This is a genomic window from Pseudorhodoferax sp. LjRoot39, from assembly GCF_964253035.1.
Taxonomy (GTDB): Bacteria; Pseudomonadota; Gammaproteobacteria; order Burkholderiales; family Burkholderiaceae_C; genus Pseudorhodoferax.
Genome location: NZ_CAXUQL020000001.1, coordinates 6164792 through 6220095 on the forward strand (window position 1 = coordinate 6164792; position 55304 = coordinate 6220095).

Annotated in this window: 55 protein-coding genes, 1 pseudogene and 1 other annotated feature (2 of these 57 running past the window's edge); of the genes and pseudogenes, 20 read left to right on the forward strand and 36 right to left on the reverse strand. The window is 69.0% G+C overall.

Annotated features, from left to right (window positions below; all coding sequences use genetic code 11):
• The 3 genes from ACSQ4M_RS28790 to ACSQ4M_RS28800 all read left to right on the forward strand — a co-directional run.
• Positions 1-1371, forward strand: partial view of a cation-translocating P-type ATPase gene (locus ACSQ4M_RS28790; RefSeq protein WP_436192806.1) — the 3' portion only. 1137 nt of this gene lie to the left of the window's left edge; only the last 1371 of its 2508 coding nucleotides appear in the window; its start codon lies beyond the left edge, outside the window; it ends in the stop codon at positions 1369-1371.
• Positions 1372-1468: 97 nt separating this feature from the next.
• Positions 1469-2746 (forward strand): MgtC/SapB family protein, encoded by a 1278-nt coding sequence (locus tag ACSQ4M_RS28795; RefSeq protein WP_436192807.1) that lies wholly within the window; start codon positions 1469-1471, stop codon positions 2744-2746.
• A gap of 263 nt (positions 2747-3009) precedes the next feature.
• Positions 3010-3741: a sensor histidine kinase gene (locus tag ACSQ4M_RS28800; protein WP_436192808.1), complete on the forward strand. Its 732-nt coding sequence runs from the start codon at positions 3010-3012 to the stop codon at positions 3739-3741.
• Between the two features lie 212 nt (positions 3742-3953).
• Here the strand turns inward: ACSQ4M_RS28800 and ACSQ4M_RS28805 are convergent, their stop codons facing one another.
• Entirely contained in the window at positions 3954-4364 is a 411-nt protein-coding gene (locus ACSQ4M_RS28805; protein WP_436192809.1) for a hypothetical protein, read from the reverse strand.
• Positions 4365-4778: 414 nt separating this feature from the next.
• Here ACSQ4M_RS28805 and ACSQ4M_RS28810 point away from each other — a divergent pair, with 414 nt between their 5' ends.
• Both ACSQ4M_RS28810 and ACSQ4M_RS28815 read left to right on the forward strand, forming a co-directional pair.
• Entirely contained in the window at positions 4779-5432 is a 654-nt protein-coding gene (locus ACSQ4M_RS28810) for a BON domain-containing protein (protein ID WP_436192810.1), read from the forward strand.
• A gap of 226 nt (positions 5433-5658) precedes the next feature.
• Positions 5659-6327, forward strand: a complete 669-nt coding sequence (locus tag ACSQ4M_RS28815; protein ID WP_436192811.1) for a PEP-CTERM sorting domain-containing protein — start codon at positions 5659-5661, stop codon at positions 6325-6327.
• Positions 6328-6565: 238 nt separating this feature from the next.
• Here ACSQ4M_RS28815 and ACSQ4M_RS28820 read toward each other — a convergent pair whose 3' ends face one another.
• Positions 6566-6970 (reverse strand): TraR/DksA family transcriptional regulator, encoded by a 405-nt coding sequence (locus tag ACSQ4M_RS28820; RefSeq protein ID WP_436192812.1) that lies wholly within the window; start codon positions 6968-6970, stop codon positions 6566-6568.
• A 93-nt stretch (positions 6971-7063) separates the two neighbouring features.
• On the reverse strand, positions 7064-7504 hold the full coding sequence (locus ACSQ4M_RS28825) for a hypothetical protein (RefSeq protein ID WP_436192813.1): 441 nt from the start codon (positions 7502-7504) through the stop codon (positions 7064-7066).
• A 252-nt stretch (positions 7505-7756) separates the two neighbouring features.
• On the opposite strand from ACSQ4M_RS28825, the gene ACSQ4M_RS28830 reads away from it, so the two are divergent.
• Positions 7757-8221, forward strand: a complete 465-nt coding sequence (locus tag ACSQ4M_RS28830) for a universal stress protein (RefSeq protein WP_436192814.1) — start codon at positions 7757-7759, stop codon at positions 8219-8221.
• Positions 8222-8263: 42 nt separating this feature from the next.
• Here the strand turns inward: ACSQ4M_RS28830 and ACSQ4M_RS28835 are convergent, their stop codons facing one another.
• The 3 genes from ACSQ4M_RS28835 to ACSQ4M_RS28845 all read right to left on the reverse strand — a co-directional run bounded on the left by ACSQ4M_RS28835 (position 8264) and on the right by ACSQ4M_RS28845 (position 11537).
• Positions 8264-9646: a phenylacetate--CoA ligase family protein gene (locus tag ACSQ4M_RS28835; protein ID WP_436192815.1), complete on the reverse strand. Its 1383-nt coding sequence runs from the start codon at positions 9644-9646 to the stop codon at positions 8264-8266.
• A 51-nt stretch (positions 9647-9697) separates the two neighbouring features.
• Entirely contained in the window at positions 9698-10768 is a 1071-nt protein-coding gene (locus tag ACSQ4M_RS28840; protein WP_436192816.1) for an NAD(P)-dependent alcohol dehydrogenase, read from the reverse strand.
• A gap of 112 nt (positions 10769-10880) precedes the next feature.
• Positions 10881-11537 carry a Crp/Fnr family transcriptional regulator gene (locus tag ACSQ4M_RS28845; RefSeq protein ID WP_436192817.1) on the reverse strand — a complete coding sequence of 219 codons (657 nt, stop codon included), beginning with the start codon at positions 11535-11537 and terminating at the stop codon, positions 10881-10883.
• 292 nt (positions 11538-11829) lie between these two features.
• On the opposite strand from ACSQ4M_RS28845, the gene ACSQ4M_RS28850 reads away from it, so the two are divergent.
• Together ACSQ4M_RS28850 and ACSQ4M_RS28855 are read left to right on the forward strand one after the other, a co-directional pair.
• Complete coding sequence (locus ACSQ4M_RS28850) at positions 11830-12633, forward strand: AAA family ATPase (RefSeq protein ID WP_436192818.1); 804 nt, start codon at positions 11830-11832, stop codon at positions 12631-12633.
• Positions 12614-12916 carry a hypothetical protein gene (locus tag ACSQ4M_RS28855; RefSeq protein ID WP_436192819.1) on the forward strand — a complete coding sequence of 101 codons (303 nt, stop codon included), beginning with the start codon at positions 12614-12616 and terminating at the stop codon, positions 12914-12916. The genes ACSQ4M_RS28850 and ACSQ4M_RS28855 overlap by 20 nt, the downstream gene beginning before the upstream one ends.
• A 200-nt stretch (positions 12917-13116) precedes the next feature.
• Here ACSQ4M_RS28855 and ACSQ4M_RS28860 read toward each other — a convergent pair whose 3' ends face one another.
• From ACSQ4M_RS28860 to ACSQ4M_RS28885, 6 genes and pseudogenes are all read right to left on the reverse strand, one after another.
• Positions 13117-13521 carry a carboxymuconolactone decarboxylase family protein gene (locus ACSQ4M_RS28860; protein WP_436192820.1) on the reverse strand — a complete coding sequence of 135 codons (405 nt, stop codon included), beginning with the start codon at positions 13519-13521 and terminating at the stop codon, positions 13117-13119.
• 162 nt (positions 13522-13683) lie between these two features.
• A complete protein-coding gene (locus ACSQ4M_RS28865) occupies positions 13684-14667 on the reverse strand; it encodes a zinc-dependent alcohol dehydrogenase family protein (RefSeq protein ID WP_436192821.1) in 984 nt (327 codons plus the stop codon).
• Positions 14668-14688: 21 nt separating this feature from the next.
• The gene (locus tag ACSQ4M_RS28870) at positions 14689-15507 is read right to left on the reverse strand and encodes a universal stress protein (protein ID WP_436192822.1); all 819 of its coding nucleotides are present in this window, start codon (positions 15505-15507) and stop codon (positions 14689-14691) included.
• A 188-nt stretch (positions 15508-15695) separates the two neighbouring features.
• Positions 15696-15977, reverse strand: a complete 282-nt coding sequence (locus tag ACSQ4M_RS28875) for a DUF3734 domain-containing protein (RefSeq protein ID WP_436194080.1) — start codon at positions 15975-15977, stop codon at positions 15696-15698.
• Complete coding sequence (locus ACSQ4M_RS28880) at positions 15944-16114, reverse strand: hypothetical protein (protein ID WP_436194126.1); 171 nt, start codon at positions 16112-16114, stop codon at positions 15944-15946. The genes ACSQ4M_RS28875 and ACSQ4M_RS28880 overlap by 34 nt, the downstream gene beginning before the upstream one ends.
• 73 nt (positions 16115-16187) lie before the next feature.
• A pseudogene (locus tag ACSQ4M_RS28885) lies at positions 16188-16415 on the reverse strand (FAD-dependent oxidoreductase); the annotation flags it as partial.
• A gap of 196 nt (positions 16416-16611) precedes the next feature.
• Here ACSQ4M_RS28885 and ACSQ4M_RS28890 point away from each other — a divergent pair.
• Positions 16612-17136, forward strand: a complete 525-nt coding sequence (locus ACSQ4M_RS28890; RefSeq protein WP_436192823.1) for a flavodoxin — start codon at positions 16612-16614, stop codon at positions 17134-17136.
• A gap of 272 nt (positions 17137-17408) precedes the next feature.
• On the opposite strand, the gene ACSQ4M_RS28895 is transcribed toward ACSQ4M_RS28890, so the two are convergent.
• From ACSQ4M_RS28895 to ACSQ4M_RS28925, 7 genes are all read right to left on the reverse strand, one after another.
• Entirely contained in the window at positions 17409-17930 is a 522-nt protein-coding gene (locus ACSQ4M_RS28895) for a CBS domain-containing protein (RefSeq protein ID WP_436192824.1), read from the reverse strand.
• Positions 17927-18430 (reverse strand): Hsp20/alpha crystallin family protein, encoded by a 504-nt coding sequence (locus tag ACSQ4M_RS28900; protein WP_436192825.1) that lies wholly within the window; start codon positions 18428-18430, stop codon positions 17927-17929. The genes ACSQ4M_RS28895 and ACSQ4M_RS28900 overlap by 4 nt, the downstream gene beginning before the upstream one ends.
• A gap of 202 nt (positions 18431-18632) precedes the next feature.
• A complete protein-coding gene (locus ACSQ4M_RS28905; protein WP_436192826.1) occupies positions 18633-20189 on the reverse strand; it encodes an AAA family ATPase in 1557 nt (518 codons plus the stop codon).
• Positions 20190-20206: 17 nt separating this feature from the next.
• Positions 20207-20476 carry an ATP-binding cassette domain-containing protein gene (locus tag ACSQ4M_RS28910; protein ID WP_436192827.1) on the reverse strand — a complete coding sequence of 90 codons (270 nt, stop codon included), beginning with the start codon at positions 20474-20476 and terminating at the stop codon, positions 20207-20209.
• Complete coding sequence (locus ACSQ4M_RS28915; protein WP_436192828.1) at positions 20461-20664, reverse strand: universal stress protein; 204 nt, start codon at positions 20662-20664, stop codon at positions 20461-20463. Before ACSQ4M_RS28915 ends, ACSQ4M_RS28910 begins: the two co-directional genes overlap by 16 nt.
• A 327-nt stretch (positions 20665-20991) precedes the next feature.
• Entirely contained in the window at positions 20992-21579 is a 588-nt protein-coding gene (locus tag ACSQ4M_RS28920) for a hypothetical protein (RefSeq protein ID WP_436192829.1), read from the reverse strand.
• 248 nt (positions 21580-21827) lie between these two features.
• The gene (locus ACSQ4M_RS28925) at positions 21828-22478 is read right to left on the reverse strand and encodes a BON domain-containing protein (protein ID WP_436192830.1); all 651 of its coding nucleotides are present in this window, start codon (positions 22476-22478) and stop codon (positions 21828-21830) included.
• Between the two features lie 386 nt (positions 22479-22864).
• Here ACSQ4M_RS28925 and ACSQ4M_RS28930 point away from each other — a divergent pair, with 386 nt between their 5' ends.
• On the forward strand, positions 22865-23302 hold the full coding sequence (locus ACSQ4M_RS28930; RefSeq protein ID WP_436192831.1) for an Hsp20/alpha crystallin family protein: 438 nt from the start codon (positions 22865-22867) through the stop codon (positions 23300-23302).
• Between the two features lie 18 nt (positions 23303-23320).
• The gene (locus ACSQ4M_RS28935) at positions 23321-23782 is read left to right on the forward strand and encodes a universal stress protein (RefSeq protein ID WP_436192832.1); all 462 of its coding nucleotides are present in this window, start codon (positions 23321-23323) and stop codon (positions 23780-23782) included.
• A 61-nt stretch (positions 23783-23843) separates the two neighbouring features.
• On the opposite strand, the gene ACSQ4M_RS28940 is transcribed toward ACSQ4M_RS28935, so the two are convergent.
• From ACSQ4M_RS28940 to ACSQ4M_RS28955, 4 genes are all read right to left on the reverse strand, one after another.
• Positions 23844-24374 (reverse strand): hypothetical protein, encoded by a 531-nt coding sequence (locus ACSQ4M_RS28940; RefSeq protein WP_436192833.1) that lies wholly within the window; start codon positions 24372-24374, stop codon positions 23844-23846.
• A gap of 68 nt (positions 24375-24442) precedes the next feature.
• Positions 24443-26131 (reverse strand): putative bifunctional diguanylate cyclase/phosphodiesterase, encoded by a 1689-nt coding sequence (locus ACSQ4M_RS28945; protein WP_436192834.1) that lies wholly within the window; start codon positions 26129-26131, stop codon positions 24443-24445.
• A 370-nt stretch (positions 26132-26501) separates the two neighbouring features.
• A complete protein-coding gene (locus ACSQ4M_RS28950) occupies positions 26502-27440 on the reverse strand; it encodes a murein L,D-transpeptidase (protein ID WP_436192835.1) in 939 nt (312 codons plus the stop codon).
• A gap of 89 nt (positions 27441-27529) precedes the next feature.
• Positions 27530-28755 (reverse strand): IS3 family transposase gene (locus ACSQ4M_RS28955; protein WP_157086564.1). Its coding sequence is split into 2 segments (ribosomal slippage): positions 27530-28467 and positions 28467-28755, totalling 1227 coding nucleotides; the frame shifts between segments, so codons are not numbered across the junction.
• Positions 28361-28477 (reverse strand) — a sequence feature (AL1L pseudoknot). (Overlaps the previous gene by 117 nt.)
• A 457-nt stretch (positions 28756-29212) precedes the next feature.
• On the opposite strand from ACSQ4M_RS28955, the gene ACSQ4M_RS28960 reads away from it, so the two are divergent.
• Together ACSQ4M_RS28960 and ACSQ4M_RS28965 are read left to right on the forward strand one after the other, a co-directional pair.
• Complete coding sequence (locus ACSQ4M_RS28960; RefSeq protein WP_436192836.1) at positions 29213-29962, forward strand: winged helix-turn-helix domain-containing protein; 750 nt, start codon at positions 29213-29215, stop codon at positions 29960-29962.
• An 8-nt stretch (positions 29963-29970) separates the two neighbouring features.
• Positions 29971-32070, forward strand: a complete 2100-nt coding sequence (locus ACSQ4M_RS28965) for an ATP-binding protein (RefSeq protein ID WP_436192837.1) — start codon at positions 29971-29973, stop codon at positions 32068-32070.
• 13 nt (positions 32071-32083) lie between these two features.
• Here the strand turns inward: ACSQ4M_RS28965 and ACSQ4M_RS28970 are convergent, their stop codons facing one another.
• Entirely contained in the window at positions 32084-32851 is a 768-nt protein-coding gene (locus tag ACSQ4M_RS28970) for a Crp/Fnr family transcriptional regulator (protein WP_436192838.1), read from the reverse strand.
• Positions 32852-33081: 230 nt separating this feature from the next.
• Here ACSQ4M_RS28970 and ACSQ4M_RS28975 point away from each other — a divergent pair, with 230 nt between their 5' ends.
• Positions 33082-33585, forward strand: coding sequence for an ornithine carbamoyltransferase (locus ACSQ4M_RS28975; protein WP_436192839.1), 504 nt, complete (start codon positions 33082-33084; stop codon positions 33583-33585).
• A 272-nt stretch (positions 33586-33857) separates the two neighbouring features.
• Positions 33858-36593: a magnesium-translocating P-type ATPase gene (gene mgtA, locus ACSQ4M_RS28980; RefSeq protein ID WP_436194081.1), complete on the forward strand. Its 2736-nt coding sequence runs from the start codon at positions 33858-33860 to the stop codon at positions 36591-36593.
• Positions 36594-36836: 243 nt separating this feature from the next.
• Here the strand turns inward: mgtA and ACSQ4M_RS28985 are convergent, their stop codons facing one another.
• Together ACSQ4M_RS28985 and ACSQ4M_RS28990 are read right to left on the reverse strand one after the other, a co-directional pair.
• Positions 36837-37790 (reverse strand): transporter, encoded by a 954-nt coding sequence (locus ACSQ4M_RS28985; protein ID WP_436192840.1) that lies wholly within the window; start codon positions 37788-37790, stop codon positions 36837-36839.
• A 43-nt stretch (positions 37791-37833) separates the two neighbouring features.
• Positions 37834-39081 carry an acyl-CoA dehydrogenase family protein gene (locus ACSQ4M_RS28990; RefSeq protein WP_436192841.1) on the reverse strand — a complete coding sequence of 416 codons (1248 nt, stop codon included), beginning with the start codon at positions 39079-39081 and terminating at the stop codon, positions 37834-37836.
• A gap of 370 nt (positions 39082-39451) precedes the next feature.
• Here ACSQ4M_RS28990 and ACSQ4M_RS28995 point away from each other — a divergent pair, with 370 nt between their 5' ends.
• A complete protein-coding gene (locus ACSQ4M_RS28995) occupies positions 39452-40612 on the forward strand; it encodes a helix-turn-helix domain-containing protein (protein WP_436192842.1) in 1161 nt (386 codons plus the stop codon).
• On the opposite strand, the gene ACSQ4M_RS29000 is transcribed toward ACSQ4M_RS28995, so the two are convergent.
• A complete protein-coding gene (locus tag ACSQ4M_RS29000) occupies positions 40607-41794 on the reverse strand; it encodes a helix-turn-helix domain-containing protein (RefSeq protein WP_436192843.1) in 1188 nt (395 codons plus the stop codon). The genes ACSQ4M_RS28995 and ACSQ4M_RS29000 overlap by 6 nt on opposite strands.
• Before the next feature lie 165 nt (positions 41795-41959).
• Between ACSQ4M_RS29000 and ACSQ4M_RS29005 the strand changes: the two genes are divergently transcribed.
• The 3 genes from ACSQ4M_RS29005 (at position 41960) to ACSQ4M_RS29015 (ending at position 47357) form a co-directional block, all read left to right on the forward strand.
• Entirely contained in the window at positions 41960-44071 is a 2112-nt protein-coding gene (locus ACSQ4M_RS29005) for a PQQ-dependent dehydrogenase, methanol/ethanol family (RefSeq protein ID WP_436192844.1), read from the forward strand.
• A 67-nt stretch (positions 44072-44138) separates the two neighbouring features.
• Complete coding sequence (locus ACSQ4M_RS29010) at positions 44139-45647, forward strand: aldehyde dehydrogenase family protein (protein WP_436192845.1); 1509 nt, start codon at positions 44139-44141, stop codon at positions 45645-45647.
• 36 nt (positions 45648-45683) lie between these two features.
• On the forward strand, positions 45684-47357 hold the full coding sequence (locus ACSQ4M_RS29015) for an AMP-binding protein (RefSeq protein ID WP_436192846.1): 1674 nt from the start codon (positions 45684-45686) through the stop codon (positions 47355-47357).
• Positions 47358-47626: 269 nt separating this feature from the next.
• On the opposite strand, the gene ACSQ4M_RS29020 is transcribed toward ACSQ4M_RS29015, so the two are convergent.
• From ACSQ4M_RS29020 to ACSQ4M_RS29050, 7 genes are all read right to left on the reverse strand, one after another.
• Positions 47627-48574, reverse strand: coding sequence for a dioxygenase (locus ACSQ4M_RS29020; protein ID WP_436192847.1), 948 nt, complete (start codon positions 48572-48574; stop codon positions 47627-47629).
• Positions 48575-48685: 111 nt separating this feature from the next.
• Positions 48686-49135, reverse strand: a complete 450-nt coding sequence (locus tag ACSQ4M_RS29025; protein ID WP_436194082.1) for a type II 3-dehydroquinate dehydratase — start codon at positions 49133-49135, stop codon at positions 48686-48688.
• Between the two features lie 8 nt (positions 49136-49143).
• Positions 49144-49971, reverse strand: a complete 828-nt coding sequence (gene aroE, locus ACSQ4M_RS29030) for a shikimate dehydrogenase (RefSeq protein WP_436192848.1) — start codon at positions 49969-49971, stop codon at positions 49144-49146.
• Positions 49968-51203 carry a CaiB/BaiF CoA transferase family protein gene (locus tag ACSQ4M_RS29035; RefSeq protein ID WP_436194083.1) on the reverse strand — a complete coding sequence of 412 codons (1236 nt, stop codon included), beginning with the start codon at positions 51201-51203 and terminating at the stop codon, positions 49968-49970. Before ACSQ4M_RS29035 ends, aroE begins: the two co-directional genes overlap by 4 nt.
• Before the next feature lie 17 nt (positions 51204-51220).
• Complete coding sequence (locus tag ACSQ4M_RS29040) at positions 51221-51700, reverse strand: MaoC family dehydratase (protein WP_436192849.1); 480 nt, start codon at positions 51698-51700, stop codon at positions 51221-51223.
• A 24-nt stretch (positions 51701-51724) separates the two neighbouring features.
• Positions 51725-52135: a VOC family protein gene (locus tag ACSQ4M_RS29045; RefSeq protein WP_436192850.1), complete on the reverse strand. Its 411-nt coding sequence runs from the start codon at positions 52133-52135 to the stop codon at positions 51725-51727.
• Positions 52136-52145: 10 nt separating this feature from the next.
• Positions 52146-53075 (reverse strand): ketopantoate reductase family protein, encoded by a 930-nt coding sequence (locus ACSQ4M_RS29050; protein WP_436192851.1) that lies wholly within the window; start codon positions 53073-53075, stop codon positions 52146-52148.
• Positions 53076-53177: 102 nt separating this feature from the next.
• On the opposite strand from ACSQ4M_RS29050, the gene ACSQ4M_RS29055 reads away from it, so the two are divergent.
• The gene (locus ACSQ4M_RS29055; RefSeq protein ID WP_436192852.1) at positions 53178-54116 is read left to right on the forward strand and encodes a LysR family transcriptional regulator; all 939 of its coding nucleotides are present in this window, start codon (positions 53178-53180) and stop codon (positions 54114-54116) included.
• A 46-nt stretch (positions 54117-54162) separates the two neighbouring features.
• Here the strand turns inward: ACSQ4M_RS29055 and ACSQ4M_RS29060 are convergent, their stop codons facing one another.
• Both ACSQ4M_RS29060 and ACSQ4M_RS29065 read right to left on the reverse strand, forming a co-directional pair.
• Positions 54163-54921, reverse strand: a complete 759-nt coding sequence (locus ACSQ4M_RS29060) for an ABC transporter ATP-binding protein (protein WP_436192853.1) — start codon at positions 54919-54921, stop codon at positions 54163-54165.
• Between the two features lie 2 nt (positions 54922-54923).
• Positions 54924-55304, reverse strand: the 3' end of a protein-coding gene (locus ACSQ4M_RS29065) for an ABC transporter ATP-binding protein (protein ID WP_436192854.1). The gene runs 402 nt beyond the window's last position; only the last 381 of its 783 coding nucleotides appear in the window; its start codon lies off the right edge, out of view; the stop codon is at positions 54924-54926.

A 55304-nucleotide genomic window follows, 5' to 3' on the forward strand; every position in this document is an offset into this window, starting at 1 on the left:
GCGGTCGGCGCAGGCTGGCAAGCCGGCGAACGCCGCGGCATCCGACCCGGTGCGCCCTACGTGGTGCACTGGTGGCAACCCTCCGGCGAACCCGGACAGGCCGTGGCGGTGAAGGGCGCGCCAGAGGCCGTGCTCGCCCTGTGCGGCACCGCACCGGAACAGGTGCAGCCGCTGCGCGCGCTGGCCGACCGATGGGCCGCAAGCGGCCTGCGTGTGCTGGCGGTGGCGCAGGGCCGGGCCGCACAGCCCGGCCCGGACGCAGCGCTTGCGGCCGACCTGCCACTGGCCCCCATCGGCCTGCTGGGTTTCATGGACCCATTGCGCGAAGAAGTTCCGGCCGCCCTGGCCGAGTGCCGCAGCGCCGGGGTGCGGGTGGTGATGATCACGGGCGACGCAGCCCTGACCGCCGGTGCGATCGCCCAACAGGCCGGCCTGGTTGCCCACGGACAGGCCCAGGCCGCCGTCACCGGCAGGGAACTGGCGGCGATGGACGAAGCGGCGCTGCGCCACTGCGTGCGCAACACCCAGGTCTTCGCGCGGGTGGACCCGGAGCAGAAGCTGCGCATCGTGCGGGCGCTGCAGCAGCAGGGGGAGATCGTCGCGATGACGGGCGACGGCGTGAACGACGCCCCCGCGCTCAAGGCCGCCGACATCGGCGTGGCGATGGGCCAGCGCGGCACCGACGTCGCGCGCGAGGCGGCCTCGCTGGTGCTGCTCGACGACAACTTCGCCTCGCTGGTGGAAGCGGTGCGCGCCGGCCGGCGCATCTTCGCCAACCTGCGCCGCGCGCTGGGCTACCTGTTCGCCGTCCACGTGCCGATCGTCGGCGTGGCGCTGATCCCGGTGGTGCTGGGCGGCCCGGCCTTGCTGCTGCCCCTGCACGTGGTGCTGCTGGAGCTGCTGATCGACCCGGCCTGCTCGCTGGTGTTCGAGGCAGATCCCGCCGCACCGGACAGCATGCGCGTGCCACCGCGCAGGCCCGACGACACCCTGCTATCGCTCGCGTCCGTCGGCCAGGCCTTGGGGCTGGGCGCGCTCGTCTTCGCGGGCGTAGCGCTGGTGCAGTGGCTGGGCCAGCACCACGGCGCCACGGCGCAGGCGCTGCGCACGGCCAGCCTGGGCTCCATCGTGGTGGGCAATCTGGTGCTGCTGGTCTGGTTCCGCCGCATCGGCCGGCGCCAGGAACCTGCCAACGTGCCGTTCGACGTGCTGCTGCTGGCTGCGTGCGTGGTGTGGGCGCTGCTCACGTCGGTGCCAGCCGTGGCCAGCATGTTCGGACTGGCCACGCTGCCCTGGACCTGGACCGCGTGGACCATCGTGCCTGCCGGCTGGGCCGTGTGGCGGCTTCGCTGGCCGTCCCGCGCTGGATGACCGCGGATCCGGTCCGGACCACGACGCACAAGGCGTTTCGACGCACGACTCCCCAGGGCGACTCCGAGCCGCGACAGTCGAACGCAGGACATGGCGAATGCTTGAACTTTTCGTACAGCGCACGGTCATCGAACTCGGGTCGGCCCTCATGCTTGGCTCGGTCATCGGCCTGGAGCGGGGCTGGCGCGAGCGCGAGCGCGCCGAGGGCAGCAGAGTGGCGGGGCTGCGCACCTTTGCCCTCCTGGGCCTGTTCGGGGGAGTTCTGGGCGTCCTGGCACAAGACATGGGTCCAATGCCCGCCGCGCTCGGCCTCGGTGGCCTGTCGCTGATCGCGGTAGCGGCGTACCGCGAAAACGTCCGCGTCCACAGCAGCCTCAGCGCCACCACCGCTGTGACGATGCTGCTCACCGGCGCGTTGGGCCTGATGGCTGGCGCAGGCCAGCCGGCTCTGGCCATCGGCACTGCGGTCATTGCCGCCGTGCTGCTCGATCTCAAACCCGCGCTGCACCGTTGGTTGCGCCTTGTGGAGCAGCGCGAGCTGAGCGCAGCGCTGCAAATGATGGTGCTCACGGCAGTGATCCTGCCGATGCTGCCGAACCGCGGCTATGGTCCCTACCAGGCACTGAACCCGTACCATCTGTGGTGGTCGGTGGTGCTGATCGCAGGGCTGTCGCTGTGCGGGCATCTGGCGATCCGCCTGACGGGCCCCAGCCGAGGCATTTTCTGGACCGGTCTCCTCGGTGGTCTTGCATCGTCGACAGCAGCGACGCTGGCGCTGGCGCGCCGCGCGCACGGGAACGACGGCGTCCTGGCTGCGGCCTCGGCGGGAATCTTTGCCGCCTCCGCGATGATGTTCGTGCGCATGACCGCGCTGGTCGCCGTTCTGAGGCCGGGTCTGCTGGCCTCTCTAGGGGCGGCGATGGTCGTTGGCGCCGTGGTGCTTCTTGCCGCCTCGTTGCTGCGGCTGCGTTCTGCTCCGCTGCCCGACGCGGCAGGACCGGCCGCCGACACCACAGACCCGTTCGACCTGAGTTCGGCACTGGGCTTTGGTCTGCTTCTGGGCGTTCTCGCCCTGCTGACGCGAAGTGCCCGGCAATGGCTGGGCGATGCGGGCCTGTACGCCATGGCACTCCTGTCCGGCCTGCTCGACGTCGACGCCATCCTGCTGACGGTGATGCACATGAACGGCCAGGCCTTGCTGGACAGCCCGCAAGCCACCATCGCGGCCGGATTGGCGGTGGCGTCCAACATGGTCATGAAGACGCTCTTTTGCTGGTTCGGGGGCAGCCCCGCGTTGGGACGGCGGGTGTCCACAGGTTTCGCAGTCGCCATGACGGCGGCCACCGCGACCGCCTGGATGGTCGCACGGGCATGAGTCGGCCTGCGCCGATGCTACCGAGCGTGGGAGCGGCATCGCGCCGATGTGCGCTGCAGGCTCTGCGCAGGCCTTCGGCACCGCAGACACCGACGACGCCTGTTACCGCCTTGTTTGATCCGGCGCAAACAGTGTCGTGCGCCGCTGCGTTGAACTTGTCCCTGGGAACTCCCACCCATGGCACCCAAGCGCACCCCTTGATCAACTGCCGCCCTTTGATCGCCGGTGCCGCTGGTCATGCTCAACCACGACGAAAGCCGCGTATGAAAGCACAACAGGTTCTTGTCAGGGCCCATCCGACACATGTTGCGGGTCTGTCTGCGCAACTGCAGCGCATCCGCACGGAAGAGCGTGCCCGGCTTGCCCAGGACCTGCATGACGAACTGGGCGCCGTGCTCATGGCGGCCAAGCTGAATGTCGCTGGCCTCAGGGCGCAGTGCACTCCCTTGGGCGCAGAGGTGCAGCTCCGCCTGCAGCAGCTCACGCAATTGCTGGACGACGGCCTGGCCATCAAGACGCGCGTGGTGGATGGGCTCCAACCGTCCGACCTCCTGCGCGCAGGACTCGTGCCGGCGCTGGCGCACCTCGCGCAGGACTTCCAGAGTCGCACCGACATCGCCACGCATACCCGGCTCGAGAACGTCGCGCTCGAAGAAGCCGCACAACTGGGCGTCTACAGGCTGGTGCAGGAGTGCCTGACCAACATCGGCAAGCATGCCCGGGCGACACACGTCACCATCGACCTCCAGGACGGGCCGGGGCAAGCAATCGTGGCGATCAGCGACAACGGAATCGGGTTCGACCCGGGCGGCATCACGCCATGGACGCACGGCCTGGCGGGCATGCGCCGCCGCATCGAGGCCACCGGGGGACGCATTGCTTTCGACAGCACGCCGGGCGCAGGCACCCGTGTGGTGGCGGTGCTGCCCAAACCCGTTGCCGCGCACGTGCAAGCCGCCAGGAAGCGCACGCCGGCGCAGCGCTTCGTGCGATGAACACCGCCGGCACGGCGTCGCGGTCAGGGGCCGAATCGCCATGCCGTGGCACCGGACCAGACCACTCGCCCGCTGCCCGCCTCGCGCCGGAGCGCGACCACGAGGGCGAAGGCGATCAGCGGCCTGGCACACGTACCGCCGGGTTGCGGGGTTCACGGCGCACATGGCACCGCCTGAAGCGCCCGAACGTCGAAGCGGATTCGTGGTCGACGTCAGGTGTTCCTGCCGACACGCTTCATGGCCTTGCCGACGGCATCCTTGGCTGATCGTGCGGCCTGGACGGTGGCGGCCTCCGCCTTCTCGAACGCGGCGCGCGCGGCCTCGGCGGCTTGCTCGGCCTCTTCCTTGCCACGTTCGGCGCTGGCTTTCGCGGCCGCCTTGGCACGCGTCAGCGCCTCGCCCGTCGCCTGGGCGGCGGCATCGACCTCCTGGCGCACCCGTTGCATCTCGTCGCGCGCCTCGTCTCGCGCCGCCTCGGCCTCGACCTTCCACCGCTGCGCGGCACGCCGGGCCGATTCATCCGCCTTGTGGGCCAGCCGCACGAGCGCTGCGGTCGTGCGCTGGGACGCATCGCCGACAGCCTCCTTGCTGCGCTTGGCCGCCGCCCTGGCGTGCTCGGCCATGGAATGTGCTGCCGCTTCCGCCTTGCGCAGCCGGCCAGCGTCGGCGGGCCGTGTGTTCGCCGCGGAGGCTTGCGCCGGCGGGCGTGGGGGGGCGGCGGGCGCCTCGGTCGCGGCATGGGCAGCGGCGGCAACCAGCAGGGCCGCCAGGGCGGCACACGGTTTGATTCGGGACATGCGGTTCTCCGTATCGAAAGACCCCACCATAGGCGGCCGCAGCGCGCCAGGCGTTGATGCCGATCAACGCGCCAGCACCGCGGGCAGGAGGTCACACACGGTGCGTCCGTGCGGGGGCGGGTTTTCTCGGCCATGCCGGCGTTTGACCCCGCGCAAAGGGCCCGCGTGACAGCGCTCTACAGTGGTTTGTCGCACCAGCACAGCCCCGTGCGCGGAAACCCACCCTCCACAGGAGAAGCCATGAAGACAGACGCCCAACTCGCGCAGGACGTGGCCGACGAGCTGCATTGGACGCCCGAGGTCGATTCCTCCAATGTCGGTGTGATCGCCAAGGACGGCGTTGTCACGCTGACCGGCCATCTGGCCTCTTTCGCCGAGAAGCATGCGGCCGAACAGGCCGTCCAGCGGGTGCGGGGCGTGCAGGCCATCGCCATGGAAATCACGGTCGACCTGGCGGGCGACCGCGTGCGCACCGATGCCGACATCGCGCTGGCGGCGCAACGGGCCATCGAGTGGACGTCCTGCCTGCCGAGCGACGCGGTCTGCGTCATGGTCGAAGCAGGACACGTCAAGTTGAGCGGCCAGGTCAAATGGCAGTACCAGCGCGCAGCCGCGGAGGGGGCCGTGCGCAACCTGATGGGCGTCGTCGATGTGACCAACCAGATCGCCCTCGGCCCCACGGTGCGCACCCTGGACCTGGAAGAGACCATCCGCCAGGCGCTGGCGCGGCAGGCGGACCTGGAGGCCAACAACCTCCAGGTGAGCGTCGACGATGGGAAGGTCACCCTGCGCGGCGCCGTGCATTCGTGGAGTGCGCGCCAGGCCATCCATGGCGCCGCCTGGTCGGCCCCCGGTGTCAGCTCGGTCATCGACCTCATGACGATCGCCGACTGAGGCGCCTCGCACCGACGCGCGGCGCAGTGGCATGGGTCGTCCGCGCATGCGCATGCATCTTGGCCACTGCCGTTGATCAGGCCGTCAATGAATGCCTCTTCGTTCCCACCATTTCGCCGGCATGACCGGCACGCGGAGACCAACCATGACAATGACCCCGTTCGCACCCACGCAGCAGCCAGACGCCCGCGCTCACAACGGAAGGACTTGCAGCCGATCGGCATCGATGGCACGCCACGCCATTGCGCTCGCATGGATTGCCTGCATCAGTCCATCCACGAGCGCAGCACCCGTCGGCGTCTCATCGTTTACCTATGAAAAGGACGGCATCAAGATCGTTCTGGGGCTGGACGACGTCCTCAAGAGCACGGCACCAGCCACGGGAATCAGTCCACCACTGGCCATCATCTTCTCGGAGACGCGCAATGATTTCACCGTGCAGATCAGTGGTGGAGACTTCGATCTCGACTCCACGGACACGTTCCTGTTCGACGGCTCCTACTGGGATGGGACGCTCGGCATCAGCCAGGACGCCGGCTTCCTGTTTGACTTTCTCTCGTTCAGCGGAAGCTTCAAGCATGCCGTCGGCCCGCATGGCGAAACAGACAAACCGCTCATGCCGTTCGACAGCCCGTTCTTCATTCCCAACCCGATCGAGTTCCCGACGCACCCAGATGGTGTCGTGACCCACGTCAATCAGCACCAGGACACGTACTCCGGATACCTGGGTGGAACGTTCCTTCTCGGCGACATCACCAGCTGGACCATGGTGTTACAAGCGCAGCACCATCCTGTGCCGGAGCCAAGCACTTCGCTGCTGTTCGGCGCGGGCCTGCTGAGCCTCATCGCATGGACCCGCAGGTGCGCGAGGCCTCAAGCGAAACCAACCATCTGAACTTGGACGCCCCATCCTTGCATCGGCCTGCTGCGGCCGACGCAGTGAACCGCCACGCGCACTGAACGGAGGAAGACGCCTTCGCTTCAGAACGGGGCGATGAAGGAAGTCCCCGAAGTGGCCTTGAGGCGGACATTGCGCCAAGGCGTTGCGGCGCGCGTCACAGGAGGCCACCACGCACCCCCTGCAGGCCGCGCCGCGGTGCGGGCTGACCGGCTGTCACTGCGGCACTGCGCGGTCAGCCTTCAGGGTGAGCCCTCAGCGCCAGCGCCTCGCTGGCCGCCTGGCAGGCCGTGCAACGCATGGCCTGCGGTTGCACCTGCAAACGCTGCAGGTCGATGGGTTCGCCGCAGGCGATGCACACGCCGTAGCTGCTGTCCCGCAGCCGTGCGATGGCGGATCGGACCTCGACCAGTTCGGCATGGTCGCGCTGGGCCTGCGCGTCGCCGAGCAGGTCGCGTTCCGCTTGTTCGGCTTCCTCCTTGAAGTCGGTGACGCTGCGCCCCTGCGGACTGTGGGCCAGCGCCAGTGTGGCGCGCTGCGCAGCGGCCAGTCGTTCCAACAACTCGGCCTGTCGCGCATACAGGCGTTCGGTGGTCCCGGGCGCCGCAGCGCGGGATGTGTCGCATGGTGTGGTGTTCATGGGTGCTAGCGTGCGCCGCGCACGTCCCAACAGCTTTGATCGGCATCAACGCATGCGTACGCGTACGCCGCCGCGAGAGTGGCGACGCAAGGCTCAGCTGCGCGACGGCAGCGCCTGCCAGCCCTGCAGGCTGGCGTGTGCGATGTCGTCGCTGCTGACGTGCCAATGGGCCAGGGCGTGTTCGTAGACCAGCCGTTCATCGTCCGTGAACTGGCCATCGGCTGTGATCGCCGCCAGGCCCAGTCCACAGACGAGCAGCCGCGTCGGCCCATCCGGCACGGCGTCCAGCCGCGCATCGATGTACATCAGGTGGTTCATGCGAAGCCAGGAGCAATCGCACAACTGGGCGCCGACTTCGTCCATGCAGGTGCGCGCGAGCTCGATGAAGCGCGCACGGTTCACCTGCAGGTGCTCGAACGCATGGTGCCGGTCGAGCTCGGCCAGCGCGCGCTCGTCCAGCCGGCCACTGGCCGTCACGATCACTGCGAGTGCATGGGCCGGCGCTTCCCGACCCGCAAGTGGGCTGTCGTTCATCGTGTGTCTCCGCATCTTCCGTTGGAGGGGCCGGCGAGGCCGGGTCTCTGGCTGCGCGCTCGATGGACGCAGCGCATGCCCCCATGGTGGCCGCGAACTGGCGCCGCGCCTTGATGTGGCGCAGTTGCGCCGCACGCACCCATGGCGCTGCCACCGACCGAGCCGGCGCCATCGCCCGGGTTTGACCGCGCGCAAGCCGCAGCGCGCCCCGGGCCAGGAAACTGCGGGCACCGTTACAACCAAGGCATTGCCATGTACCAGAAGATTCTTGTGCCGATCGACGGCAGCAGCACCGCTGCGGCCGGCCTGGAGGAGGCCATCAAGCTCGCCCGCCTATGCGGCGCCAGGCTGCGGCTGCTGCACATCGTGGACGAGCTCTCGCTCATGCTGGGCACAGAGTACGGGGCGGCCTACAGCGGTGACATCTTCGACCTGCTCAGGGAGGGGGGAGCCACCATCCTGCGGGAAGCCCAGGCCCAGGTACAGGCCGCGGGCGTCGCGGTGGACACGGTGCTCAGCGACAACCTGCGCGGCGGCGTATGCGAACAGGTGGTGCAGCAGGCGCTGGACTGGAAGGCCGAGCTGATCGTGCTGGGCACGCACGGCCGGCGCGGTACGCGGCGCCTGTTCTTCGGCAGCGACGCCGAGAACATCCTGCGCCAGGCCCCCGTTCCGGTGCTGCTGATCCGGGCACCAGTGCCCGCTGCGCCGGCCTGAGAGTTTGTGAAGAAGTCGCGGCGCACCTGGCGCCGCCGCTGCTCACGTGCGCGCCACCACGCGCCGCACCTTGCCGCTGCGGCTCCTGGGCAACGGCTCGCCATGCACGCAGCGGATGTGCACGCCGTGCGCCCCGGCACGTTCCAGGTAGGCCGACAGCACCTGCCTGGCCCGGGCCAACGTGGCCACCGCATCGGCCACCTGCGGCCCGCTGGCGAGGACGAGTTCGCAGCGGTGCACTTGCCGGATCTGGAAGTCGAACAGGCCGGCTTCCTCCTCCAGCACGGTGCACAGCGCCAGGGGCAGCACGCTCGCAGACTGGCCGTCCGGGTTGCCGAGTTGGAGCATGTCGTCGTCGCGCCCACACACCTCGACCACGGGCAGCGCCGAGCCGCAGGCACACGGCTCGGCATGCAGCGTGGTGCGGTCGCCCAGGTCGTAGCGGATCAGCGGCTGCACGTGGTTCGCCAGGTTGGTCAGCAAGGTGGTGGCGCCCACCGTGCCCGGCGCCACCGCGTGGCCGGCCCGGTCCACGGACTCCAGGATCGCCCAATCGCTGTTCAGATGCAGCCGGCCGCAGCGGCACGCGCACGCCAATGCCAGGAACTCCGACGCGCCGTAGCTGTCGACCACCGGACAGGCGAAGGCCTCGGCCACGAACTTGTGCATGGCCGGCGTCAGGTTCTCGCCGCCGGTCCAGATCTCCTGCGGCCGGCACTGCAGCCGGCCCGCGATCTTCTCTTCGGCCAGCAGCACGGCCGCACTGGGATAGGTGGCCAGCACGGCCGGCCCGAAGCCGTCCACCTGCGCCACGAGTTCGTCTGGAGGCAGCAGGAAGGACACGGTGTGCACGCGCGAGGCCGCCAGCGGATTGAGCCGCCGCAGCCGCTCGATCGACACGTTGCTGGCGAAGTGCCCGTCGACCGCCCCGACGAACACCAGGCTCTGCAGCATCCGCCACGGTTCGAAGACCGCTTCCCATGCGTTGCGGCGCGGGCGCCGGATGGCCTCGAGCGCGTCGTACACCGCCAGCGCGGCGGCGTCCTGCACGAACAGGCCGGGCTCGCCGCTGCTGCCCGAACTCTCCCAGACCGTGTAGCGCCCCAGCAGCGGCTCGGCGATGCGCGTGCGGTCGGCCGCGAAGCGCTGCACGTCGCGCAGCTTCAGCGCCGGGTCTGTCACCCAGTCGTCGAAGCGCGCCATCAGCGCGGCCTTGGACGCCACGGGAAACTCGGCCAGCGGCGGCAAGGCCTTCGCGCCGCCGAAGGCCGCGCGGTACAGCGGCGAGTGCTGCACCGCGCCGGCCAGCAGTGCGCCCAGCCGGCGCTCCCGGCGCCAGGCCAGCCCGGCCGCGCCGGCCGCGTCCGCGACCGCCACGTCCAGTGCCGTCGCGCAGGTCGTGGCCAGGTCGAAGGGCGGCAGCATGGCAAGCGTTCGGCAGCTGGCTAGCAACAAGGGGTGGCGAGGGCGGCCGCCTCAAGCCGTGATCGCGACCTTCAGCACGCCATCCCTCTGGTGCGAGAACAGCGCGTAGGCCGCCTCGATGTCGTCCAGCTTGAAGCGGTGGGTCACCATCGCGCCGAGATCCACGCGCTTGGACTGGATCACCGCCATCAGCCGGCGCATGCGCTCCTTGCCGCCAGGGCACAGCGTGGTGACGATGCGGTGGTCGCCCAGCCCCGCCGCGAAGGCGTCCAGCGGAATCGTGAGCCCGGTCGAATAGACACCCAGGCTGGACAGGGTGCCGCCCGGGCGCAGCACCCGCAGCGCCGCCTCGAAGGTCGCCTGCTGGCCCAGCGCCTCGATGGAGACATCCACGCCGCGCCCCTGCGTGATGCGCATGATCTCCTGCACCGCATCGTGCCGGCTGCTGTCGATCACCACATCGGCCCCCAGCTGGGTGGACATGCGAAGCCGCTCGGGCAGCCGGTCCACGCCGATCACCAGGCTGGCGCCGCTCAGCCTGGCGCCGGCCGTGGCGCACAGGCCGATCGGCCCCTGCGCGAACACGGCCACGGTGTCGCCGATGCGGATCTGCCCCGACTCGGCGCCGCTGAAGCCGGTGGACATGATGTCCGGGCACATCAGCACCTGCTCGTCGCTCAGGCCATCGGGCACCGGCACCAGGTTGGCCATCGCGTCGGGCACCAGCACGTATTCGGCCTGGCAGCCATCGATGGTGTTGCCGAACTTCCAGCCGCCCATGGCCTTGAAGCCATGCGCGGTGCCGGCGCCGTCCTGCGAACACTGGCCGCACAGACAGGCATTGCTCCAGCCGCTGGGGGTGATGGCCCCGGCGATCGCGCGCTGGCCTTCCTGGTAGCCGGTGACCGCCTTGCCCAGCTTCTCGATCACGCCCACCGGTTCATGCCCGATGGTGAGGCCGCGCGCCACCGGGTACTCGCCCTTCAGGATGTGCACATCGGTACCGCAGATGGTGGTCGTGGTCACGCGCAGCAGCGCATCGTTCGGCCCGACATCCGGAATGGGCTTGTCTTGCAGGACGATACGCCCCGGTTCCACGAAGACGGCGGCTTTCATCAGCATGGTGCATCTCCTTGCGCCGGCGCAAACCCGGCATCGGTGTCGGTCCCGGCCGCGCCGGGGTGAAGTTCGGCGGCGCCCGGCAGAAGCGAACGTGAAAGGGCACCCTCCCTGCTCAATGCAGTGATGCCGCTGCGTCACGCTGCGCGAAGCCGGCCAGCGCCTGGAGGTCGGGGATGCGCACCTCGCGCCGGCCCTTCTCCACGAAGGCGATGACCCCGTCGCGGGCCAGCCGCGACAGCGCGCGGCTGACCGTCTCCAGTGTCATTCCCAGGTAGTTGCCGATCTCCGCGCGCGTCATGCGCAGCGTGATCTCGTCGGTGCGCATGCCGCGCTTGGCGAGCGATTCCACCCAATGGCGCAGGAACTCGGCCACACGGGCGTCCGCAGGCAGGGTGCACACCGACATCAGCGCGTTGCGGTCGTGCGCGATCTCGCAGCTCATCGCAGCGTGCAGCACCCTGAGCAGCGCCGGCGCCCGGACAGCGGCATCCAGGAAGGCGTCGTAGCGGATGACCCAGACTTCGCCCGTGTCCATCGCGACGGCGTCGCAGGCGTGGTGGCCATCTGCGATGCCGTCCAGGCCGATCCAGTCGCCGCGGAACTTCAGGCCCGTGACCTGCTCGCGGCCATCGGCATTCAGGTTGACGATCTTGAAGAAGCCCGAGTTGAGCACGTAAAGGCTGCCGAAGCGCTCGCCGGCCTGGTGGATGCAGTCTCCAGCCCGCACCATGCGCCGATGCAGCGGCACGGTGGCGTCGATCAGGTCCAAGGTCTGTGCGATCCGCTGACTGAACGACGCGTTGTCCGCGCGCTGCCGAACGGCGCCCGCCGGCGGAACTGGGCGAACCAGGTGGCAGGAATTGGTCTGCGGCGAGACGGCATCTTGAAGCATCGCGGCCTCCTGAACGGATCGGGTTGGTCGATGGATCGTGATGCTAGGCGCCGTGGCGCAACACAGTGGCAATGCACGAACGCGCTGCGTAACACTGCGTGAACAGTCTGTATCTCCCGCGCGCGCTGGGCCTCAGCCACCCTTGCCGTGGGCTGCCGGCCATGCCGCCATGCACGCGTTCGGGCAGCGCTTGCGTGACGGCCAGCTCGCCGAGGTCGTCGTGGGCGACGCGACGATCACCGGGCGCCTCCAGGCGCCCGGTGCCGACGGCCGCAAAACCGTGGTGTCGACCATGGTCGAGCCGGCCGTGGCCGAGCGCCTGTCCAGCGTCCACGTGTCGTTCGAGCGCGTGCGCACACCCGGCTGGCTCGATGGCCTGCCGTCGTGGGTCCTGCCGCTGGGGTTGCTGGCCCTGTTCTGGCGCTACCAGAGGCGCCACGGAGGGCTTGGCGGCGGCCTGTTGAACATGGGTCGCAGCAAGGCCCGCATCTCCATGGAAGAAAGCACCGGCGTGCGCTTGGCCGACGTGGCCGACGTGGACGAAGCCAAGGCCGAACTGCAGGAGATCGTCGACTTCCTGAAGACCCCCCGGGAGCACGGGCGTCTGGGCGCGCGCATGCCCAGGGGCATCTTGCTGATGGAGCCGACCGGCACCGGCAAGACGCTGCTGGCACGCGCCGTCGCGGGCGAGGCCGAGGTGGCGTTCTTCTCGATCAGCGGCTCGGAGTTCATCGAGATGTTCGCCGGGCTCGGCGCTGCGCGCGTGCGCGACCTGTTCGAGCAGGCGCGCGCCAAGGCGCCCTCGATCATCTTCATCGACGAAATCGACGCGCTGGGCAAGACGCGTGCGGCCTGCCCCCTTGCCGGCGGGCAGGATGAACGCGAGCAGACGCTGAACCAGTTGCTGGTCGAGCTCGATGGCTTCGATCCCAGCGTGGGCGTGGTGCCAAGCGATGAACACCGTTGCCGATGAATCGGCCCCAGGCCTGCAACTGCTGCTGTTGTTCGCGGCAGCCAACACGGCGCCGCTGGTGGCCAAGCGCTTGCTGCAGCAGCGCTGGTCCTGGCCGCTGGACGGGGGCCTGCGGTTCATCGATGGCCGTCCCTTGCTCGGGCCCCCGAAGACCGTTCGCGGCGTGCTGTCCGCATTGCTGCTGTGCGTGCTGGCTGCGCCCGCGCTAGGCCTGGCGCCGGGCGCGGGGGCGGTCGCGGCGCGCTTCTGGCACCGGCTCGGTTGGCGCGACGAGCCGTACTGAGTCTGCCGCTGGCGACAAGTCCGGCTCCAGGCTGCGCAAGGTGTGTGCGGCATGGCGGGAGGCTTGTGTGCGGCTGGAGTGGGCCGCCTCGATCGCCAGCAGGTCCGCCATCTCGCCTGGCCACCGGGGCGAGCATCAGGGCTCGTCCGTGTTGCGAGCCCTGCCCGGCATCGTGTCAGCCCGGCTGGGCCATGCGCTGATCAGGCCTTGGTGCGCTGGTGGGCGGCGAACTCGTCGAACGCCGCGATCGCGCTGGCGCTGTACATCAGCGAGGGCCCGCCGCCCATGTAGACGGCCACCGCCAGGGCTTCGCGCAGTTCCTCGGGCGTGGCGCCCAGGCGGGCCAGCGCCTTGGTGTGAAAGCCGATGCAGGCCTCGCAATGCGCTGCGACCCCCAGCGCCAGCGCGATCAGCTCCTTGGTCTTTTCGGACAGGGCGCCGTCGGCCATGGCGGTGCGGGCGAGATCGCCGAAGGCGGTCATGACCTCCGGCAGCGCCTGGCGCATCGGTGCCAGCTGCCGTGTGACGGTCCGCGTCAACGTGTCGTAGCCGCTCGCGGCGGCCGTCGTGGATGGCGTCTGTGGGGTGGGTACTGCGGTCTGCATGCCCACAGGATGCCGGTCCTGCCGGCCCGTGGCTTGATCTCCGTCAGAGAAGCGCCATGTCGGGCGTCCGCGGCGCCGTCCCGCGACACGGTGGCCAGCATGCAGGGCGCCAACGAAGACCAGCGCCCAGGATGCCGCCGGTGCCGGCCACGCGGCCCATGTTCAGGTCACCAGCACCGCCGCACCATGCACACGACCGCTGCGCAGGTCATCCAGTGCCCGGTTCGCCTCGCGCAGCGGGTAGGCGGTGGTCGTGGCGTGGATTCCGGCCTGCGGCACGATGCGCAGGAAGTCCTCGCCATCCTTGCGCGTCAGGTTGGCGACCGACACGAGCTGGCGCTCCTGCCAGAGCAGCCGGTAGGGAAAGCCGGGAATGTCGCTCATGTGGATGCCGGCGCAGACGACGCGGCCGCCCTTGCGCACCGCCTGCAGCGCCAGGGGCACCAGTTCGCCTGCGGGGGCGAAGATGATCGCGGCATCCAGCGGCTGTTCAGGACGCTGCGTGGAATCGCCCGCCCAGTCCGCCCCGCAAGACCGGGCGAAATCCTGCGCGGCGACATCGCCCGCGCGCGTGAACGCGGCGACCTGGCGGCCCTGCCAGCGCGCCACCTGCGCGACGATGTGGCCGGCGGCGCCGAACCCATAGAGGCCCAGCCGCTCGCCCGGCCCGGCCGCCACCAGCGCGCGCCAGCCGATCAGCCCGGCGCACAGCAAGGGCGCGAGCGCGATGTCGTCCTGGCCCGGCGGCAGCTTCAGCGCGAAACGCGCATCCACCACCACCAGGGTGGCGAAACCGCCATTGCGCGTGTAGCCGGTGAACTCGGCGTGGTCGCACAGGTTCTCGGCGCCGCTGCGGCAATAGGCGCAGTCCCCGCAGGTGTGCCCCAGCCAGGGCACGCCGACACGGTCGCCGACGGCCAGGCCGCTGACACCTGGCCCCAGCCGCTCCACGTAGCCCACGATCTCGTGCCCCGGAATCACCGGCAGCTCGATGTCCGGCAGGTCGCCGTCCTGCACATGCAGGTCGGTGCGGCAGACGCCGCAGGCGGCCACCTGGATCCGCACCTCGCCAGTGCCCGGTGCAGGGTCGGGCAACTCGGCCCAGCGGAGCGGATCGCCGATCCGCAGCAGGCGCATCGCTTCCATGGTGGTGCTGGCGTCCCGGGCTCAGTGCGCCATCAGCACCGGCACGGTCATCGTGCGCAGGACGGTGCGGCTGACACCGCCCAACACCCACTCGCGCGCACGGCTGTGGCCGTAGCAGCCCATGACCAGCAGGTCGGCGCCGATGTCGGACGCGCGCGACAGCAGGTCATCGCCCACGTCCACGTCGCGCCGGTCGCCCTGGTGCGGCGTGAAGCCGATCTGGTGCTCCGCCAGGTAGTGCTGCAGGCCGTGCAGCGAGGCCCCGCCCACCTCCCCATAGGCGATGGCGTGCACCCGTTCTGCCTTGTGCAGCCAAGGCAGCGCTGCACTGACGGCCCGCGCCGCCTCGCGCGTTTCCTTCCAGGCGATCAGCACCGTGCGCCCCACGACCGGAAAGCTGCCGGCAAAGGGCAGCACCAGCGTCGGACGGCCGCTGGCCACCACCTGGCTGGAGACGAAGTCCGGTGGTGTGTCCAGCGCGGCGGCGTCCTCCTCGTCGCGCTGGCCCAGCACCAGGAGGTCGGCGTACAGCGCCCGGCGGCCGAAGCCGCCGATCGCATCGCCGGGCACTTCGTTCCAGCGCATGCGGCCCGACGTCGCGCTGGTGTCGCTGAACAGCCGGTGGGCCTTCTCCCGGCATGCATCGTCGTACTCCTGCAGGCCCACCGCCCCTGCTGCGCCGTCCAGCCCCATGGGAAAGCGCAACAAGGATGGGATGACGCCATAGACGCCGGTCACGGCCGCGTCGAAGGTCGCCGCGAGGCGGGCGGCCACGCGCGTGCGCTCCGCGCAGCGCGCAGAACTGTCCAGATGCAGCAGGATAGATCTGATGTCCGACATGGCAGGTTTCCTTTGGTCAGAGAGTGCACGGATGGAAGGATGCGCGGTCCTGCATCCCTGGGCAGGACAGTACGCGGCGCCGCTGCACCGCAGCTTGCGCGCGGTCAAGGTTCGACGCAGCCGAACCACGGCGGGACACCGCCTCGACCGGCTCGTGCACCGGCTGCACGCCGGGCACGGCGATGCGTTCAGGCGGCCAGCGGCGGCACCACGTCGCCACCGGGCTGCGCGGCGGATGGATCGGCCTGCGCCACCGCCGCGCTGCCGCGACCGGTGTCCGCGTCGGTGCCGACCAGGCACTGCAGCGCAGCGCGGTAGCCCGCCGCATCGAGCCGCGCCATGGTCTCCCGCGAGAAGTCGTCGTCGCGCGAAGCCGGCTCGTCGTCCTCGTGCTGGCGTTCGATGCGGTGCAGGTCGGGCGCCGCATGGCCGGACATCAGCTGGATGTAGCGGGGCCGCTGCCGCCGCAGCGCTCCAGCACCTGCTGCCGCGGCGAGTTGCTGGCGATGCCGCCGTTCCAGCAATGCCGCTCCTTGATCGTGGTCCAGGGCAGACCGGGCGGCAGGCTGCCGCTGGCCAGGATGTGGTCGGGCGTGAGCGTGTCCATGTTGCTGTCGAAGACCGGCGGCAAACACGGGCGCGTCGTTGCTCTGCAGGCAGGCGTCGACCACCACGCCATCGTCCAGCGCGATTCCGCTGCCTTGCAGGAACCCGACCTCGGGCGCCACACCGATGCCCACGCCCACGACGTCGCACGTCAGGCGGCGCCCGCCGCGCGTGAGCACGGCGTGGGCGCGCTGCCGTCCTTCGAAGCGCAGCACCTCGTCGGGAACGATGTCGATGCCGCGTTCGCGGCACAGCTGCTGCACGAACGTGCTGATGCGCGCATCGTGCAGGGTGTCGGACACCGCGTATCCGCGCGCGAGCAAGGTCCCACCCCCTGCGGCGGGCCGGCTTGCGCTGCGTCAACAGCCGGCCGCATCGCGGGCGCCGGCGCCGGGACCGATGCAGCGCCCGGGCTGTGCCTGCCTTGACGCAGCGCAACACCGGTCCCGCGGCACGGCCTAGAGTTTCCCGACATCCCTGACCACCTGGAGCCGCGTGATGCGCAAGACCATCGTCGTTGTCTATTCCTACACCGGAACCGGCCTGCTGCTGGCGCGGCGCATGTGCGCCGAGCGCGGCTGGGCGATGGGCCAGATCCAGGAAGTCCGTGCACGCAGCGGCTGGCGCGGCGTGCTGCGCTGCCTGCTGGATGCGTGGCTGCGCCGCCATCCTGCGATCCGCTACGAAGGACCCGACGTGCAGGCCTTCGACACCGTGGTGCTGGTCTCGCCGGTCTGGGCCTACCGGCTGGCCGGTCCAATGCGCAGCTTCGTCGCGTCTGAGGCCCCGCGCATGCGGCATTACGCCATCGTGTCGGTCATGGGCGGCCGCGGCGCGGCCTCCGCCGCCGCGGAGATCGACCGCCTGACCGGCCGCTCGCCGGTCCTGAGCGCGGCCTTCACCGCGCGCGAGGTCGAGGACGGCTCCTGCGCGGCCCGGCTGCCGGGCATCGTGACGGCCATCGACGGCGCGGCGCCCTCCTCCTTCGTGCGCCCGGTCGAGCTGTCCCCACAGTCCGCCTGAGCGCGGCCGGCCGGCCGGATCCTCACCACCTCCGAGCCTCGCATGTAGCAGCACCTTCTCGTCGCCGTCGATGGCAGCGCCACCTCCGACCTGGGCCTCGTCGAAGCCATCAGGCCGGCCCGTCTCACCCCAGGCCAGCTGCGGTTGCTGCATGCCATCGACGGGCTGTCGTTGCGCGACGGATTCACCAGGGATGGAGGCGTGCCGGGCGACGCCCATCGCACCGGATCCGCCGGCACGTCGCGCATGCGCCCCCTGGCCGAGGCTGCGCCTCAGGGCTCGTTGCGCATGATGTAAAGCGCCCTGTCGGGCCCGCTGTCGTACACCACGCCCGTGGCGATGGACACCTCGTGGGCCAACCCGGTGCGCAGCGCCTGCACGAGGGCGTCGAGGTCGCCCGCCACACTCTGCAGCAGGTCGTCCATCGACACGAGCCCGAGCACCGAACCGTCGGCGCCTGTCACGAAGATCCGGCGCACGCCCGCACGCTGCATCGCGCGCACCGCATCCTGCGGCGAGGCGGTGCTGGGGACGCTGACAAGATCCGCACGACACCAGTGGCCGACCGTCTGCGCATCGATCTCGGCATCGCCGGCCAGCGGGCCGATCACGAGGTCGCGGTCGGTGACGATGCCGACCACACGCCCCGGCGCGGCCGGATCGGTCACGGCCAGTGCGCCCACATGGTGCTCGCGCATGGCGAGGGCGGCCTCGCGCAAGGTGGCGCGGGCTTGGATGCCGACCAGCGCGCGCTGGCATAGCGACACGATGCGCATGCGGCTGGCCGGCTTCACGTGACGGGAATCACGCGGACCTTGCCACCACCGAGCTTGGGCAGCCGCACGGTCAGCACACCGTTCACGAAGTCCGCCTGGGCCCGTTCCGTGTCCACATGACGCGGCAGGACGATGGAGCGCTCGAAGCTGCCATAGGCGCGCTCCACGACATGGTAGACGCTGTCTTCCGTTTCCCGCTCGACATGCTTCTCGCCGCTGACGGTCAGCACGTTGCCGTCGATCTCGATCCGGCAGTCCTTCCTGTCCAGGCCCGGCAGCTCCAGCCGCACCACGACGTCCTTGCCGGTCTCCTCCATCTCTCCAGCCAGCAATCCCCAGGCTGGGAAAACGGCGTCGCCAGCGTCGGCTTCGCCGTCGCCAGCGCTCCGCCGGAAGAAATGCGTCAGCGCATTGCCGCTGTGGCCCAGCATTTCGTTCCATCCCTCCGACACGCCCTCCCAGGCACGGTTGATCTGCCGACCGATCCTGCGTCCCGAGTTCTTCAAGCTTTCAAACATGGACATTCCTTTCGTCTGTGTACGTCATCGACATCACCCGGGACACTCTAGGGATCCTGCCCCGGTGCGGCCTTGCTGTGGATCAAACGCCGCTGCGCACGACGGCACGCCGCATGCGGACGGACGTGGACGGGCCTCCATGCTGGGCGGCCTGGCGCCAGCGCCCTGAGCGCGCGCGGGCCGATTGCGCGCATGCAGGCTCTCAAGGGCGTGGCTGCGCGATGCGTTGCCACAGCGCAGCGGCATCGAATGGTGCATCGGCTTCAACACGCACCGCGCAGGCCCGTTCCTCGGGTGTCAGCTCCTGCTGGTGCGCCAACTGGCGCTCCAGCACGCCGAGGTCGGCTTCGGAAGGATCGGCGCCGGCCGCCGCGCGGGCCTGCAGCCGCGCCCGCAGCACGGTTGCGGGCGCCCCGCAGTCGACGATGGTCAGCGGTCGCTGCAGTTCGGCGGCCAGGGCCGCGAAGGACGCGCGCTGCGCATGCTCCAGGAACGCGGCGTCGACGACCACGGCATGGCCGCTGTTCAGCACCTGGCGCGCCAGCTGCCGCAGGTGGGCGTAGGTGCGCTCGGAACTGCCCGCGCCGTAGATGGCCTGGCCCGCGCCGACGGACGATGCGAGCGCATCCAGCCCGTGCAGGCGCTTGCGCTCGACGTCGGAGCGCAGCCGGATGGCACCGCCCTGCTCCACCAGCGCACGCGCGACGGTGGACTTGCCCGATCCCGACAGCCCATGCATCAGCACCAGGGGCGGCGCCACGCGCATGGCGTCGGTGGCCTGGCGTGCCCATGGCAGGTAGGGCGAATCCTCCCCTCCCGCAGCACCGCAGGCGCGGCGCATGCCGTCGACCATGGCGCGCACCAGGGCCCGGTACACCTCGTAGAACCCGAGCACGGCCACGCCGGGATAGTCGCCCGAGGCCTGCAGGTAGTCGTCCAGCAGCGCATGCGCAAGGTCCGGCCGGCCGCGCGCCTTCAGGTCCATGGTGGTGAAGGCGATGTCGGCCATCGTGTCGGTGGTGCGCAGATGCTCGTCGAACTCCACGCAGTCGAAGGCGACGACCTCGCCGTGCAAGAGGACGAGGTTGTCCAGGTGCAGGTCGCCGTGGCATGCGCGCACGTGGCCCTCGCGCCTGCGTTGCTGCCAGACCGGCTCCAGCGCGCGCGCCTGTGCATCCTCCCAGCGGCGCAGGTCGGCGACCACGCCGGCGCCCTGCGCGGCCTGCAGCTGGTCCAGCACGCCGCCCACGGCCGCGCGGATCTGTTCCGGCGTGCCATGGACGCTGCCCGTGGCGGCCACCGCCGCCTCGGCGTGAAAGCGCGCCAGATGCCGTGCGAACGGCGCGAGGTCGGCGGCGCGCAGCCGGCCCGCCCGCAGCATCTCGCCCAGCAGCGCACCGAGCGGGAAACGGCGCATGCACACCACGAAATCCACCGGCGCGCCAAGACCACCGATGCAGGGCGCGGCCGGCGTCCCGCGGACCGGCAGCACCCCCAGGTACAGCGGCGCGGCCAGGCGATGGTTCAGTCGCAGCTCTTCGCGGCACAGGTGCTCGCGCGCGGCCACCGTGCGGCAGTCGACGAAGGGCAGCGTCACCGGCTTCTTCAGCTTGTACGCGAGATCGCTGGTGAGCAGGATCCAGGACAGGTGCGTCTCCACCAGCGTGACCGGCTCGCCGGTGCAGGCCTGCAGGCGCGCGCGCAGGGCCTGAACGTCGATGCCGTCGGCGGCGGGCGCGGAAGGGTTGGCGGGGGGCATCGCTTCTGTGGGCCTTGTCAAGGCGACCCGAGTCCGCGGTCGAGCAGGCCATCGACCACGCGGATGGTCCTGTCGCAGCGCGCAGGCAGATCGGGGTTGTGGGTCACGAACAGGACGGTCGTGCCCTGTTCGCGGTTGCGCCCGCGCAGCAGCGCGAACACGGTGTCGGCCGACTTCGTGTCCAGCTTGCCAGTCGGCTCGTCGGCCAGCAGCACCGCCGGCTGCATCACCAGGGCGCGCGCGACCGACACGCGCTGCTGCTGGCCGCCGCTCAGCGGGTCGACCATGCCGTCTTTCCAGTGGGGCCGCGCAGGCGCGTCAGCGCGTGCTGATCCAGTGTCGCCGTGTCCTGCCCGCAGGTCGACTTCAGTGCAAAGAGTTCGGCCTTGAGCAAACCGGCCAGCGCAATGGCGCTGTCAACCGCCCTGGAGAACAACTCCGAGCCATCGGTGGCGACAAGGATGCGTTGGTACATGACAGCGCTTCACATCGAAAAGTGTGAAGCCCAGCGTAGGTGGCACGCGGCCTCCCTGGATTGACGAAGCGCAAGTTCGCGCGTGGTCGGCACCCCCTGAGGATCGCGATCGTGCGTGCCGCCGGACACCTGATCGGGAGACTCCACGCCGGGGACGGAGCTTGCCGATACCCGCGCGGGCATCGATGGCAGCGCCAGGACCTGGACGCCTCGTGGCGCTGGCATCAGCGACGCGGCACGCAAGTCACGTAGAGACCCCGCGCGCCGACGAGTGCCACAGCGTCGTCGAACGGGCAAAGGCGCGACCCACACGAGGGATGCGCGAACCTACTTCTCGCGTCCCAAAGCGACACGGTAGGCCTCCAGCTTGGCCTCGTAAGCATCGGCTTCACCATAGTCGAGAAAGCGCCTGTAGCGCGCATGCGTGCCCAGGATCTTGCGGGCATGCTTGATCGGACAGAAATACTGCTCGGTGCGCGCCAGGATCTCCGCCATGTAGCCCATCAGGCCGTTGCCGTACTCGCAGTAGGTGCAGTGGAACTTCTCGATGAAGTTCAGGTAGCCGAGATGGTGCCGGTCGAACACCAGGTAGTCGGCCCGCCGGACCTTGGCGATGCCGTAGATCGGAAAGCAGGCCCACTGGTAAAAGCTCACGCACAGGTCGATCAGCACCAGCGGAACCACCATGCCGTAGATCAGCGGGCCGGTGATCAGGTTCTGCGGCCGGTTCGTCACCAGCCAGTGGAAGAAGCCCTTCTTCAACTTGCGATGGGCATCCTTCACGGAGCGCTCGAACTCCACCCGCTTGCCCTTGATCTGGAAGAACACGCGGCTTTCCTGCTCGTGTACTGCGGCCTTCAGGTCATCTTCGAGCGCTGCCATCTGCGCCAGGATCCGGCTGATTCGTTCGTTCATGGTTCGAGCATAGATCTTTCAGCCCGCAACCACGGTGCTGGGCTGGCTGCCGAAGCCGGCCAAACGGCCGATGGGGTCGACATGTTCTGCCGTGCGCTTGCACCCCCGCGCGTCACGGCCATGGCCGCCACCGCACCCTGCCCTGGTCTACCGCAGCCCGCGCCTGGACGGCGGCAGTCGCTGACACCGCCTGCGCAACATCGCACGGAGCACGGCGACAGGCGTTCACGCGGCGCAACCCGTGGCGGCTAGTCGACGGTCAACGCGTTGACCACGCTGCCAACACCAGGCGCCGACCAGGCAGCGCCTTGGGCGGCCTGGCGCTCGGCCCATGAATGCACCTTCCCGTGCAGGGTGACCTGCGTGCCGTTCACGCTGACCTCGATGCCCTTGGCTTCGCGCTCGGCCTGGCGGGCGAGCGCATCGCGGATCGACTTCTCCACGCTGACCATCGTGACGCGCGGCTTGACCGTCACGCCATTGGCCACGCCGAGCACGCCGATGAGATTGTGCACCGCGGAGTAGGCCATGCTGCGCTGGTACTCCCACTCGACCTGACCAGTCAGGGACACGCGGCCTTGCTCCACCTTCACATGCACCGCGTCCCTTGGAACCATGGTATTCCAGGCCAGTGCCTGCTGTGCCGCGGCGGCGATCTCCGCATCGGTGCGCACGCTGGAGCTGGGCAGCTTGACCGCGATCTCCATCGCCAATGCCTTGACACCACTCACGCGTTCGACCGCCTTTTCAGCGGCGTGCTTTTCACCGTACGACGCGAGATGGCCGGTCAGCGTCACCACGCCGTTCTTGACGATGACGCCCACATCGGTCTCGTTGACGTCCGGTGCCCACTTGAGTTCGGCCAGGATGTCGTCCTTCAGCTGCATGTCGGTTTTCATGATGGTTCCTTCGCTCCAATGGTCGTGCGGAACTGCCGCGGCGCGGCACATCGATTCCCGCACCAAAAAGTCTATGCAGGGGGCACTGCCCCGCATTTGCGCTGGAGCAAGGCAGCGATGCACCACGTCCCACCGAACACCCTCCGCCGCGCGCCCTGATGGCCATCGATGTTTCAGCCACGCGGAGCCGCAACCTGTTCACCTGCGGGCGCCGCGTCCACGGAGGATCGTCCCCCGTCATCAGAGCAAACCAGGCGGCCGTCGCTGCGCCGACAAGCGCATGCTTTGACGCGCCTCAACCGGTGAACGGACCCGGTGCCTATAGTGAATTTCGCGCGGTGAGACCACCGCCATCGAGGCCCCCCATTCAACCCAAGGAGCAGATGATGAGTGCATTGACAAGATTCAATCGGCTGGAAGACCTGATGGTCGAGCCCTTTCCCGACATGTTCCGGCGCTTCATGCGCCGGTCCGATTTGCCCGCGCTGCGCGACGCCAGCGACATCAAGGTCGACGTCAGCGAGACCGACGACAACTACACCGTCAAGGCGGAGATTGCGGGAGCGAAGAAGGAAGATGTCCGCGTTCAGATCGATGGCAACTACGTCGCCATCAGTGCCGAGGTCAAGGAAGAGAAGGAGAGCAAGGACAAGAACGAGCGCGTGCTGACCCGAGAGCGCTACTACGGCAGCATGGCGCGTGGGTTCACGCTGGCCTGCGAAGTCGACGACAAGACGTCGCAGGCGGTGTTCAAGGACGGTGTGCTGACACTGACGCTGCCCAAGCGCGCTCAGGCCAGGGGCTCGGCACTGCAGATCAGCTGACCGGGCAGGGAGCACATCATGCCCACGTTCAACAGGATCATGGTGCCGGTGGACGGCAGCGCGACATCCAGGACCGCCCTGGTCACGGCGCTCCAGCTGGCGCGCGACACCGGCGCCACCGTGCGTCTCGTGCACTGCCTGGATGAGATGGCTTTGCTGAGCGGGTACGAGTACAGCGGCACCTACCTCGCCCAGGGGCGAAGGGAAGCAGACCGCATCCTGACCGGCGCGCTGGACATCTGCCGCTCAGCCGGGGTCGACGCGGATACGCAACTCGTCGACCGACCCGGGCTGCGCCTGGGCGAGACCGTGGCGCAAGAGGCGGAGAAATGGCATGCCGATCTCATCGTCGTCGGCACGCACGGCCGCCGCGGCGTCGGCCGTGCCCTGCTCGGCAGCGGCGCGGAGCAGATCATCCGCATGTCCACGGTGCCCGTTCTCACCATCCGGGGCCGCGACAAGGACAAGGAAGACAAGTGACACGCGGGGGCATCCGCCGCTCCCGGACGGATGCCCCCGCGCGCTCACCGCAGTCTCTTGTTCAATGTTGCGTCGGGCGGCCGTCCGAACCCCATGTCGAAGTCCATGCGGCAGTGAGCCTGTCATACGTCTTCATGGCATCGCTCACCCAGGTCGGCTCGGCCGCCGCGTCCGCGCCTGACGGCGTACCTGCGCACGTCCTGTGGGCGTCAGGCCAGCCGCAGCCATTGGCGAGGCCGCTGCTGGCGCGCGCCTGGTCGAGCACGGAGCGCTGGTACTCCGACCAGGCCGCCAGTGTCGTTCCCTGGGCCGACAATGCGCTCGCACACACTGCCCATGCGAGCGCGGCCGGGGCCTGCAACCACTGTCTCTGGTCAGTGCTCGAAGCCAGCGTGCGCGCGGTGTCCAGCATGCCGCGCATCCAGTCGTGCACCATCTTCTCGTGCGCACGGCGCGTCTGATCAAGGCACAGCAACAGCTGGTGGTGCGCTTGCACGTCGGCATCCACTGCGGCCGCTGCCGCATCGTGGTTCACGCCCCCCGGCCCGGTGGCCGCCTGAGGATGGGATGGACTGGTGGTGGGTTGGGCCATGGCGTTCTCCTTGTGGTGCAGAAACTGTAGTGACCAGCACCTCGCCACGCCTTGACGCGGCGCAACCTTCAGGGCCGCCGCCTGAGCAGCGCGGGCACTTGGTCAGCCGGCAGCGCCTTGGCGAACAGCCAGCCCTGGTAGGCGCCGCAGCCATTGGCCCGCAGGAAGTCCAGCTGGGCCTGCGTCTCCACGCCCTCGGCGACGACATCCAACCCCAGGGTCGACGCCAGCCCCAGGATCGCTTTGACGAGGGTCGCCTCGGTGCCCGGTTCGCCGATGGGGCAGATGAACTCCCTGTCGATCTTCAAGCGGGTGACGGGCAGCTCGCGCAGGTAGGCCAGCGACGAGTGGCCGGTACCGAAGTCGTCCAGCGCCACCGCGACACCGAAGCCCTGCAAACGTTGCAGCAGTTGGCCGGTGCGTTTGGGGTGCGCCATGGCTTCGGACTCGGTGATCTCCAGCTCGAGCAGCTCCGGCTCCAGCCCCTGCCGCGTCAGCGTCGCCCGGATCTGGTCGGACAGGCCCTCGTCGCGGAACTGCCGCGCCGAGAGGTTGACTGCCACGCGCAGCGGTGTTCCGGCGTCGCGCCAGGCGACGGCCTGACGGCATGCCGTCTCGATCACCCAGTCGCCGATCTGCACGATGAGATCCGTGCTCTCGGCAATGGGGATGAAGTCGGCCGGATGCTGTTCGCCCAGGTCCGGATCGGTCCAGCGCAGCAAGGCTTCCACACCCGACACGGCCCCAGTGGACACGCTCACCTGCGGCTGGTAGTGCAGGTGCAGGCCATCGTTCTCCAGCGCAAGCGTCAAGCGCTCGCGCACCAGCGCACGACGCGCGATCTGCTCGGCCATGCTGGCCGAGTAGACCGTGCACTGCCCGCGCCCCAATGCCTTGGCACGGTACATGGCCATGTCGGCGTAGCGCATCAGCGTCTCGGCATCCTGCGCGTCGTCCGGACAGTACGCAATGCCGATGCTGCCGCCGAGCGCGACGTCGTGTCCTTGCACCACGCAAGGCAAGGCGAGCGCATCCACGATCTTCTCCGCCACCACCACCGCATCGCCCGAGGTCTCGACATCGCGCAACAGCACGACGAACTCATCTCCCCCGATGCGCGCGGTGAGGTCACCCGTGCGCACGGACGCAGTGATGCGCCGTGCGGCCTCGATCAACACAAGGTCGCCGACCGCATGGCCGTGGCGGTCATTGGCCGACTTGAAGTCGTCGAGGTCCAGCAGGAGCAGGGCCAGCTTGCCAGCTTGTCGCTCCGTTTGCCGCAACGCCTGTGCGAGGTGCTGGTTGAACAGCCATCGGTTGGCCAGCCCGGTCAGCGCGTCCCGGGTGGCGTGGAACTGCATCTGCCGCTCCAGCTCCTTGATACCGGAGATGTCACGCACGAACACCACGGTGACCGTCGCACCATCCCGCTGGAACTGGCCGAGTGCAATGTCCACGGGAATCGCACGGCCGCTCTTGTGCAACAGCGACAGGTTCTCGACCAGGCCCATGGGTCGCGGCCGGGGATTCTGGTCATAGTGCCGCACGTTCTTGCGATGGCGCTCTCGCACCGCCGGCGGCAGAAAAATTTCCACTGACTGCCCCAGCAGCTCCGCGCTCGCGTAGCCGCAGATCGCCTCCATGGCCGGGTTGGCCAGCAGGATGCGGTCGGTGTCGTCCACCAGAACGATGCCGTCCGGTGCCGAGGAGATGACAGCCTGGGCCAACGCTTCAGGTTGCGAGATGAAGGGCGTCATGTGGTCACGTACCTTCTCCGCGCATCTCCCAGCGACGTTCGAACGTCTGCTGCAGCGATCATGCGCGCCGCCATGGCGTGGCGCGCATGATCCAGCTCCGGGAGCGCGGCCGGTCTGGCGTCGGCTGGTGGCAGGGCAGGTGTGGTCATGTGCTCGTGGGACGCAGTGGTGCCGCCACGCGGGAAGGATAGGAACACGCACGGCGCAGCCCTTGCGCCATGTCAAGGCAAGGACGGCCCACGCCGATGACAGTGGTGCACCGCACTGACCCCAGATTCGGCGGTTGACCGCTCACAGCCCGTTGGAAGCACCTGCCGGCACCGCGCTCGCCGCACGATGCAGGCGCGCTGCGGCAACACCCGGGGGCAGATCACCGGGCGCTCGCGCGGGGCGACGTGGTCGCCTGCTCCTTGCGGACCGGGGCGCCGGCAACGCTCCATGGCGGTTTGGCATCGCGCCTGCTGTCCACCACCACCAGGTAGATGCCTGCATCTTCGACCGGCTCGCGCTGCGGATCGAGCACCCAGAACGGGCGGCCGGCCTGCAGTTCGCGTTCGTACTCCGCGTCCAGCACGCCGAAGTGGTCCAGCAAGCGGTTGAGCGTGGCCGGAATCCGGATGCAGCCCTTGGACTGCACGCTGCCGAGACGCTGCTCCAACAGATCCGGATCGGTCGCATGGACCTGCAGCCGCATCTGGATCGCGCGACCGTCGCCCCAGCCCTTGGGCGCCGTCTGCCAGCCGAAATCGAACACGCGCATCCCCTTGGCTCCGTAGCCTCGGATGCCGTTCTGGTTGCGCGTTCCCTCGGCGCGGAAGTCCGGATTGGCAGGCATGTGCGGATACACACCCCGTGGGGTCTGGAAATGGTCGAACGTCCCCGGCCGGCCGGTGGAGACGGGTGAGGCACCCGCCAGCAGATAGTCACCGCCCGCGGAACGCCAGAGCAAAAGGCCTGCCTGGACATGGGCATTGCGGTCGACCAGGAAGAGCCACTGGGCAGCCGAAATGGAGGCACCTGCCTGCCGCAACGCGGCTTCAGCGAGAGCCGCGTACTCCGGCAAAACCTCCGCCGGCACCAGCAGGCGCCGGTCCACCATCTGTGCGTACGCGGCGGCCATCGCGGCAGGCTGACGGTCCGCCGCCTGCGCCGCACCCACCAGACATGTCCCCGCAGACGCGAGCAGTGCCGTGCATAGCAAGATGGAAGGCCTGAGCAACATGGTGCGACGTCCGGTCAAGGTTTTGATCGTAGGCGCAAGCGGGCGCGAACCCTTGACACCGATCAATGCCGGGGCGATCTGCGTCACGCTGACGCTTTCGCTTCAACGCGCTGCACGCCCGAGCGCTTCGACCGCTTTGAACCGCCCCGGAATTCGCGGAGGCCCGTTGGCTTGAGTCAGGCCGACATGGCCTGCTGCTCAAGAGTTCGATAGTAGTTGGCCTCGAACTCGGCCGGTGGCACGTACCCGATGGGTTCGAGCAGGCGCTGGTGGTTGAACCAGGCCACCCATTGCAGCGTCGCCAGCTCTACCGATTCCTTGGTCTTCCACGCACTGCGCCGATGGATGACTTCGGCCTTGTACAGCCCATTGATGGTCTCGGCCAGCGCGTTGTCGTAGGAGTCGCCCTTGCTGCCCACGGAGGGCTCGATGCCGGCCTCGGCAAGCCGTTCGGTGTAGCGGATGCTGACGTACTGCGATCCGCGGTCGGAGTGGCACACAAGGGCATCTTCGCGCTGCGGACGACGGTCGTACAGCGCCTGCTCCAGTGCGCCCAACACGAAGTCCGTCCGCATGGAGCTGCTCGTGCGCCAGCCCACGATGCGCCGCGCAAACACGTCCACGACGAAGGCCACGTACAGCCAGCCTTGCCAGGTGGACACGTACGTGAAGTCCGACACCCAAAGCTGGTTGGGCCGCTGCGCGTTGAACTGGCGATTGACCCGGTCCAGCGGGCAAGGCGCTTTGGCGTCGCTGATCGTGGTGCGTGCGGCCTTGCCACGCATCACGCCGCGCAGACCCATGTGGCGCATGAGTCGTTCCACGGTGCAGCGGGCCACCGTGACGCCCTCGCGCTGCAACTGGTGCCAGACCTTGTCGGCGCCGTAGACCCGCAGGTTCGATTGCCACACGCGCTCGATCTGCGGCATCAGCACCGCATCGCGTTTCGCGCGGGCGCACAGCAGCTCGGGGTGGCGCTGGCGGGCCGCATGGCGCCGGTACGCCGACGGGGCGACCTGCAGTGCCCTGCAGATCGGCTCGACCCCGTGCGCGGCGCGATGCGCGTCGATGAACGCCTTCACGACTTCAGCCGGCGGTCGAGCTCCGCCTGGGCGAAAAACGCGCTGGCCAGCTTCAGGATCTCGTTGGCCTTGCGCAGCTCGCGGTTCTCCCTTTCAAGCTCCTTCATGCGCTGCGTCTGCGTCGTGGTCACGCCCTCGCGCTGGCCCGTGTCACGCTCTTGTTGGCGCACCCAGTTCAGCAGCGTCTGCGGCGTGCTGCCGATCTTGCCGGCAATCGACACCACCGCCGCCCACTGCGACTCGTACTCACCGCGGTGCTCGAACACCATGCGCACGGCGCGCTCGCGTACCTCGGGCGAAAACTTCACTGACTTCCTCATGGCTCCATCCTCTCAAAAGTTGGAGCCTCCTCAAAATACGGGGCGGTTCACTTCGCGTACGCGCTGTCGTCGCCTGTCGGACAAGTCTTCGACCGAACCCACCACGGTGGAGCCAACGGGTTGCAATGGCCGTGCGCACCATGTGCCCGCCTTGCTCTGCGTCATCTTTGTATGCATCGGCCTGCATATGGCACAGATGGTGTCGACTCGCGTCGGGATGGCCTTGCAGGACCAGGATCTTGCGTGGCATCGGTGTGGAGGGCATGAGCAACTGGGCAAAGAAGAGCCGCCATGCTCCCGCAGCCGGTCGCCGGCCAAGCTGGCGACACGTCAAGCTGTGGCCGAGCGGCTTGCGCGCGTCTGCTGTGCCCGTCGCACATTCCCTCGCATATGCGGTGTCCCTCGCACATGCGGCTACCGCTGACTACACTGCGCGTGCACAAGCATTGGAGCCCTCTTGACCACCGCTGCCCACCTTGCCGTCCTCGACGATGAAGTCGAGATCACGGCATTGCTTGCCCATTACCTGCAAGGCCACGGCTTTCGTGTCTCGCAGGTCCATGATGGCGCCGCGCTAATGGCGCTGATGGCGGCGGACCCACCGGAACTCGTGCTGCTGGACCTGGGCCTGCCTGGCGAGGACGGTTTTTCCATCGCGCGCCAGCTGCGCGTGCATTGGCACGGTGGCCTCGTCATCGTCACCGGTCGTGGCGACGCCGTCGACAAGGTGGTCGGCCTGGAGGTGGGCGCCGACGACTATGTGACCAAGCCGTTCGACCTGCGCGAACTCGTCGCGCGGGCCAAGGCCGTGCTGCGCAGGGTGAAGACGGTGCCCGAGGGCCAGGGAGTGCCGTCCCGGTCCGCACCGTTGGCCGACGGCGCGCCGGCCGATGTGCTGGCGTTCGCCGGTTGGCGCCTGAACACCGCCAGCCGCGACCTGGTTGACCCGCAAGGCCGCGAGGTGCCGCTGACGACCGGGGAGTTCGAGCTGCTGCACGCCTTCGCACGGCACCCTGGCCGCGTGCTGTCGCGCGACTTCCTGCTGGCACAGACCCGCGGCCGCGAGGCCGGCCCGTTCGACCGCACGGTGGACGTGCAGGTCGGCCGCCTGCGCAAGAAACTGGAAGTGGATCCGGAACGGCCGCAGATCATCAAGTCGGTCCGCGGCGCGGGCTACCTGTTCGTGCCAACCGTGACCGCGGGCTGAATGCCGCCGTGCAGCCGTCCGCGCCCCCACCCGCCCTCGCGTTACCCGCGGACATCGACGAACGCAGCGTCTTTCGCTCGCTGTTCTCCGCCTATCCGGACGCCCTGCTGGTGGTGGAGTACGCCGGCCGCATCGCCATGGCCAATCCGGCGGCCGCGTCCCTGCTGGGGTTCTCATGCGACGAGCTGGTGGGCATGAATGTCGATGCGCTGGTGCCCGACAGCATTCGCCCGCACCATGCGGCCTACCGGCAAGGCTATGCGCAGGCGCCGCGGGCACGCCCGATGGGCACGCAGATGGCGCTGGTGGCCAAGCACAAGGATGGCAGCGAGGTCATGGTGGAGATCGCGCTGAGCCCGCTGCAGGACCATGGCCTGCCGCTTGTGGTGGCAGCGATCCGCGGGATCGGCGCCTATCCGCGCGTGCAGCAAGCCTTGCAGCGCGCTCGCTACAGCGAGTACCTCGCCAGGTTCGGGCGCCAGGCGGTGGATGCGCGCGAGGCCCGCGTGCTATTGGACATCGCGCCCGCCATCGCGGCGGAGGCGCTGCAGGTGCCGCTGTCGATGGTGGTGCTGCTGGACGCGGACCGGCAGGCGTTCCGCGTGGCGGGCGGGGTGGGCCTGGTGCCGGGCGAAGAGATCGGCGCGCGCATCGGCGCACAGCCCGACACCTCACCCGGCTACCTGTTGCGGCAGGGCGCGCCGATCACGGTCGAGGACTACCGCACGGAGACGCGCTTTCACGTTCCCCCAACGTACCTGGCGGCAGGACTGACCAGCGCGCTCGCCGTGCCCCTGTACGACCGCGGGCGCGTCATCGGCACTCTGGCGGTGCGCTCACGCGAGGCCAAGCGCTTCGGCGACGAGGAACAGCGCTTTCTCGGGGCGCTGTCCAGCCTGCTGTCGACCTGCCTGCAGCGCGCGCAGTCCGAGGAAGCACTCAACCACGCGCAGCGGCTGGAGAGCGTGGGACAGTTGACAGGCGGTATTGCGCACGATTTCAACAACCTGCTCACGGTGATCCAGGGCAACCTCCAGGTGCTGGAGGAGTTGCCTGCGCTGCAACGCGACCCTGTCGCTCCGCAGATGCTGGCCGCCGCCACACGTGCCAGCCGCCGCGCCGCGGAACTGACGGGCAAGCTGCTGGCGTTCTCGCGCCGACAGGTGCTGCAGCCCATCGCGGTGGATCCTGCCGCCTTGCTGCAATCGCTGGTCGACATGCTGCGCCGTACGGTGGACCAGCGCATCCGCATTGCGCTGACAACGCCGGCCGAGTGCCCCATGGTGCTGGCCGACGCCGGCCAGTTGGAATCCGCACTGCTGAACATCGCGATCAACGCGCGCGATGCCATGCCCCAGGGCGGAACCCTGACCTTCGGCGCCGAGGCCTGCCGCACGCTGCCGTCCTCGGTACGGCTCGGCCTGGAAGACCCGAGCGCCGAGGCGGAACACTTCGTGGTGTTCACCGTGTGCGACACCGGCACGGGCATGCCGGAGCAGGTGCTGGAGCGGGCGTTCGAGCCGTTCTTCACCACCAAGGAGACCGGCCGCGGGACCGGCCTTGGCCTCAGCACGGTGTACGGCTTCGCCAAGCAATCACGCGGTGCGGTCGCCATCGACAGCGCGCCCCATGCGGGCACGACGGTCACGCTGTATCTGCCGCGCCCGTGGCAGGGTGACGTGCGGGCCGCCAACGACGCAGCCGAAGGCGCCACGCTTCCTCCAGGGCTCCGGGTGCTCGTGGTCGAGGACGACCCCGAGGTTCGCCAGGTGGTGCAGAACGCTCTTCAGGCGATGGCGTGCACCACCACGCTGGCGGCAAGCGGCGAGCAGGCGCTGCAGGCACTGCAGGCCGGCGCGGGCTTCGATCTGCTGTTGAGCGACATTGCGCTCGGCTCCGGCATGCGCGGCACCGAACTGGCGTGGCAGGCGCAGCAGCTGCGCGCGGACCTGCCCGTGCTGCTGATGTCCGGCTTCTCCACCGAGTTGATCGAGGCCGACAGGGAAATCGCCGCCGCGTGGAAGGTGCTGCCCAAGCCGTTCTCGCGCCAGGAGCTGGCGCGCGCCGTGGCACGTGCACTGGCAACGCGCAGCGCAGGGTCCGGCTAGGCGGACGGCGCCGTCACAGGGCGGCGCAGCGCTGCAGGAAATGGGTGAGCGCCTGCGGATCGGCGATCCGCACGTCGCGCCGCCCCTTTTCCACGAAGTCGATGATCTTCTCGCGCGCCAGCCGGGACAGCGCACGGCTGACGGTCTCCAGCGCCATGCCCAGGTAGTTGCCGATCTCGGCGCGCGTCATGCGCAGCGTGATGGCATCGGTGCGCTGGCCCCGCAGGGCCATCGACGCACCCCACTGCAGCAGGAAATCGGCCACGCGGGCCTCGGCCGACAAGGTGCAGACCGACATCAGCGAGCCCCGGTCGTGGGCGATCTCGCGGCCCATGGCTTCGTGCAGCAGCTTGAGCAGCGCAGGTGCCGCGGCACAGGCCGCCAGCAGCGCGTCGTAGCCGATGGCCCACACCTCGCCGGTGTCCATCGCGACGGCATCGCAGCCATGGCACCCCTCGGCGATCCCGTCGAACCCCATCCAGTCGCCCCGGAACTTCAGGCCCACCACCTGCTCGCGCCCATCGGCACTCAGGTTCACGATCTTCACGAAACCCGAGTTCAGGATGTACAGGCTCTCGAAGGGCTGGCCCGCCTGGTAGATGCTGTCGCCGGCATGCACCAAACGGCGCTGCGGTACAAGGGCGGACGTCAGCAGTTCCAGGGTCTGGGCGATCTGGCGGCCGAAAGCCGCACTGTCGTCACGTTGCGGGCGGACCGCAACCGCATTGCCGGCGCAGGCCATGGGGGGCAATTCATGGGAGGTGTCGGCGGCTTGCAGCATGGGGGTTCTCTCCTGGCAGGCAAAGTCAATGGCTGGCAGGGACATGCTAGGGACCGGCGCGCAAGGCGGTGGCAACGCTCGGTGCGGTTGCGTAACGCTGCGTGAACGGCGCGTGTCAATCCGCTCACCTGTGCGCCACCTTGCCGGCGTTTGATGGGGAGCAAACGGCGGCCCGCGCGTGGCTTCTAAGCTGTGGCACGCAAATCGACGCGCGACAGCCAGACGCCACCATGCCCTCTCTCCCCAAGCCGCCTGCGGCGAAGCATCACCTGAGCCCGAAGCCTCCCGATCTCGGTGCCGTGCTCTCCTGTGCGCGGAGCCTCGGACATGCACCGGCGTCCGGCGCACAGCGCCCCCCTCTGAAAGGCCGCAACCTGGGCGTGCTGTGCGGCAACGGGCAAGGGGCACACGTCGAGGCGTTTCAACAGGCCGCCACCGAACTCGGCGCCCGTGCGGCTGTTCTGGCCGCCAGCCAGACCTTGGGCAGCACGCCGCAGACGACCGAGGAAGCCGCGAGGTTGCTCAGCCGCTTGTACGACGCCGTCACCTGCGATGGCGTGCCCGACCAGGTCGTGGACGCGCTGGCGCGAACGGCCACCATCCCGGTCACCAACGGGTACATCGCGGCGGCGGCGCAGGCGGCCACGCTGGCAGCACGGCTGGATGGTGCCGACGCGCCGCAGCACAGGCACCGCCGCATTCTGCAGGCCCTCGTCCTGCAAAGCATGTGCTAGGCGCCGGCCCATGCTGCCGCCGTCGGCCGGTGGGTGTTGCTGGCAGCCAGTGCCATCTCTGGTCCTGGACGCCGCCCAGGAGCACCGGGTAGGCCCGATGACAACCGAAACCCAGCGCCGGCAGGCCCCAGGCATGGCAGACCATAGCGCTGATGCGCCACCTCGGCCTCCACGTTGCGGTGGACCGGCGCGCGGCCATCGGCCACGTGCTGCCTGAGGCCGCGACACCGGCCGCCCCACGCCCCATGGCACGACACGACGCGACAGGCGGCATGGCGGGGCTGCTGGCCACCATGTTCCGGCAGGGCTTCAGCCGCTTCCTGCGCCGCCGGCGCGCGCTGCGGCATTTCGGCCGCCGGCCGCTGCTGGGCGCGCTGGCACGCGGCCAGGCTCCTGCGGCCTCGGCTCCGCTCGCGACCGCGCTGCTGCGCGATGCCGCCGAGCCGCCCGCCGATGCGCTGCGGCGGCTGGGCTCCGGCCCGCAGGGTCTGCCCCCCGCCGAAGCAGCGCAACGCCTGGCGCGCGACGGCCCCAACGAGGTCGACCACGAGAAGCCCCTGCCCGACTGGCTGCGGCTGTGGCACTGCTACACCAACCCCTTCAACCTGCTGCTGACGGCGCTGGCCGCGCTGTCCTGGCTGAGCGCGGACGCGCGCGCCACGGTGGTCATCGCGCTGATGGTGGGCCTGAGCACGCTGCTGCGCTTCGTGCAGGAGGGCCGCGCGCACCGCTGCGCCGAGGGGCTGCGCGCGCTGGTGGGCAACACCGCCACCGTGCTGCGGCCGGCGCCCGCCGCGCCCGATCCGCCGCTGCACCAGGAGGTCCCTGTGCGCGAGTTGGTGGCGGGCGATGTGGTGGCGCTGTCGGCGGGCGACATGGTGCCGGCCGATGGCCGGGTGCTGGCCGCGCGCGACCTGTTCGTGGCGCAATCGGCCATGACGGGCGAGTCCGCCCCCGTCGAGAAGTTCGCCGACGCGCCAGGTCCCGGGGCTGGCCCCCTGGAGGCGCGCAACCTGGTCTTCATGGGCACCAGCGTGGTCTCGGGCACCGCCACGGTGCTGGTGCTGACCACCGGACCGCGCACCTACTTCGGCCACCTGGCCGCTCGCGCGCAGGCGCAGGAGACGGCGCCCAATGCGTTCCAGGCCGGCGTCAACAGCGTGAGCTGGCTGCTGATCCGATTCGCCGCGGTGATGGTGCCCATCGTTTTCATGCTCAACGGCTGGACCAAGGGCGACTGGCTGCAAGCCTTCCTGTTCGCGGTGTCCGTGGCAGTGGGGCTGACGCCCGAGATGCTGCCGATGATCGTCACCTCCACACTGGCCAAGGGCGCAGTGCTGCTGTCGCGCCGCAAGGTGGTGGTCAAGCGGCTGGACGCGATCCAGAACTTCGGCGCGATGGATGTGCTGTGTACCGACAAGACCGGCACGCTGACGCAGGACAAGATCGCGGTGGCGCGCAAGACCGACGCCTTCGGCGCGGCGTCGGTCGAGGTACTGAACTTCGCCTTCCTGAACAGCTACTACCAGACCGGCCTGAAGAATCTGCTGGACCACGCCGTTCTCGACCACGTGGAGCTGGCGCAGGAACTGCGCCTGAAGGAGGCCTACCGCAAGATCGACGAGATCCCCTTCGACTTCGTGCGCCGTCGCATGTCGGTGGTCGTGTCCGAGACCGATGCGCAGGGCGAGCACCACGAGCTGGTCTGCAAGGGCGCGCTGGAGGAGGTGCTGGCCGTCTGCACGCAGGTGCGCAGCGCCGCTGGCGTGGACACGCCGCTGGATGCCGCGGCGCTGGCCCGCGTGCAAGCCTACACGCAGGAGCTGGGCGCCGAGGGCCTGCGCGTGGTGGCCGTGGCGATGAAGGAACTGCCCCCCGCGCAGTCCACCTACGCCGTGGCCGACGAGGCCGGCCTCACGCTGGTGGGTGTGATCGCCTTCGTGGATCCGCCCAAGGAGTCGTCCGCCCCCGCGCTGCGCGCGCTGGCCACGCACGGCATCCGCGTGAAGGTGCTGAGCGGCGACAACGCGGCCGTCACAGCCCATGTCTGCGCCCAGGTCGGCCTGCCGGCCACGCCGCTGCTGCTGGGTGCACAGGTGGAGGCCATGGACGACGCGGCGCTGCAGGCCGCGGTCGAGACGCACAACGTGTTCGCCAAGCTCGCGCCGCTGCACAAGGAGCGCATCGTGCGCGCACTGCGCACGCGCGGCCACGTGGTGGGCTTCATGGGCGACGGCATCAACGACGCGCCGGCCCTGCGCGCGGCAGACATCGGCATCTCGGTGGACACCGCGGTGGACATCGCCAAGGAGGCGGCCGACATCATCCTGCTGGAAAAGAGCCTGCTGGTGCTGGACCAGGGCGTGATCGAGGGCCGCACCACCTTCTGCAACATGCTCAAGTACATCCGCATGACGGCCAGTTCGAACTTCGGCAACGTGCTGTCGGTACTGGTGGCCAGCGCCTTCCTGCCCTTTCTGCCGATGCTGCCGATCCAGTTGCTGGTGCAGAACCTGCTGTACGACGTGTCGCAGACCGGCATCCCTTTCGACCGGGTCGATGCCGAGCAGGTGGCGAAGCCGCTGCAGTGGCACCCGTCCGACATTGGCCGCTTCATGCTGTGCTTCGGGCCCCTGTCCTCGCTGTTCGACCTGGCCACCTTCGCCGTGATGTGGTGGGTGTTCGCAGCCGACAGCGTGGCGCGCCAGGGCCTGTTCCAGACCGGCTGGTTCGTGCTGGGCATGCTGACGCAGACGCTGGTGGTCCACCTGATCCGCACGCCGCGCCTGCCCTTCGTGCAGAGCCGGGCCGCGCCGGCGCTGCTGGCCACCACGGGCGCCATCGCACTGGTGGCAGTGTGGCTGCCCATGGGGCCGCTTGCGCCCTACTTCAAGCTGCAGGCATTGCCGCTGGCGTACTTCGGCTGGCTGGTGGCCATCCTCGCGGGCTACTTCGGGCTGACGACGCTTGTGAAGCGCTGGTACGTGCGGCGCTTCGGCTGGCAGTGAAGCGGCTGGTACGGCCCGGTACGCTACCGAACAGACCACGGCACGCGGTGCGCGGTGCGCGTAGAAACTCATGCATCCATCGTGGGTCAGGAGCCGGTGGAAATCAACACCGATTGCTTCGGATGCCGTCGTTCAGCATCGTGCTTTGTGTCTGAGCGGCATGCACTTCATGGCGGTTCGATCTGCTGCACCGGAAAGCCCGCCCGCCAGCACCGCTGCTCTCCGGACCCGAGCGCCACGTTCTCAGAAGACCTGCAGCAGCCGCACGTTGATGCGGGCGTTTTCCTTGAAGCCGTTTTCCACCTGCAGGTCGCGGCCGAACGCCACCAGCAGCTGCGTGGTCGGCTCGATGAACCAGCTGCCGCCGATGCTGGCCTTGCGCTGGCGCGATGCGTCGTTGCGGTTCACGCCGTCGACCCGGGTTTCACCGCCCCGTGTCTGCGACAGGCCGACGAAGATGTTGGCGCCCGGCGTGAACTGGTAGCGCAGGAAGGCCTGGCCCTGGTAGAGCGGCTTTTGCCTCAGGGTGGCGCCAGTGCCGCCATGGTTGTCGCTCTTGCCGTGGAACATGACGTCCGCGGTCAGGTCGACGAACCACTTGTCGGTCAGTCCCTTGACGAAGCCGGTCTGCAGGTCGAATTTCCAGCGGTTTTCGCCCAGGTTGAGCGCGCGGTTGCGGTCATGGCTGCCGGTGGGCAGGTAGAGGTACGGCGCGATGCCCAGGTAGGTGCGGGATGCGGCATCGTTGATCGGCCAGAACGGCGCGGCCAGGATGATGTCGCCCACGCCGCTGGTCCGGCCCAGCGTCGCCGTGTCGCGTCCCGCATCGAGCCGGCCGAACGGGACCAGGACCTGGGGGGCGAACGCCAGTCCACCGATCCGCGTGTAGTGCACCAGCCTGGCGATGCCGACGTCCGAGACGAGCCGTGGATCGGCCACGGCCTGCCGGCCCTGTGCATGGAGGCGGTCGCGTACGGCGTGCTGGTAGTAGAGCAGTCCCACCGTGGTTCCGTCGGGCGCGGGAACAAAGTCGCCGACGTCCACGTCGATGGCCTGTGCGGCCATGGGCGCCATCGCGGCCAGCAGCAGGGCTGCCAGGGGCGGTGCTCTGCGCTTCGAACGCGCGCGCGCCTGCAGCCGGGCCTGTGGCGGCTGCCGCGCCGGGGCGCGCTCCATGGAAAGTGTGTCTGTCGTCATGGCATTTCTCTCGGGTTGAACATGCGTGGTCAGCCCGTACGCCCTATCCGCGCGCCTCCGCCGAGGCCATCGCGTCGTACTCCCCGGAGCGCAGCAGCGTATGAAGCTGGCGGCGGCGCACACCCATGTTGCCGCCGTCGTACAGCGGGAAGCACAGGGCGTCCTGCATCAGACCGGCCAGCGGATAGAGGTCGGTGTAGGCGTCGACTCCAACGACGCGCATCGCGTCATAGACCACCTGGACGCACAACTCCGAGCAATAGGTCTTGGTGATGATCGCCAGCTCGCGGCTGCGGCCTTCGGTCAGGTCGAGCTGGTGGCAGGACTTCCAGGTCAGGTAGCGCGCGGCCTCGATGCGCATCTTGATGTCGGCCAGCATGAAGCCGACGTTCTGGTGCTCGATCACGGGCACCGTGCCGGAGCGCTTGTCGCTGTGGGCAAACTTCAGCGCGATGTCGAAGGCGGTGCGCATCACGCCCACGCAGGCCGCGCCGATCAGCGCCGCAGTCCATGAGAAGGCACCTTCCAGCATGGCGATGCCATCGCCGGGCTTGCCGACGATGTTCGTGGCGGGAACGCGCACGTTGTTGAAGTGAATGCGTGGCGAGATCGTCGCGCGGTGCCCCATGGTGTCGAGGAGACCGACGATCTCGATGCCCGGCGCGGTGCCCGGCACCATGATCACCGCCAGCGACTGCTGGGGCGGCAACGCCGGATCGGTACGGCAGATGACGCTGTACAGGTGCGCACCCTTGCCATCCCAGCCGGTGCCGTTGGTGGTGTAGTGCTTGGCGCCGTTGATCACCCATTCGTCGCCGTCGAGGCGGGCAAAGGTTTGCACGCCCACGGCGGGATCGGTGCTGTCGTAGTTGGCGCCACCGGTGACCTCGGTGAAGGCCAGCGCCGCCAGACGCGAGCCATCCTCGGTGAAGTCCGGCAGGAAGCGCCGCTTCTGCTCCTGCGTTCCATGGTGCACGACCGCATGCAGGCCCAGGCCTGTGCCCAGCAAGGCCGAAGGCACGTTGACGTCAGCGGCGGTGAGCTCCTCCGCGGCCAGGGCGAAGTCCAATGTGCTCAGCGCGGTACCGCCGAACGCTTCCGGCAGCAAGGCCTTGATGAAGCCGGCACCGACCATGGCCTGGTAGAACGGCCGCGTGGCGTAGAAGCGCTCGTCCGGCTTCGCGATCGGCGCGATGGTGGGAGCGACCTTGCGCAGCACGTCGGCAGCGAATGCGCGTGCGCCTGCTTGCAGGGTTTTCTGGGGTTCGGAGAGCTGGAAGTCGATGGGCATGGGGCAAACAAGCTTTCTTGCAGGTGGATGGAAACAAGCGAGTCCATCGTAGGCAGCGTGCTTCGGCCGGTCTCGCCGGGCCGTGCAAGGCCGTTTGTCCAATTGCGCAAGCGCGGCGGCCGCGTGCAGCGACGGCGTTCTGGCTCGAACTTTGCGTGGCCCGGGCCTTGGACCACGCGCGAGCACTCTGTGCCCGTGTTTGTGCGGATTGCGGTGCATGCCATGGCATCGGCATATTGCGGCGCGCGCCGCGCGGTCCCCACATCGGGGCAGTCCAGCGTGCCGGGCCGTGACAACGCGCGCTGCCCTTTGGTGAGTTGTCTTTTCGTGCAATGCCGACTTGACGACTTGTGCAGACAGGAGAGACCCCATGGAAAGCTCCGGCAGTCGCATCCGCGGGCGCACGGACCACCCGGCCCTGTGCCTCGATGCGGACCGATGCGAGATGCAGACCTGGACGACGCAATCCTGTGCGCAGGAACAGCGCTTCAGCTACTGGCGCGAGGTCCTGTGCCAGGCCTTCGTCTCGCTCGACCCCGTTCTCGCCGACAGGCAGGCGGCCGTCGATTTCGTGGGAGAGGTGGGTTCTCGCCCGCTGTCCATGAGCATGCAGACGCGCGTCTTCTCGCGCGCGCAGCTCGTGCAGCGCCGCGGCGAGGAGATCCGTCGCAACCCGGTCGAGTTCTGCTTCGCCAACTTCCAGCTCGAGGGCTCGTGCGTGGTGCGCCAGGATGGCCAGGAGACGCTGGTGTCGCCCGGCGACTTCTCCATCGTGGACAGCACGCGGCCCTACTTCCTCGACTTCCGTGACGACTGGCGGGTGCTGTCGTTCCGGATTCCCAGGGAACAACTGGTGTCGCGGCTGGCAGCGCCCTACAAGTCAACCGCACGCCGTGTGGACGGCAGCACGGGCACGGGCCTGGTGGCATCGCGCTTTGCCCGCTCGCTCGAGCAGGTGGATGCGAGCGTGGGCAATGCCGCGCAGGACGGGCTCAGCGCCGCGCTCAACAGCATCATCGCCGTGGCGCTCGGGGCGACGCTGCAGGCGCAGGAGCGGGACCGGCTCCCGGTGCGCGATGCCTTCCGCCTGGCGGTCGAGACCTACATCCGCGACCACCTGGCCGAGCCCCGCCTCGGGCCGGACATGCTGGCCTCGCGCTTCAAGGTCTCGCGCCGCACCTTGTATGGCCTGTTCGAGGAGGCGCCGCTGTCCGTCGGCGGCTTGATCCGGGAGCTGCGCCTGCAATGCAGCGCACGCGACTTGCGCAATCCCTCCCATCCCGGTGTACTGGCCGTGGCCTTGCGCTGGGGATTCAGCGATGCCTCCCACTTTTCCCGGCTGTTCAAGCGGCGCTTCGGTGCCTGCCCGCGCGAATTCGCGGCCAGCGCGCAGGAGGCAAGCGTCGACCCGACGGCGGGCGGCACAGGAGCAGACCCCACGCTTGCCCGTGCCCAGGTGCAAGCGATGGCCAAGGATCACGTCTCCCGCGGCGGTCCTGCGCTGCCGGCCCCCCGGGGTGCGCGGCTATGACTGCTCCCATTCGCGCAGACGCCGGTACAGCAGTCCGCGCGATACCCCCAGCAGGCGCGCCGCGCGGGAGATGTTGCCCTGGCATTGGGCCAGGGCCTGCTCGATCGCGCCGCGGCTGACGGCCGCCAGAGACGGCGGCCCGGCGACCGACCCATCGTCCTGCTCCGCAGGGACGGGCCCGGATTCGGGCTCTGGCGACGCATCGGTCTGCGCCCGCAGCGTGGGCGCATCCCGCTCGTCCAGGTGCGCCTGCACCCACAGCGTCAATCCGCAAGGCAGGCGGTGCGGCCGTGTCTGCCCGTGGTGGGCCAGCTCCAGCAGGCTGCGCAGGTCCAGGCCGAACACCTCCTCTGCCGCCAGCCCCTCGTCCGGCCAGCGCGCGCGATCGAGCAGTTGGGAGCCGACGCCGTTGAACCAGCGCAGACGGCCTGCGCCATCGACGGCGGCCAGCCCCTCCAGCGGCGTGTGGAACATGCTGCGGCTGGCCTGGAACCGCAGCAGCAGGTGCATGTGCGCAGTGCCCACCAGCAACCGGTTCTCGATGCTGGTCGCGTACATGTGCGCCATGGCGCTGGCATCGAAGCGGAAAGGCCCGGCCTCGCTGCTCAGGTCCAGCATGGCCACGGTGCGGCCTCTGGCGTCGCGCACGGGTGCGGCGGCGCAGTGCAGCGAGGCCATGCAGCGGAAGAAATGCTCGCCGCCGCGCACATGGCAGACCTCGCCCGTGCGTGTGGTCACGGCGGGTGCGCCCGTGCCGACGGCGTCCTCTGCGATGTTCACACCCACCCGCGCTGCCGACAGCAGCAGTGGGCCGTCGCCCGCCGTGGGGCGCGACGTCATCAGCACGATGCCCTTGCTGCAGGTGAGCATGGCCCGCGCCTGGCTGCCGGCGATCACGGTCTCCAGTTCGGCGAGCGGGTCCTGGGCGGCCTCGATCAGCGCACGGTTGTGCGTGAGCAGAGTGGCCGTGCGGACCTTGCTGACCGGGTCGAAGCTGATCTTCTCGTCGGGATCGCGGCGGGCACCGAGGCACCGTCCCCAGGACTGCAGCACGGGTTCGGGCACCAGGCCCGACGGATTCTCTCCACGCTCGAAATAGCGCTCGCGGGCCAGCATCACCCGGTCCTGCCGCGTGGCATAGAAGGGGTTGGAGGACGACAGGACGGAAGGTGGGCGTTGCATGCGGCGTCTGGAAAGCGGGGCGATCTTGTTCCGTCACGGTACAGATACGCCCCCGGGTTAATCCGAATGTTGTGGCGCTTGGGCGCCTTTTCTATCGTCCCCCACGGCGCCACACCCAGGCGGCGCCCTGCATGCACCAGCAAGCCCACAAGGAGACGACACCACATGAAGAACCGCCTGCTTTCCCCGACCCTGCTGGCCATCGCCATGGCGCTGGCCCTGCCGGGATCGGCCCTCGCCCAGGCCAAGGGCTCGCCCGAACACCTGCGCGCCGCCACGGCGCGCGTGGACACCCGATTCATCGAGGCGAACGCGCGCACCACGAAGGACTGGCCCAGCTATGGCCTGGACCATGCCGAGACACGCTTCTCGCGGCTCAAGCAGCTGGACACGGCCAACGTGAAGCGCCTGGGCCTGGTCTGGTCCTATGACCTCGAATCCACCCGCGGCGTCGAAGCCACGCCGATCGTCGTGGACGGCGTCATGTACGTGTCGGCCAGCTGGAGCGTGGTCCACGCCATCGACGTGCGCAGCGGCAAGCGCCTGTGGACCTACGACCCCGGCGTGGACCGCTCCATGGGATTCAAGGGCTGCTGCGACGTGGTCAACCGCGGCGTGGCGGTCTACCAGGGCAAGGTCTTCGTGGGCGCCTTCGACGGCCGCCTGGTCGCGATCGACGCGGCAACGGGCAAGAAGGCCTGGGAGCAGGACACCATCGTCGACCGCAGCCGCTCCTACACCATCACGGGCGCGCCACGCGTCATCAAGGGCAAGGTGGTCATCGGCAACGGCGGCGCCGAATACGGCGTGCGCGGCTACGTGACCGCCTACGACGCAGACACCGGCGCCCAGCAGTGGCGCTGGTTCACCGTGCCCGGCGATCCCTCCAAGCCCTTCGAGAACGAAGCGATGGCCAAGGCCGCCAAGACCTGGGACCCGGCCGGCAAGTGGTGGGAGTCCGGCGGCGGCGGCACGGCCTGGGACACGATGACGTTCGACCCCGCGCTGAACCTGCTGTACATCGGCACCGGCAACGGCTCGCCCTGGGCGCAATCCAGGCGCAGCCCGGCCGGCGGCGACAACCTGTACCTGTCCAGCATCGTGGCGCTCAATCCCGACACGGGCGCGTACGTCTGGCACTACCAGGAAACGCCCGGCGACAACTGGGACTACACCTCCACCCAGCCGATGATCCTGGCCGACCTGAAGATCGAGGGCAAGCCGCGCAAGGTGATCCTGCATGCGCCCAAGAACGGCTTCTTCTTCGTCATCGACCGCACCAACGGCCAGTTCATCTCGGCCAGGAACTTCGTCGACGTGAACTGGGCGAGCGGCTACGACAAGAACGGCCGGCCCATCGAGCTGCCGGCGGCGCGCGACGGCAGCAAGCCCTACGACGCCATCCCCGGGCCGTTCGGCGCCCACAACTGGCATTCCATGTCGTACAGCCCCGGCACGGGCCTGGTCTACCTGCCGGCCCAGCACGTGCCGATCACGCTGCAGGACAACAAGAACTGGACCTTCAACGGCGGCTCCAAACCCGAGCCGCACAGCAACATCGGCTGGAACACGGCCATGCTGATGAACATGGAGCCGGCCAAGAGCACGCCCTTCGGCCGCCTCGTCGCCTGGGACCCGGTGGCGCAGAAGGAGCGCTGGCGCGTGGAGCACGTCTCGCCCTGGAACGGCGGCACGCTGGCGACGGCAGGCAACCTGGTGTTCCAGGGCACGGCCGATGGGCGCTTCGTGGCCTACGACGCGCGCGACGGCAAGAAGCTCTGGGAAAAGCCCACGGGCACGGGCGTGGTCGCGGCACCCGTCACCTACGAGGTCGATGGCCGCCAGTACGTCTCCATCGCCGTGGGCTGGGGCGGCGTCTACGGCCTGGCCGCGCGTGCCACGGACCGCAAGGGCCCGGGCACCGTCTACACCTTCGCTCTGGACGGCAAGGCCGAGGCGCCGGCCTTCGTCGCCTACCAGCAAAGCAAGCTGCTGCAGGGCGTGCCCTACGACAAGAAGCTGGTGGCCGAAGGCACGGCCCTGTACGTGAGCAACTGCGCCTTCTGCCACGGCGTGCCCGGCGTGGACCGCGGCGGCAACCTGCCCAACCTCGGCTACCTCGATCCGGCCTACATCGAGCACCTGGACAAGTTCATCTTCAAGGGCCCGGCCATGTCGCGCGGCATGCCCGACTTCACGGGCAAGCTGAGCATGGAAGACGTCGAGAAGATCAAGGCCTTCATCCAGGGCACGGCCGACGCAGTCCGGCCCAAGTAGATCCCGCCGCAAGTCTTCTGAATCCGCCACCTCACCCGCCTCTTCACGATCCCTCCAGGAGCCACACATGAACCTCAGCGACATCCATCACCAGCTCTCCGAGCGCGCCCATGCCTTCCTCTCCCGGGGTACGCACGACCTCTTCATCGACGGCCAGTGGACCCCGGCGCAGAGCGGCCAGCGGCTGGCCACCCTCGACCCTGCCACCGAGTCCGTCCTCGCCGAAGTCGCCAGCGCCGGCCCGGCGGATGTGGACCGGGCCGTGCGGGCCGCCCACCGTGCGCTGCACGAGGGCCCCTGGGGCCGCATGCGCCCCGTCGACCGGGAGCGGCTGATGCTGCGCCTGGCCGACCTGATGGAAACCCATGCCCAGGCACTGGCCGAGGTCGAGTCGCTGGACAACGGCAAATCGGCCGCCATTGCGCGTGCCGTGGACATGGCCATGGCCGTCGAATTCGTGCGCTACATGGCGGGCTGGGCCACCAAGGTCGAGGGCATGACGCGGGAGCACGGCGTGCCCTTCGCGCCCGAGGCGCAGATGTTCACCTACACCCGGCGCGAGCCCGTGGGCGTGGTCGCCGCCGTGGTGCCCTGGAACTTCCCCCTGCTCGTGGCCCTCTGGAAGGTCGGGCCCGCGCTGGCCGCCGGCTGCACCATCGTGCTCAAGCCGGCCGAGCAGACGCCGCTGACCGCGCTGATGCTCGCCGATCTGGTGCAGGAAGCGGGCTTCCCGCCCGGCGTGGTCAACGTGCTCACGGGCGACGGCCCGGGCACCGGCGCTCCCCTGGTCGCGCATCCCATGGTCAACAAGGTCAGCTTCACCGGCTCCACCGAGGTCGGCAAGCTCATCGGCCATGCGTGCATGGACAACATGACGCGCGTCACGCTGGAGCTGGGCGGCAAGTCCCCCGTCATCGTGCTCGATGACTGCGACCCCGCCGCCGCCGCCGCGGGCGCGGCCAACGCCATCTTCTTCAACCAGGGCCAGGTCTGCTGCGCGGGATCGCGGCTTTACGTGCACAGGAAGATGTTCGACCGCGTGATCGCCGACGTGGCCGACCATGCGTCCAAGATCACGCTGGGCCATGGCCTGGATCCCAGCGCACAGATGGGCCCCCTGGTCTCGCAGGAGCAGATGGAGCGCGTGTGCAACTACATCGACATCGGCCGCAGCGAAGGCGCAGAGGTCGTCGCGGGCGGCGGCCGCGCGGGCCAGCGCGGCTACTTCGTGCAGCCCACGGTGCTGACCGGCGTGCAGCCCGACCACCGCGTGGTGCGCGAGGAAATCTTCGGCCCCGTGCTCGTCGCCATGCCCTACGACGACCTCGACGAAGTCGCGGCCTGGGCCAACGACACACCCTACGGCCTGGGCGCCAGCATCTGGTCCAACAACCTCTCCAAGGTGCACCGGCTGATCCCCAAGATCCAGGCCGGCACGGTCTGGGTCAACTGCCACAGCATGCTGGATCCAGGCATGCCCTTCGGCGGCTACAAGCAGTCGGGCTTCGGCCGCGACCTGGGCCGCGCGGCGCTGGACGGCTACCTGGAAACCAAGTCCGTGTTCATCAATCTCTGACACATGCGCACCACGCCGCCATCCCCTGAGACCCTCATGCCATCCGACTCCGCACAGGCCCGCACGGCCTTCGTCGCCGCCCGCGACTTCCTGCTCGCCCACCGCACCGACTACGAACGCGCGGTGCGCAACTTCATCTGGCCGCGGCTCACGCACTTCAACTGGGCGCTGGACCACTTCGACGCCATGGCCGCGGGCAACGAGGCGCCGGCCCTGTGGATCGTGGAGGAGGACGGTCGCGAGGAGCAATGCAGCTTCGCCCAGATGAGCCGGCGCTCCTCCAGCGTGGCCAACTGGCTGCGCGGCCACGGCGTGCGGCGTGGCGACCGCATCCTGCTGATGCTGGGCAACGAGCGCTGCCTGTGGGAAGCCATGCTTGCGGCCATCAAGCTGGGGGCGGTGGTCATTCCCGCCACCACCCTGCTGTCGCGCGACGACCTGCTCGACCGCTTCGAGCGCGGCCAGGTACGGCACGTGATCGCGGGGGCGGAGCACGTGCCCAAGTTCGCCGACGTGCCCGGCGGCCACACGCGCATCGTGGCGGGCGGCGACGCCCCGGGCTGGCTGCGGCTGGAGGATGGCTACGGCGCGCCCGCGCAGTTCACGCCCGATGCGCCCACCCACGTCGGCGACCCGCTGCTGCTGTACTTCACCTCCGGCACCACCTCCAAGCCGAAACTGGTGCTGCACAGCCACCAGAGCTATCCGGTGGGCCACCTCTCCACCATGTACTGGCTGGGCCTGAAGCCTGGCGACGTGCACCTGAACATCTCCTCGCCGGGCTGGGCCAAGCACGCCTGGAGCTGCTTCTTCGCGCCGTGGAATGCGCAGGCCTGCGTGATGGTCTACAACTACGAACGCTTCCAGGCCCGCGGCCTGCTGGACGTGCTGCAATCGCGCGGCGTGACCTCGCTGTGCGCCCCGCCCACGGTCTACCGGCTGCTGATGCAGGAGGACCTCGCAGCCTGGCGCGTGCAGCTGCGCGAGCTGATCGGTGCAGGCGAACCGATGAACCCCGAAGTGATCGCGCGTTTCCGCGAGGCCTGGGGCCTGGTTCTGCGCGACGGCTTCGGCCAGACCGAGACCACCGCGCAGATCGGCAACACGCCGGGCCAGCCGCTCAAGCCCGGCAGCATGGGCCGGCCGCTGCCGGGCTACGTCGTTCGCCTGCTCGACGTGGACGACCAGCCCGCAGAAGAAGGCGAGATCGGCCTGGATCTCGCTGCCAGCCCGCTGGGGCTGATGCTGGGCTATGCCGACGATGCCGAGCGCACCGCCCAGGTGAACCGGGCCGGTCACTACCACACGGGCGACATCGCCAGCCGCGATGCCGATGGCTACATCACCTACGTGGGCCGCACCGACGACGTGTTCAAGGCCTCGGACTACCGCATCAGCCCGTTCGAGCTGGAATCGGTGCTGATCGAGCACCCGGCGGTGGCCGAGGGCGCGGTGATCCCCAGCTTCGACCCGGTGCGCCTGGCCGTCCCCAAGGCCGTCGTCACCCTCACGGCAGGGCACACGCCCTCGGCGGAACTGGCGCGCGACATCCTGGCCTTCTGCCGCGAGCGGCTGGGGCCCTACAAGCGCATCCGCAAGCTGGAGTTCGCGCCGCTGCCCAAGACCATCTCCGGCAAGATCCGGCGCGCCGAGCTGCGCCAGCGCGAGAACCGCCCCGCAGGGCAAGACAGGCTCACGTTCGAGGAGTGAATGATCCAGCGCCCTATGAGCTGACTGGGGCGCTGCAACGCACACCCTGGGCGGCGAAGATGGCGCGCCTGCCTCCTCGCAGAGGCACGCGCGCCGCCATACCGGACAGGCCTACCTGCGCGACTGTGTCGGCCTGGTGGCCCGCGCCAACGACCTGTTCGACCAGATGCACGCCACACGGGTGGGATCGACCGGCGTGCTGCGCATCATGCGTTGACCGGCTTTGTGCTCGGGCACTTCGCCGCGCTGCTCAAGAACTTCCAGGCCGCCTATCCGACATCCGCCTGGAGCACCGTCAGCGTGGGCCGCTCGCCACTGGCCTTGCCGGTGATCGGCGGCTTGGGCAGGCGGGCCTCGCCCGGCTCGATGACGAAGTGGTGGTCCAGCGCGTACCAGGCACCTTCGACGTCCGGCGCGGGCGGGGTCTCACCCGAATGCAGCACGTACTGGCCGACCAGCGCCCGCGTCACGCCGAACTGCACATCCGTTTCCAGATGCGGGTCGTCACTGGAATAGACCTGCGCGAACTGCGTCTTGAAGCCGGGCTTGAAGACCATGAAATGGATGTGGGCCGGCCGCATGTTGTGCCGCCCCTGTGCCCGCAGCAGCGCACCGACCGGCCCGCTCAGCGGAATCGGATAGCCCACGGGCTTGATGGTGCGGAACGCGATGCGCCCGGTGCCATCCGTCCTGAACTTGCCGCGCAGGTTCATGTCCGCCTGGCTCGGGTCCTGGTTCTCGTAGAAGCCCTCGGACGAGGCCTGCCAGACATCGACCTCGGCATCGGCCACGGGCCGGCCCTGCGGGTCGCGCACCCAGGCGTTGACGAACACCGGCACGCCTGGTGTCGGCGAGCGCACGATGGAGCCGCCGTTGTCCGTCAGCGGCGAGTCCATGCGCCAGAACGGGCCCATCAGATTGGCCGTGGTGTCCGTCTGGCCGCCGTCGCCGTTGTTGAGCAGGCACACCAGCGCCGAGATGCCCAGCGAGCCGGCGATCAGCACCACCTCGTTGTGCGAGGCGGTCGTCAACTGCCCGAGCTGGGCGATGACGGCGCAGGCCTGGTGGAACTCCGCCTCGGACAGGCGCGCATCGCGTACGAAGCCGTGCAGATGGGTGACCGCGGCGGTCATGATTTCCTTGAAGCGCGGGTCGCCCGCACGCGCCAGTTCGGCCAGCACGGCCGCGGTCACATCGCTCTGCTTTTCAATGATCATGGGGCTGTCCTCATCGGGTCGCACGCCGGATGTCTTGACGGATTCGGCACAGGCCCCGCCGTGCCGGCGCTGCGCGAAGCACCGAGTGTGCCCGCACAGGCCCCAGCGGCTTCATGCCGTCGGGTTCGAGCGCGCGTGGCGCACGGCGGTGCGCAGGCCCAGCAGATAGCTGTCGACGCCAAAGCCCGCGATCTGCCCCTGCACGATCTCCGCGAACACCGAGTGGTGCCGGAAGGTCTCGCGCGCATGGATGTTGGACATGTGCAACTCGATGACCGGGCAGGTCAGGATCGCCAGCGCGTCGCGGATGCCGTAGCTGTAGTGCGTCCACGCGCCGGCGTTCAGCATCACGCCAGCGACCCCGTCGAAGTAGGCCTGGTGGATGCGCTCGCACATGGCGCCCTCGCAGTTGGTCTGGAAGCTCTCCACCGACACCCCCAGTTCGCTGGCCAGCGCCTGCAGCTGGCCGTCGATCTGTGCGAGGGTGATGGTTCCGTACTGCTGGGGATCGCGCTTGCCGAACATGTTGTGGTTGATGCCGTGCAGCATGAGGAATCGCATCGATGCCGTCATGCCACGCGCGCCTCGGCGGTCAACTGCTGAATGGCCGCTGCGGTCTGCGGCCGCACGCCTCGCCACCAGTGGAAGGCTTCGGCCGCCTGCTCCACCAGCATGCCCACGCCGTCGGCAAGTCGCCTCACGCCGGCCTGCTGTGCCATGCGAAGGAAAGGCGTCAGCCCCTTCGCATACGCAAGTTCGTAGGCCAGTCCCTGGGCGACGAACACGGTGGCCGGGACGGGTAGCAGTTCGCCGCGCAGGCTGGCGGACGTGGCATTGAACACCAGATCGAAACACTCGCCTTGCAGATCCTGGTAGCCACAGCCCCACACGTCGCCGTGTTGCTGCACCTGCGCCGCCAACGCGACGGCCTTCTCCACCGTGCGGTTGGCGATGACGAGCCTGGCGGGCTGTTGTTCGAGGAAGGGAAGCAGCGCTCCACGGGCAGCGCCCCCTGCGCCCAGCAGCAGCACCCGCTTGGCGCGCATGGAGCAGCCGAGGTTGTGAACCACGTCGCGCGTCAGACCCACACCATCGAAGTTCTCCGCCAGGACCCGCGCACCGTCGAACTTGAGTGCGTTGACGGCCCCGGCCAGCTGTGCCCTCGGCGAGCATTCATGGGCGAACCTGAAGGCATCGACCTTGAACGGGGCAGTCACGTTCATGCCCTGCCCGCCCGCGTCGCGGAATGCGGTGGCGTCCTCGTCGAAGTGCCCCGGCCGCCCCTCGATCGCGGTGTACACCAGGTCCTGCCCCGTGGCGCTGGCGAACAGGCCGTGGATCAGCGGTGACTTGGTGTGGCCGATCGGGTTGCCGATGACGGCGTAGGCATCGCTCATGTGCCCATCTCCCTGGTGTAGAGCACGCCATCGGCCTGCATCGCGGCGATCTCCTCGGCCGAGAAGCCGAGCTCGGCCGCGATCTCGGCGTTGTGCTGGCCCAGGTCGGGTGCGACCTGGCGGATGGTCGTGTCGCAGTCCGAAAACCGGAACGGCAGGTTCGGCAGCTTGATCTTGCCCAGCACCGGGTGGTCCTGCTCGACGAGCATGCCGCGCGCCTGGATCTGCGGGTCGGCCAGCACCTCGTCGATGCGCTGCACCTTGGCGCAGGGCACGTCGATGCCGTCCAGCAGATCGAGCACCTCGGCCACCTTGCGCGACGCCACCCAGCCCTTGACCACGGCGAGGATTTCCAGGCGGTTGGCATTGCGGCCCGAGGTCTGGTGGAAGCGCTTGTCCGCGCCGAACCCGGCCGGACCACCATGCGTTTCGACCAGTGCGGCGAAGCGCTTCCAGGCGTCGTCCACCTGCGCGGCGATCACCAGGTCGCCATCGGCCGCGCGGAACACGCCGTACAGCGTGGAGGTCGGCATGTCGTGCCCGGTCTGCACCGGCAATTCGGTGCCGCCCGAGAAGGTGTAGCACTGCACCGCGTACTCGTGCATGGACACCAGCGTGTCGTACAGCGCCATGTCGATGTGCTGGCCACGGCCACTCTTGGTGCGGCCCAGCAGCGCCGCGTTGATGGCCGCGACGGCGTGGATGCCGGTGTACATGTCGCCCAGCGAGATGCGCAGCAGCGGCGGCGCCTCGCCCGGCGTGCCCACCATCTGCATGATGCCGCTCTTGGCCTCGGCGATCAGGCCGAAGCCGGCGCGGTGCGCGTCGGGCCCGGTGTGCCCGTAGGCCGAGATCGAGCAGTACACCAGGCCCGGGTTGCGCTGGCTCAGTTCCTCGTAGCCCAGGCCCAGCTTGTCCAGCGCGCCGGGGCGGTAGTTCTCGATGAACACGTCGGCGCTGTCCACGAGCTTGTGGATCAAGGCCTTGCCGCGTGGGTCCTTCATGTTCACGGACACACCCTGCTTGCCCATGTTCAGTTGCAGGAAGTAGCCCGAGTAGGCGTCGTTCTCGCCCACGAACCAGGCGTGCTGGCGGCCGGCATCGCCGCCGCCGGGCCGCTCGACCTTGATGACCTCGGCGCCCAGCGCCGCCAGGCAGCGGCCCACGTAGGGGCCGGCCAGGAAGTGCGAGTAGTCGATGACGCGGATGCCGGCCAGCGGCAGCGGCTGCACGCTGTTCTGTGCGGCGCTCATGCGGGTCTCCGGGGAATCATCAGGCGGTGTTCGCCCTTGTGCACGACCTGGCCGTGCTGGTTGATGAGTTCGGACGGCAGGATCACGATGCCCCAGCCCGCGCGGCTCCTGGACGCGCGCAGGCCGGTGACCGTGAACTTCACGTGCAGCCTGTCGTTGATCTTGATCGGCAGCAGGAAGTCCCAGGTCCAGCCCAGCGACATGCCGGGCAGGAAGCGGTATTCGCTGCGCGTCTTCAGGCCGTCGGCGATGGACAGGCCGAACAGCCCGTGCGCCACGCGCGTGCCGAAGGGCGTGGTCTTGGCGTAGTCCTCGTCGATGTGCACCGGCGTGTAGTCGCCGGTCAGCTCGGCATAGGCGTTGATGCGGGCCTCGGTGACTTCGTAGTCGGGGCTGGTGCAGGTGTCGCCTTCGGTGGCGTCGTCCCAGTATTTCTCCGGCGTCTCGAAATGCTGAGGGGGTGGTGTCGGTTTCACGGTTCGTCTCCAGAGGGAAAAGGGTCAGCCGCGCGGGCGCACGGCCAGGGCCTGGGCCACGCTGCCCGGCGCGGCCTGGATCAGCTCGACGGCCAGCCCGTCCGGCAGCTGCAACCAGTGGCGGCCCTGCGGCAGCGCCTTGACGCCCCAGGGCTCGGCGGCCCGGAGGGCCGCTTCCAGGTCGTCGACCATCACGCCCAGGTGGGCCAGCCAGCCCGCGTCGTTGCTGGGCGGGGCCTCGAAGTCGGGCGTGGCCATGAGCTGGATGCCGCCCAGCGTCCAGTACTGGCGCGGGTCGTCGGTCGGACCGTCGATCTCGCGCACGTCCATGCCCAGCACCTCGTAGAAGAAGCGGATGTGCCAATGGATGTCGCGCACGCGGATGGCGACGTGCTCGACATAGGCGAAGGTGGGCGGTGCGAAGGGGGTGGCCATGGGAGTCTCCTCAGATTGCGGCGCGTGCGCGCTCGATGCCTTTGATGCACGCGACCAGCGTGGCGTTGACGGGGGTGGCCACACCGCTGCGCTGGCCCCAGCGCACGACGGCGCCGTTGATGAAATCGATCTCGGTGACCGAGCCCTTCTCCAGGCTTTGCAGCATGGAGGTCTTGAAGTCCCCGGGCAGGCCTGCCGCCGCCTTGGTCCAGGCAGCGCGCGGGTCCGTGTAGGACAGCTGCACGGCGCTGGCGCGGGCCACGTCCATGGCTTCCTGCACCGCTGCGACCGCGGTGGCCTCGATCTCGGCAATGCGGTACAGCGGGCCATAGGCCAGGCCGGTGATGCCGCTGACCGCGCCGGTCGCGACATTGATGAGCAGCTTGTCCCAGACCGTGCCCATGATGTTGGCGCTGACCGTGGTCGCGAGCCCGGCCGCCGCGAAGCAGGCGGCGATGCGCTCCACGCGGGCACTGGTGGGACCGTCCAGTTCGCCGATCAGCGTCTCCTTGCCCGCCGTGCCGCTGAGGATGTGGCCAGGCGCCAGCATCACGCCGCCCACGTAGGTCTTGCCCGCGACGACGCGCTCGCGACCGACTGCGTCGGCCAGGATGTCCTCGTGGCCCAGGCCGTTCTGCAGGGACAGCACCACGGTGTCGGCGCCCACCAGCGGCGCCGCGGCACGGATGGCTTCGGCGGTATGGAAGGACTTGACGAGGACGACGACCAGATCGACCGGACCCAGCGCGCTGCAATCGGTCTCTGCACGCACCACCACGCTGCGTTCGCCGTCCGGTTGGCGCAGGCGCAGGCCGTTGGCCCGGATGGCCTCCACATGGGCGCGGTTGCGGTTGATGAGCACCACGTCGTTGCCGGCCTGGGCCAGCGCGCCGCCAAGGGCACAGCCCAGTGCGCCAGCGCCGAGAACTGCGATCTTCAATTGCTGCTCCTTGTCATGAGGGCGAATTCTGGAGACCGCAGATCATTCTGAAAATCGCATGATTGCAATACACTTCATTGCAATCTCACATGGAGTTGCGCGATGTCGGAACTACAACTGCTCGACGGCAAGCAACTGCAACTGATCGAGTTGCTGCACAGCACCGGCAGCGTGACGCGCACGGCCGAAAAGCTGGGCCAGACCCAGCCCACCGTCAGCATCTGGCTGGCACGCCTGCGCGAGCAGCTGGGCGACCCGCTGTTCGTGCGCACGGCCCAGGGCATGCTGCCCACGCCGCGGGTCGACGAGTTGATCGACACCGTGCGCACCGTGCTGGCCGGGCTGCGCTCGATCAGCGAGTCGCCGCTGGTGTTCGACCCCGCCACCGTGCAGCGCAGCTTCCGGATCTTCATGACCGACGCCAGCCACATCACGCTGCTGCCGCGCCTGTTCTCGCATGTGCGCGCGCTCGCCCCCGGCGTCACGCTGGAGGCGGTGGGCATCCACAGCGGCATGGCCTCCGAGCTGGAGTCGGGTGCGGCCGACCTGGCGCTGGGCTTCATTCCGGAACTGGAGGCCGGCTTCTACCAGCAGACCTTCTACGACCAGGACTGGGTCTGCCTGGCCCATCCCAACCACCCCAGGATCCGCCCCAAGTCGTTCGGGCTGGGCGACTACAGCCGCGAAGCGCATGCGGGCATCGTCTACGGCACTGGCGCGCAACTCCTGGACAGCACGGTGAAGCGGCTGGAGATCGAGCGGCGCGTGATGCTCAGAATCCCCGGCTTCCTGGGCCTGCCTGCCATTCTGTCGACCACCGACCTGATCGCGACCTTGCCGCGGCACATCGGCGAGACCCTGGCCAAGCTCGGTGGACTGCGTGTTCTGCCCTGCCCCGTTCCGATTGCCAGCTTCTCGGTGCGCCAGCACTGGCACTCGCGCTACCACCAGGACCCGGGCAACCGCTGGCTGCGCGGCATCTGCGCCGAGCTGTTCCTGCGGGCCGCGCGCCCCGCCCGGGGAGCGGCTGTGCGCCGCTGAAAGCGCGCTCGCCGGTTCGGGGGGCGCGGAGCGCAAGCCGCGCTCCTCACACGGGCAAGGCCTCGGCCGGGCGCGCGGCCGGCACGGCGGCACCGCCCAGAAAGAGCCGCTCGATGTGCGGATCGGCCAGCAGCTCGGCCGCAGGGCGCTGCAGCACCAGCCGCCCCGACTCGAGCGCGATGGCCTCGTCGGAGATCTTGAGCGCGCTCTTGACGTTCTGCTCGACCATGAGGACCGTGGTGCCCTGCGACGCCAGCCCGCGCAGCAGCTTGAAGACGTCCTGCACGACGATGGGCGACAGGCCGATGCTGGGCTCGTCCACCAGCAGCACCTTGGGCCGCAGCAGCAGGGCACGCCCGATCTCCAGCTGCTTCTGCTCGCCGCCCGAGAGGCTGGACGCGGCGCTGTGCAGCCGCTCCTTGACGCGCGGAAACAGCGCGAGCACCTCGGGAATGCGCGCATGCGTCTCCCGGGTCCCGATCGTGATGCCGCCCAGCTCGAGGTTCTCGAACACCGACAGCTGGCCGAACAGGTTGCGCCCCTGGGGCACGAAGGCCACACCCTTGCCGAGCAGCGTCTTCTGGTCGAACCCGGCAATGTCTTCGCCGTCGAGCAGGATGCGGCCCTGCCGGGGCCGCAGCAGGCCGAAGAGCGTCTTCAATGCCGTCGATTTGCCGGCGCCATTGGGGCCCAGCAGCAAGGTGATGGCGCCCCGCCTGGCTTGAAAGCTGAGCTGGTTCAGGATCATGAAGTCCTTGTAGCCGGCGACGACATCCTCGAACGCGATGCAGGTCTCGTGCGCCATGTTCAGTTCCCGAGGTAGGCGTCGAGGACGCGCTTGTCCGCCCGGATCTCGTCCGGCGTGCCGATGGCCATGACCGTGCCCTCGACCATGACCATGACGCGGTGGCACAGGTCCATCACGAAGTCCATGTTGTGCTCGATGACCACGAAGCTGCTTTGTCGCGCGGCGGCCGGATTGCGGTTCAGATCCTTGAGCAGGCTGCTGATGCCGCCGACCAGGCTGGGGTTCACGCCGGCACAGGGTTCGTCCAGCAGCACCAGTGCCGGCTCGCTCATGAACGCCATCGCGATGTCCACCAGCTTCTGTTGGCCATAGGACAGTTCGCCGGCCTTCTTATCGGCCACGTGCCGGATGCGGAAGCGGTCGATCAATGCGTCCGCACG

Coding starts and splice junctions, on each gene's coding strand:
- ACSQ4M_RS28795 (WP_436192807.1), top strand. CDS start 1,469: ATGCTTGAACTTTTCGTACAGCGCACGGTCATCGAACTCGGGTCGGCC.
- ACSQ4M_RS28800 (WP_436192808.1), top strand. CDS start 3,010: ATGAAAGCACAACAGGTTCTTGTCAGGGCCCATCCGACACATGTTGCG.
- ACSQ4M_RS28805 (WP_436192809.1), bottom strand. CDS start 4,364: ATGGCCGAGCACGCCAGGGCGGCGGCCAAGCGCAGCAAGGAGGCTGTC.
- ACSQ4M_RS28810 (WP_436192810.1), top strand. CDS start 4,779: ATGAAGACAGACGCCCAACTCGCGCAGGACGTGGCCGACGAGCTGCAT.
- ACSQ4M_RS28815 (WP_436192811.1), top strand. CDS start 5,659: ATGGCACGCCACGCCATTGCGCTCGCATGGATTGCCTGCATCAGTCCA.
- ACSQ4M_RS28820 (WP_436192812.1), bottom strand. CDS start 6,970: ATGAACACCACACCATGCGACACATCCCGCGCTGCGGCGCCCGGGACC.
- ACSQ4M_RS28825 (WP_436192813.1), bottom strand. CDS start 7,504: ATGAACGACAGCCCACTTGCGGGTCGGGAAGCGCCGGCCCATGCACTC.
- ACSQ4M_RS28830 (WP_436192814.1), top strand. CDS start 7,757: ATGTACCAGAAGATTCTTGTGCCGATCGACGGCAGCAGCACCGCTGCG.
- ACSQ4M_RS28835 (WP_436192815.1), bottom strand. CDS start 9,646: ATGCTGCCGCCCTTCGACCTGGCCACGACCTGCGCGACGGCACTGGAC.
- ACSQ4M_RS28840 (WP_436192816.1), bottom strand. CDS start 10,768: ATGCTGATGAAAGCCGCCGTCTTCGTGGAACCGGGGCGTATCGTCCTG.
- ACSQ4M_RS28850 (WP_436192818.1), top strand. CDS start 11,830: ATGCACGCGTTCGGGCAGCGCTTGCGTGACGGCCAGCTCGCCGAGGTC.
- ACSQ4M_RS28855 (WP_436192819.1), top strand. CDS start 12,614: ATGAACACCGTTGCCGATGAATCGGCCCCAGGCCTGCAACTGCTGCTG.
- ACSQ4M_RS28860 (WP_436192820.1), bottom strand. CDS start 13,521: ATGCAGACCGCAGTACCCACCCCACAGACGCCATCCACGACGGCCGCC.
- ACSQ4M_RS28865 (WP_436192821.1), bottom strand. CDS start 14,667: ATGGAAGCGATGCGCCTGCTGCGGATCGGCGATCCGCTCCGCTGGGCC.
- ACSQ4M_RS28870 (WP_436192822.1), bottom strand. CDS start 15,507: ATGTCGGACATCAGATCTATCCTGCTGCATCTGGACAGTTCTGCGCGC.
- ACSQ4M_RS28880 (WP_436194126.1), bottom strand. CDS start 16,114: ATGGACACGCTCACGCCCGACCACATCCTGGCCAGCGGCAGCCTGCCG.
- ACSQ4M_RS28890 (WP_436192823.1), top strand. CDS start 16,612: ATGCGCAAGACCATCGTCGTTGTCTATTCCTACACCGGAACCGGCCTG.
- ACSQ4M_RS28900 (WP_436192825.1), bottom strand. CDS start 18,430: ATGTTTGAAAGCTTGAAGAACTCGGGACGCAGGATCGGTCGGCAGATC.
- ACSQ4M_RS28905 (WP_436192826.1), bottom strand. CDS start 20,189: ATGCCCCCCGCCAACCCTTCCGCGCCCGCCGCCGACGGCATCGACGTT.
- ACSQ4M_RS28910 (WP_436192827.1), bottom strand. CDS start 20,476: ATGGTCGACCCGCTGAGCGGCGGCCAGCAGCAGCGCGTGTCGGTCGCG.
- ACSQ4M_RS28915 (WP_436192828.1), bottom strand. CDS start 20,664: ATGTACCAACGCATCCTTGTCGCCACCGATGGCTCGGAGTTGTTCTCC.
- ACSQ4M_RS28920 (WP_436192829.1), bottom strand. CDS start 21,579: ATGAACGAACGAATCAGCCGGATCCTGGCGCAGATGGCAGCGCTCGAA.
- ACSQ4M_RS28925 (WP_436192830.1), bottom strand. CDS start 22,478: ATGAAAACCGACATGCAGCTGAAGGACGACATCCTGGCCGAACTCAAG.
- ACSQ4M_RS28930 (WP_436192831.1), top strand. CDS start 22,865: ATGAGTGCATTGACAAGATTCAATCGGCTGGAAGACCTGATGGTCGAG.
- ACSQ4M_RS28935 (WP_436192832.1), top strand. CDS start 23,321: ATGCCCACGTTCAACAGGATCATGGTGCCGGTGGACGGCAGCGCGACA.
- ACSQ4M_RS28940 (WP_436192833.1), bottom strand. CDS start 24,374: ATGGCCCAACCCACCACCAGTCCATCCCATCCTCAGGCGGCCACCGGG.
- ACSQ4M_RS28945 (WP_436192834.1), bottom strand. CDS start 26,131: ATGACGCCCTTCATCTCGCAACCTGAAGCGTTGGCCCAGGCTGTCATC.
- ACSQ4M_RS28970 (WP_436192838.1), bottom strand. CDS start 32,851: ATGCTGCAAGCCGCCGACACCTCCCATGAATTGCCCCCCATGGCCTGC.
- ACSQ4M_RS28975 (WP_436192839.1), top strand. CDS start 33,082: ATGCCCTCTCTCCCCAAGCCGCCTGCGGCGAAGCATCACCTGAGCCCG.
- mgtA (WP_436194081.1), top strand. CDS start 33,858: ATGGCGGGGCTGCTGGCCACCATGTTCCGGCAGGGCTTCAGCCGCTTC.
- ACSQ4M_RS28985 (WP_436192840.1), bottom strand. CDS start 37,790: ATGACGACAGACACACTTTCCATGGAGCGCGCCCCGGCGCGGCAGCCG.
- ACSQ4M_RS28990 (WP_436192841.1), bottom strand. CDS start 39,081: ATGCCCATCGACTTCCAGCTCTCCGAACCCCAGAAAACCCTGCAAGCA.
- ACSQ4M_RS28995 (WP_436192842.1), top strand. CDS start 39,452: ATGGAAAGCTCCGGCAGTCGCATCCGCGGGCGCACGGACCACCCGGCC.
- ACSQ4M_RS29000 (WP_436192843.1), bottom strand. CDS start 41,794: ATGCAACGCCCACCTTCCGTCCTGTCGTCCTCCAACCCCTTCTATGCC.
- ACSQ4M_RS29005 (WP_436192844.1), top strand. CDS start 41,960: ATGAAGAACCGCCTGCTTTCCCCGACCCTGCTGGCCATCGCCATGGCG.
- ACSQ4M_RS29010 (WP_436192845.1), top strand. CDS start 44,139: ATGAACCTCAGCGACATCCATCACCAGCTCTCCGAGCGCGCCCATGCC.
- ACSQ4M_RS29015 (WP_436192846.1), top strand. CDS start 45,684: ATGCCATCCGACTCCGCACAGGCCCGCACGGCCTTCGTCGCCGCCCGC.
- ACSQ4M_RS29020 (WP_436192847.1), bottom strand. CDS start 48,574: ATGATCATTGAAAAGCAGAGCGATGTGACCGCGGCCGTGCTGGCCGAA.
- ACSQ4M_RS29025 (WP_436194082.1), bottom strand. CDS start 49,135: ATGCGATTCCTCATGCTGCACGGCATCAACCACAACATGTTCGGCAAG.
- aroE (WP_436192848.1), bottom strand. CDS start 49,971: ATGAGCGATGCCTACGCCGTCATCGGCAACCCGATCGGCCACACCAAG.
- ACSQ4M_RS29045 (WP_436192850.1), bottom strand. CDS start 52,135: ATGGCCACCCCCTTCGCACCGCCCACCTTCGCCTATGTCGAGCACGTC.
- ACSQ4M_RS29055 (WP_436192852.1), top strand. CDS start 53,178: ATGTCGGAACTACAACTGCTCGACGGCAAGCAACTGCAACTGATCGAG.
- ACSQ4M_RS29060 (WP_436192853.1), bottom strand. CDS start 54,921: ATGGCGCACGAGACCTGCATCGCGTTCGAGGATGTCGTCGCCGGCTAC.